The sequence below is a fragment of the Streptodolium elevatio genome, from assembly GCF_040649515.1.
Lineage (GTDB): Bacteria > Actinomycetota > Actinomycetes > Streptomycetales > Streptomycetaceae > Yinghuangia > Yinghuangia elevatio.
In genome coordinates this window covers 1-48,936 of sequence record NZ_JBEZFP010000063.1, presented here as the reverse complement: position 1 = coordinate 48,936, position 48,936 = coordinate 1, and the positions used below count along the sequence as shown (strand labels likewise).

The window sequence follows — 48,936 nt, the reverse complement described above, 5'->3', positions numbered from 1 at the left end:
CTTGCCCGAGACCGACGTGGAGATCATCGCGGCGACCACGCCGGTGGACACCATCCAGTTGCACAGCACGCCGCGGATGAACAGCGTCAGCATCCCGGCGGCGCCGTGGTCCGCGTAGCCGACCGTCCGCCCCTCGCCGATCTTGCCGATCGCCTGGCCGACCGGATTGGGGTCCACGGTGAAGGCGTACGTGAACGTCACCGCCATCATCACCGCCACCAGGAACGCGCCGGCGAAGTTGCCGATGAACACCAGCCCCCAGTTGCGCAGCACGAGCCGCGGCCGTACGCCGGGCCGCTTGTCGATCAGCGCAAGCGGCACCAGCGTGAACACGCCGGTCAGCAGGTCGAACCCGAGCAGGTAGAGCAGGCAGAACCCGACGGGGAAGAGCAGCGCCCCGGCCAGCGCCTCGCCGGTCTGCACGGTCACGGTCACCGCGAACGCCGCGGCGAGCGCGAGGATGGCCCCGGCCATGAAGGCGCGGATCACCGTGTCGCGCGTGGACATGAAGACCTTGGACTCGCCCGCGTCGACCATCTTCCCGACGAGTTCAGGTGGACTCACGTACGACATGAAGTCACTCCTCCGCTGGGGCAACTGGTAGGTGGCATGGGCCGTCTGGCTTGCCGAGACCGGGGTGCGATCCGGCGATCGTGGGCACAGCGGTTTTCCCACCGATGACAACGCGGGGAACAAGTGGTCAAGGCTCTCTCACCTTCGTGGAATGCGGCGGTGAGAATCCAGGGCTATTTTGCGCGGTTTCCGGGCGTGTCACGCTACCGCGACGACTGCTCGCACGGCACGGGGAAGTGCCTTGAGGACAACGGTTTTCGGCAGGTTTGTGCGGGGCCACAGCACGCGCCTTTTCGGGACTATTCCGCGACACCGGGAAGGCGGCGAAGCCGACTCTCCGCAGCGGCTACTCGCCCGGTTCCGGGCATCGGACACGCGGTTCCTCGGCCGAACATTTTCGCGTGGCAAGGGCACTTCGCGAAGACGGGAGCGCGGTACGGCACTTCGCGAAGGTATGTGCACGGCAAGGCACTTCGCGAAGACGGGAGCGCGGCACGGCACTTTTTTGCAGACAAGGTTCGTGTGGACCCGGCCCTGCCGCGGACATGCGCACGGCCCGCCGCGGGGGAGTTTGCGGCGGGCCGTGCCTCTCTCTTTCCCGGGGGTGGGACACCCCCCGGGGACGACGCTCAGTGCGCGCCGACTCCGGTGAGCGAACGCACCTCCAGCTCCGCGTACTTCTGCTCACTCGCGCGGTCGCGCGACAGCATCGTGCCCAGCCACCCGAGCAGGAAGCCGGCGGGAATCGAGATGATGCCGGGGTTCTCCAGGGGGAACCAGTGGAAGTCGCTGCCCGGGACCAGCGACGTGGGGCGTCCCGAGCCGACCGGGGAGAAGACCACCAGGCCGACCGAGACCACCAGTCCGCCGTAGATGCTGCACAGCGCGCCCGTGGTGTTGAAGCGTTTCCAGAACAGGCTGTACAGGATCGTCGGCAGGTTCGCGGACGCCGCCACCGCGAACGCCAGCGCCACCAGCGCCGCGGTGTTGAGCTTGTCGGCGAACATGCTGAGCACGATGGCCACTCCGCCGATCGCCACCGCGGACAGCCGCGCCGCGGCCACCTCTTCCTTCTCGGTGGCCTTGCCCTTGCGGATGACGTTCGCGTACAGGTCGTGCGCGAAGGACGAGGAGGACGCGAGCGTCAGTCCCGCGACCACGGCGAGGATGGTGGCGAACGCGACCGCCGAGATCACCGCCAGCAGGATCGCCCCGCCCGTGGACCCGGCCCCGCCGCCGACCTCCTCGGCGAGCAGCGGCGCCGCGGTGTTGCCGGACGCGCTGGACTTCTTGATCTCGTCCGAGCCGACCAGGGCCGCGGCGCCGAAGCCGAGCGCGATGGTCATCAGGTAGAAGCCGCCGATGATGCCGATCGCCCACAGGACCGAGGTACGCGCGGCCCGTGCCGTCGGCACGGTGTAGAAGCGCACGAGGATATGCGGGAGCCCGGCGGTGCCCAGCACGAGCGCGATGCCCAGGCTGATGAAGTCGAGCTGAGTGGTGGCGTCCTTGCCGTACTTGAGCCCGGGTTCCAGGAACTTCTGGCCCTGGCCGGACGCGTCGGCGGCGGACCCGAGCATCGACGAGATGTTCCAGTCGAATTTGAACAGCACCAAAATCGTCACCAGCAGCGTGCCGAGGATGAGCAGCACGGCCTTGATGATCTGCACCCAGGTGGTGCCCTTCATGCCGCCGACCGTGACGTACAGGATCATCAGCGCCCCGACCAGGGCGATGACCCAGCGCTTGGCGCCGTCGCCGGACACGTCGAGGAGCAGCACGACCAGCGAGGCCGCGCCGACCATCTGCGCGATCAGGTAGACGATGGACACGACGATCGTCGAGATACCCGCGGCGGTACGCACCGGCCGCTGGCGCATCCGGAACGCCAGGACGTCGGCCATCGTGAACCGGCCCGAGTTGCGCAGCGGCTCGGCGACCAGCAGCAGCGCGACGAGCCACGCCACCAGGAAGCCGATCGAGTACAGGAAGCCGTCGTAGCCGGACAGCGCGATCAGGCCCGCGATGCCGAGGAACGACGCCGCCGACATGTAGTCACCGGAGATGGCCAGGCCGTTCTGGAACCCGGAGAAGGACCGGCCGCCCGCGTAGAAGTCGGTCGCGTCCTTGGTCTGCCGGCTCGCCCACACGGTGACGGCGAGGGTGGCGAAGACGAATGCCAGGAACAGGCTGATGATGAGCGCGCGGTGGTCCCCGGCGTTGCTGGTGGCGGCGAACGTCATCGCACCTCACCTCCGGCTGCGGCACCGGTGTCCGCGGCGGCGGCCGCGCCGTCCATGCGCTCGCGCACGGTGGCGGCGGCGGGGTCGATGTGGGTGCGCGCGTACCGGGAGTACGCCCACGCGATGAGGAAGGTGGTGACGAACTGCAGGACCCCGAAGACGAATCCGAGGTTCACGTTGCCGATGACCTCCGTCCCCATGAAGTCGCGGGCATAGACGGCAAGGAGCACGTACAGCAGGTACCACGCGCAGAACGCCACCGTGACCGGGAACGCGAAGGAGCGGAACGAGCGCCGCAGCTTCCGGAAGTCGTCGCTCGCCTGCACGGCGAGCGGCCCGTCCGGATTCCCGGTGCCGCCGCCCGCCGCGGCGACCGCGGGAGACCCGGGGGACCCGGGGGACGCGGGGGACTCGGAAGACGCGGGGGACTCGGGAGACTCCGGAGATGCGGGGGATGCGGCCGCGGGGGGCGCGCCCGCACCCCCGGGCGGCGGTCCGTCGGTACCTGGGGTCCTGCGCATCTGTCCTCCTCGACCGCGGTCGGTCGGTCGGGAGCCGACCGGACCGCCAGGGCGTACGGACCGAACCTGACGCGGCGTCACGCTAGCGGCGCGGGGCGTGCCCGCGGGACCGGGCGGGGCACGCCGTGCGGCGAGCGGACCGGCCGGTGCGCCCGCCGGTTGCCCTGATGCGCCGAACGGTGCCAACGGTGCGCCGAACGGTCAGCGCGGCGACAGGCCCAGCGACTCGGGAGCGTGCAGCCGGGCCAGCGCGCGGCCGGCGCCTTCGGGGATGTGCCGTCGCGTCAGGTACGACACCCCGACCATGACCGCGAACGTCAGCGGCACCGTCCACGCCGCCGGGCGGCTCAGCAGAATGGCCGCCCAGCCCTCGTCCGGCCCGCCCGCCATCGTCAGCACGACGGCGGCCATCGCGGTGCCTCCGCCCACCAGGAGCCCCGCCGCCGCGCCCTGCGGGGTCAGGCCCCGCCACCAGATGCCGAGCAGCAGCAACGGGCAGAACGACGAGGCGGCCACCGCGAATGCCAGGCCCACCACATCGGCCACCGAATAGTGGGTGGCGATCAGCGACAGCAGGCACGGCACCGCCGCGGCGGTGACACCCGACAGCCGCAGCGTCAGCAGCTCGCGCCGCGCGGGCCGGGCGACCGCCTCCCGGGCGCCGCCCCGACCACGATCCGCCCGCCCCCGTTCGATCTCCTGCGCGAACACCCCCGCCACCGACATCGTCAGCCCCGACGCCGTGGACAGGAACGCGGCGAACGCCCCGGCGAGGACGAGCGCACCCAGCAGCGTGCCCAGGGTGCCGCCGACCACGCGGCCCGGCAGGAGCAGCACGGTCGCGTCCGTGCGGCCCGTCATCAGCAACTCGGGTGTGTAGATGCGGCCGAGCAGCCCGTACAGCGGCGGCATGAGGTAGAAGACCGACAGCAACCCCAGCACGTTGCGCGTCGTGCGCCGCGCGGACGGGCCGTCCGGGCTGGTGTGGAAGCGGACCAGCACGTGCGGCAGGCCCATGGTGCCCAGCAGGGTCGCGACGAGCAACGAGTAGGTGGCGTACAGGGGGTGCTCGGTGCCGGCCAGCGGCAGCGTCCACGAGCGGCCCTCGCGCGGCGGCGTGCCGACCGGGTGCGGGACGTCGGCGCCGGCCGGGAACGTCGCCCTGGCACCGTCCGCGAACCGGTGCGTCCCGGGCGTGAGCAGCACCTGCCCGCCGTCGTACGGGCGGTCGTCCAGGTGACCGCGCACCGTCACCACAACCGGTTCGGTGACCCGGATTTCGACCGGTTGGCGGATCGACACCGTCGTCGTCTCACGGAACCGCGGCGGCGCGTCGGAGTCGGGCCAGGGCGCCCCGTCGGCGCGCCACGCCAGCAGCAGGAAGACCACCGGCAGCGCGATGGCGGTGAGCTTGAGCCAGTACTGGAAGGCCTGCACGAGCGTGACGCTGCGCATGCCGCCCCAGGCCACCACCCACACGACGACCACCGTCACGGTCACCGGGCCGGCCCACAGCGGGGCGCCGGAGACGGTGCGCAGCGTCAGACTGGCGCCCTGCAACTGCGGCAGCAGGTACAGCCAGCCGATCAGCACGACCATGACCGCGGCCAGCCGCCGCACCCGCACCGACCCGAGCCGCACCTCGGCGAAATCGGGGAGCGTGTACGCGCCCGAGCGCCGCAGCGGAGCCGCGACCAGCGCCAGCAGCACCAGGTAGCCCGCCGTGTAGCCGATGCCGTACCAGAGCATGTCGGCGCCGAACGCCAGCACCAGGCCGGCGATCCCCAGGAACGACGCCGCCGACAGGTACTCCCCGCCGATCGCCGCCGCGTTCCGCATCGGCGAGACCGTGCGCGACGCCACGAAGAAGTCCGAGGTCGCGCGGCCGGGCCGGAGTCCGTGCACGCCGAACAGCGCCGTCGCGGCGCACACCAGCACGACGGCGACCAGCGGGTGCCCGGAGATCACCCGAGCCGCTCCGGCGCTGCCCCGGACCCGCTGCCGGGACGGTCCATCAGATTGGCGAAATCCCGCTCGTTCGCCTCGGCCTGACGCGTGTTCAGGATGCCCAGCAGCACGAAGACCGGGTGCGGCGCCACCGCGACCAGCAGCCACGGGACCGGTACGCCGCCCGCCGTCGCGTCGCGCAGCTCGGGCACGGTCGCGCAGGCCAGCGGGATGCCCGCGAGCAGCACCACGAGCGCGCCGACCACGGCGAGCCCGAGGCGCAGTTGCGTGCGCATCAGCGACCTGAGATAGAGGTCGCCGAGGCGGGACGGGGCGCCGAGGTCGTCGGCGGTGGCGGCGTAGGGCGGGCGGCCCGGGTCGCCCGCCGCCCCGGTGGGTCCGCCGCCACCTCCCGTGGCCGCCCGGGACAGCGCCGCGAGGGTCCGCGGATGCGCCACCACCTCCCGGCGCGGCGGGAAATCCGTCGGCTCCCGGAACTCCCGTGCGATGTCGGGTGTTTCGGCGGCCTCAGCCATGCCCCGCCGATCTGGCCGCCGAGGTGCCCGCGTCGGGCCGGAAGCCGGGCGGGGTGTCCGGTCCGACGCGGACCAGGACGTCGCGGACGCCGCGCGTGTGCCGGCGGCTGATCGGCAGCACGAAGTCGGCGACGCGCACGAACGCGCGCCCGGACTCCAGGCGCAGTTCGCGCACGTGCCGCACCGCGACCAGGTGCCTGCGGTGGATGCGGATGAACCCCGCGTCCGCCCAGCGTTCCTCGAGCGTCGCCAGCGGCGTGCGGACGAGGTGGCTCCCGGCGGCGGTGTGCAGGCGCGCGTAGTCGCCGTGGGCCTCGACGTACATGACCTCGCTGCGGCGGACGAAGCGCGTCACACCGGCGAGTTCGACAGGGATCACCTCGTCGTCGGGGGAGCCGCCGGTGGACGTGCCGTTCGACCCGTCGGCCGACACGCCCGCCGACCGGCCTGCCCGTACATCGTTCGGCACGCCGTGCGACCAGGCCGCGGGTCCCGAAGGCCGCGCGCCGGAGCCGACGGAGCCGACGGAGCCGACGGAGCCGACGGAGCCGACGGAGCCGACGGAGCCGACGGAGCCGACGGAACCGCCGGAGCCGCCGGGTCCGCCGGGTCCGGCGGGTCCGACCGGTCCGTGAGGTCCCGCCGGTTCGAGCGTGTCACGCGGGCTCGCGGCGGTCCCGGCGGCCTGCCCGGCATGGGCCGCGACCCGGCGCACCGCCTCCGCCAGGCGGTCCGGGTGGATCGGCTTGAGCAGGTAGTCGACGGCGCGCAGCGCGAACGCGTCGACCGCGAAGTCGTCGTGCGCCGTCACGAAGACCACGCTCGGCGGGTCCGCGAAGCGCGAGGCCACCCGGGCGACCGCGGCCCCGTCCAGGCCCGGCATGCGCACGTCCAGGAACAGCGCCCCGAACGGCCGGCCTTCGGCGAGCGACCGGTCGAGCGCGAGCAGCGCCGCGGCGCCGTCCCGCACCGGCTCGACGTCCGTCACGCGAGCGTCGCGGCGCAGCAGGTACGTCAGCTCCTCCAGCGCCGGAAGCTCGTCGTCCACGGCCAGAATCCGCAGCATACGGGGCAGGCTAGCCGTGCCGGGGCCGCCGCGGAACCCGTCGGCGGGCCGCCCGGTTCAGCGCGGGTCGTTGGCCGACGGATGGAATTTGGGAATGCGGACGCGCACCTTGGTCCCGGCTCCGGGCGCGGTCTCGACGACGATCCCGTAGACGTCGCCGTACACCTGCCGGAGCCGCTCGTCGACGTTGCGCAGCCCGATCCCGGCGCCCGACCCCCCGCCCCGGACCGGTGGTTCGCCCCTGCTCGGGCCGGCGGACAGCTCCGCCCCCGCCGAGCCGGGCCGGGTCGGCGGGGGGCCGCCGGCCAGGACGGCCGCCAACGCCGCGGGCTCCATGCCGACACCGTCGTCCTCGACACATATCCAGGCCTCGGTTCCCTTGTCCTCGGCGGTGATGACCAGGTGCCCCGGACCGGGGCTGCGTTCGAGTCCGTGCCGCACGGCGTTCTCCACGAGGGGTTGCAGGCAGAGGAACGGCACGACCACCGGCAGCACTTCGGGGGCGATGCGCAGCGACACCGACAGCCGGTCGCCGAACCGGGCGCGTTCCAGCAGCAAGTAGCGGTCGACGCAGCGCAGTTCCTCGGCCAGTGAGGTGAAGCTTCCGTGCTGGCGGAACGAGTAGCGGGTGAATTCGGCGAACTCGACGATCAGTTCACGGGCGCGCTCGGGGTCGGTGCGTACGAAGGAGGCGATCGCGGTCAGCGAGTTGTAGATGAAGTGCGGCGATATCTGCGCCCGCAGCGCGCGGACCTCGGCGTCCGCGAGGGCCGCCCGGGAGCGGTCCAGTTCGGCGAGTTCCAACTGCGTCGAGATCCACCGCCCCACCTCGCCCGCCGCGCGCACCAGCCCGGTCGAGGCATGCGGCGCGAACACCGCGAACACCCCTTCGACCCGGTCAGACACCACGAGCGGCACCACCACCGCGTGCTGCAAGGGGCACTCCGAGACCCCGCATTCGACCTGGTCGGGGCCCAGCACGGTGACCCGGCCCGGCCGGGACGTACGCTCCGACCCGGCGCGTACCGCCGCCGCGTGGCCGTGGTCGCCGCCCGTCGTGGGCCCCTCCCACGCCAGGACCTCGCCGTCGCTGCGGCACAGCGCCAGCGCCGGAACGCCGAGGAGGGCGCGCAGGTGCCGGGCCGAGCGTCTCGCGGAATCGGCGGTCAGCCCGGCCCGCAGCAGCGGCGCGGCCTGGGAGGCGTGGTGCAGGGTCTCGAACGTGGCCCGCTCCGTCGCGGTGCCCAGATGCCGCCGGCCGCGCGACGCCCACACGGCGAAACCCGCCCCCAGGACCAGCGGACCCGCGATGACCAGGACCGCGAGCGGCACAGCGGAGGACCGCAACATGCGCGCGACGCTACACCCGGTACGCGGGCGGCGGGCAGCGCCCGCCGGCCGCCGCCTGCCTCAGGTCCCGAGGGTCGTGAGGTGTTCCTCGACCTTCGGCCACTCGGCCCGCAGGACGCTGTAGAAGATGGCGTCGCGGCGGCGCCCGCCGGGCATGTAGTTGAAGCTCCGCAGGGTGCCTTCCTCCACCGCGCCGATGTTGCGGAGGCCGCGGCGCGCCTGCTCGTTGAGGATGTCGGTCTTGAACTCGACGCGTTCCGCGCCCAGATCCTCGAACGCGTGTTGCAGGAGAAGGTACTTGGCCCAGCGGTTGACGCCCTGGCCGCGGAAGTCCCGCCCGAGCCAGGACCAGCCGATCTCCAGCCGGGCGTCCGCCTCCGCCATGTTGCCGTAGCTCATGCTGCCGGCGATGCGGCCGGAGGCCTTGTCGGTCACGATGAAGACCACGCGCCGGCCGGCCGCCTGGTCCGCCAGGCAGGTGTCGAAGAACAGCTTGAAGTCCTCTTCGTTCTCCACGGCCGAGACGAAGTACCGCCAGATGTCCGGGTCCATGGCGACGGCCCGTAGGCCCTCGCGATCGGCCTCGGTGACCGGCTGGAGCCGCACGTGGTCGTTCTCCAGGACCGCGGGTGCCTTCGTTGCCCAGGTCATGTGTCAGGCTCCGTTGCTCACGTGCCGGGACAGGGCCTTGGTGACGTCGCGGAGGGTGCGCATGTCCGCGAGGTCGTCCTCGGTGAAGTGGGCGAGGTCGACCCCGGTAGCCTCGCACAACTCGGTCAGGAACAGGACCTTGTTGAGCGAGGTCAGCGCATAGGAGCCGACCATGTCGGCGTCGAGGTCGAGGGTCCCCGGCTCGACGTCGTGGGTCAGGACGGCGGAGAACTGTTCGCGGGCCGCGGTTTCCACGTCAGCGGGCATGGATTCCCTCCTCGGGGTTGTGGACGGCCTGGCGGTAGGCGTCCAGGATCTGCTGCCGTTTCGGCTTGTACTGCGAGGTGAGCAGGCCGTTCTCGATGCTGAACGGCGGGTCGGCGACGACGGCCCGGCTGATCCGCTCGTCGGCGGTCACGGCCGCGTTGATGGCGTCCAGGCACGCGGCGACCGCCTTCGGGTCGATGTCCGGCGAGGCCGGCGACACCACCGCCACCAGGTCGGTCTGCCCGGGGCAGAACAGCACGCACTCGGCGATCGCCGGATCGGCCTTCATGCGCTCCTCGATCGGCCGCACGACGACCTTCTTGCCGTTGTCGAGCACGATCACGTCGTCGGCGCGCCCGCGGATGAACAGGAAGCCGTCCTCGTCCAGGTGTCCGAGGTCGCCGGTGCGGACGGTGCCGTCCGGGCCGAACACCCGTTCCGAGTCACCGGGCTTGGCGTACATGTAGTGGTCGTTCACCGGGTGGTCGCTGCGCACGCTGACGACGCCGTGCTCGTCGATCAACACCTCCTTGCCGCGCAGCACTTGGCCGACGCTGCCCTCGCGGTGCGCCGCCGGGTGATTCTTGGTCACGATGCACGTCTCGTTGAGGCCGTATCCCTCGTAGATGGGCAGGCCGGCCTCGGTGAAGAAACGCAGCACGGCCGGCGCCGCGGGGGCGGAGCCGGTCCACAGGTAGCGGATGCGGTCGCCGAAGACGGCCCGCGCCTCCTGCCGCAGGACGTCAGCGCCGGTGCCGCCGGTGCCGCCGGACTCGCCGGAGTCGCCGGAGTCGCCGGAGTCGCCGGTCCGGCGGACGCGGGCCTCGATCTGCCGTTTGGCCGTCTCGTAGAACGCCGGTACGCCCATCACCACGGTCGGCCGCACCCGGCGCAGGGCCGCGAAGGCCGCCTCGTACGTGCTGACCGTGACGTCGTGGCCGTACAGCAGCGCCGAGTAGATCCAGTACCGCTGCTGGAGCAGGGACAGCGGCAGGAACACGAACAGGTCGTCGCCCGGCCCGTGTTCGAAGATCTCCTGGACGGCCAGCAGCGAGCTGTCGATGCTGCCCGCGGTGGCGCCCAGCCCCTTCGGCTCGCCGGTGCTGCCGGACGTGAACTTGACCGTGGTCACGTCCTTTGGCGCCCAGGTGACCGGCGGCAGCGGCGACAGTTCGCCGGCGTCCCGGCGCGACGAGCAGGCCGCGACCTCGCTCATCGGCACGATGCCGCCGCTCTCGCCCGGGTCCAGGTGGTCGGTGGACTCCGCCGTCTCGGTGGACCGGTCGGTGAACAGCAGCCGGATGCCGTAGCGCCGCATCAGCCCGGCGCCGGGCACGAACTTGCCCGGTTCCAGCCCCGCGGTCTGCACCTTGAGCCGCAGCGCGGCCAGGTCCAGCAGCACCCACTCCAGACTGTTCGCCGCCAGGATGCCGATCCGGTCGCCGGGCCGGACGCCCTGCTCCAGCAGCCAGTGCGCCACACGGCCGGACCGCTCGTACAACTCGTGCAGCGTGATGCTCTGCGTGCCGAGCAGACTGGCCACCGAGATCCGGCCGCCGGAGGGGCCGGCCGCGACGAGTTTGCCGAGCGTCTCGTCCGTCATCCGTCCGCCCCCCGGGCATCCGCGGCGGCTCGCGCGGCCGGCTCGTCGGACAGCGTCGCGGGCTTGAAGAACACCGCGTCGGCGAGCCGGATCTCGCTGCCTTGCGGCACCAGCTCGACGGTGTCCGGCCAGGCCGTGGGCTCCGGCAGCCCGAGCGCGGCGGCCAGTCGGCCGGCGAAGCGGGGCATCACCGGGGTCGCGGCATGCGCGAGCAGCCGGGCCGCGGCCAGCTCCAGCGCGACGGCGGTACGCGTCTCGTTCTGCCAGTACGCGCTTTGCGCCGTCAGGGCCTCCCGCCGCGAGAAGCGCAGTGTGTCGTCGACCAGCCCGTCGAGTTCGGCCGCGGCCTGGTTCAGCGAGAACCCCTCGCTGCCCAGCGCGGCGGTGACGGCCGCCAGGCGGGTGCCGAGCCTCGCCAGGAACGCGGAGTGCTCGGGGGTCCAGTTCCCGGCGTCCGGCGCCTTGCCGTCGTAGTGCTTGGCGACCCGGCAGCCGAGGTCGTTGAGCCAGTGCTGCCAGGTGCCGATCAGCGTGTCCCGCAGCGCCGCGTCGTACGCCGGGCGCCGGAAGTCGGTGCGCTCGGCCTCGGGGCGGTTGCGGGAGAGGAAGTACCGGACGGCGTCCACCGAGTCCGGGGTCAGGATCTCCTTGCCCCAGATCGCGTGCCGCCGACTCGTGGAGAACTTGGCGCCGTCCAGCAGGTAGAACTCGTTGACGTGGTAGTCGATGTCCGGCGACCAGTCGGGGTGGGCGAGCTGGTACAGCACCGGGTAGAGCACCGAGTGGTAGAAGCTGTTGTCGTAGCCGAAGAAGTGCACGATCTTCCAGTCCGCGCCCGGCTCGTCGGCCTGCCACGCGCGGCCGAGCCGGCCGCCCAGCGCCTGGATGCCGTACAGGAAGCCGTACGACATCTCCGGCCACACCCAGATCACCTGGCCGTCGACGTCGGTCTCGGCCGGCGGCACCCCCCACGACGACGGGTGCGTGAGGGGGATGTCCAGCTCGGGCCGGGCGAACAGGCGGTCGGCCAACTCCCGCAGCCGGGCCGGGACCCGGCCGAGGCGGTGGTGCGCGGCGACGTCGTCCCGGAACACGTGCAGCGGCAGGGACCAGCGGGCGAGCGGCGCGCGGCGCGGCTCGGCCGGGGAGATCCTGGACTGCGGCGCCTCGAGGTCCGCCACGGTGTTGGGCTCGCCGCAGTCCTCGCAGATATTGCCGCCGGTCGGCGCGCCGCAGCCCGGGCAGTCCCCGCTGACGTCCACCTCGTAGAGGTACTGGCCGCTCTCGGCGTCGAACAGCGCGTCCTTCGCGGCAATCGAGGCCCATCCCGAGGCGACCATCCGGGAGAAGAAGTCGCGTAGGCCCTCGCGGTACCCCGGGTCGACGTTCGTCACGGTGTACTGGTCGAGGGGTATGTCCATCAGCGCGAGCGTCTCGGCGATCTCGGCGCTGTAGTGGGCCGCGGTTTCGGCCGGCTCGCGACCCTCCTTGCGGGCGCAGGCGATCACGTAGCTCTGGTAGTCGTCGCTGCCCGTCAGGTGCCATGCCTCGGTGCCGTTCATCCGCTGGAACCGGACGAACGCGTCGGCGCCCAGGTAGGGCCCGGACAGGTGTCCGAGGTGGAGATCGCCGTTGGGCGTGGGCGGCGTGGAGAAGACGAACACCGGGCGGTCGCCGAACGCCATGCGCTCCTGGTTGCCGGCGGAGGTGAGGGCCCGCCCGGAGTCCCGCCAGTACTGGGTGAGGAAGACCAGGTCGGTGTCGCCGGTGTTCTCCAGCACATGCGACTCGAAGGGTTCGAACAGGGCGAGCGTGCCCGGCCGGGCGTCGTACCGGCGGCCGTCCACGACGAACTGGCCGCGGCCCTCGACGATGACGAAGAACTCGGTCTCGTCGTGCTGGTGGCTCGTCGACGCCTGGCCCGGGGCGACGCGGCCCCAACCGGCCCCCACGCCCAGTCCGTCGATGTCGCTCATGCGGATGCCGAAGGCCGCATGAAGGGTCTCGGCGTCGTACCGGTCGTAGATCATGTCGCGATCTGCCTTTCGGGTCGGGAGACTTCGGCGGTCTCGGGGGAGTCCTTGGCGAGCAGCCGTACGGTCGCCGCGGCGATCGCCGGCGCGAAGCGATAGCCGGACCCGCTCGCCGCGCCCGCGAACACCACGCGCCCGTCGTCGGTGACCGGGCGCACGATCGGGATCCCGCCGGGGGCGTACGCGTCGCAGAAGACCCGGCCCGACACGGCGCGGTCGACCAGCCCGGGCGCGTAACGGCCGAGCACATCGAGGGCCTGGTCGCGGTTGGCCGCGGTCAGGGCGGGGTCGACGGTGTCGGGGTGCACACCCCATTCGGGGCACGTGTAGCTGAACAGCCAGTGCCCGCGGTGCCGGTAGGGCAGCAGGAAGGCGTCCTCGTCGTGGAAGACCACCGCTCCGTCCCGCTCGGACACGGGGTGCTCCACGTGCAGCGCGACGATCTTCTTCACCCGGGCGCCCAGCGGCTCGACGAGGTGCCGCCAGGCGGGGGCCGCGAGCCAGGGACCGGGAGCCAGCACCGCCCGGTCCGCGGCCACGGTGTCGCCGGTGCCCAGGGTGAGGCGTACGCCGTCCCCGTCCGACGCCACAGCGGTCACGGTGACGCCCTCGAGGAATTGCGCCGACGGCCGCAGTTCGGCGGCGAGTGCCTGGGTGAGCGCCGCCACGTCCGCGTACTGGCAGCCGTCCCCGGCCCACGCGGCCGCGCCTGCCGGCAGGGCGGTCCCGTCCGGCAGGACCGCGGCGCCGCCGACGCGCCGCAGGTTCGCCTCGGGCAGGTAGACCTCCCGCACCGCCGGCTCCGACGTCTCGGGGGCCACCACCGTCATGCCGAGCCGGTGGATCGGCAAGTCGGGTCGTGCGGCCGTGAGTTCGGCGTAGTAGCGCTGGCTCTCGGCGGCCATGGCGCGCGTCTCGGGTGTGGCGCCGCGCGGGAAGTGCAGACCGGCCGACCGGCGGGTGGCCCCGCCGGCGACGAGGTCGCGGTCGAGGACCGTCACCGCGGCCCCCGGGTCCGTGGCCAGGATCTCCCGCGCGATCAGGCACCCGAGCACCCCCGCGCCGACCACCGCGATCCCGGTGCCGTGCGTCGCGTTCACGGCGCGCTCCCCGGCTGCGGGCCGGGCTTGGTCGACCACTCGATGAACGACGGCAGCTGCTCGGTGCTCGACTCGCGGCTCAGCCGGTCGGCGATGCGGCGGCTGCGCCAGGCGTTGAGGCTGAGGTTGGGGTCGGCGAGCCCGCGTTGGTTGCGTGCCGCGTTCTGCACGAACACCCGGCGGTCGTCCGGCCCGTCCCAGTACACGGCGTAGTCCTCGTCGATGCGCAGTTCGTCGCCGTCGCGCTCCAGCCGGTGCGCGATCGGCTCCAGGAAGTCCATCCGGGTGGGCCGGAACCCGGTCGCCCAGATGACCACCTCGGCCTCGAAGACCTCGGTCGCCTCGTTGTTGTCGTTGTGCCGCGCGGACACCTGCCAGTCGCCGTACAGGCCGGGGCTGACGTCGAACACCTCGCGGTTGGGGTACAGGCCGACCAGGTCGACGTTGCCGTCGACGAAGCGGTGCAGATACGTGCGCTGGTAGATCTCGCGCAGTGTGCTGAGCGATATGCCGTCGCTGGTCAGGACGTGTTGGCGGTTGAAGGCCTCGCGGGACTCGCGCTCCAGGCCGAAGAAGTAGTCCGAGTGCGAGGGCATGTAGTAGTCGTTGGTGAACGGTGAATCGTCGATGGGGAAGTAGTTGCCGCGCCGGGAGATCCACGAGACCCGGCGGGGCAGCGCGCTGCCGTGCTGGGAGATCATGTCGAGGAACGCCTCGGCCCCGGACTGCCCGCCGCCGATGACCACCACGCGCTTCCCGCCCAGTGTTCCGGACGTGTGCACATAGTCGCTGACGTGGAACTGCTTGGGCCCCAGCTTGTCGCAGAGCTGCGCTGGGACGTGCGGCTCACTGCCGATGCCCACCACCACGTTGTCCGCGGTGACGGTCCGGCGGTCGGTGCGCACCCGGAACACGCGGTCGAACGTGACCTCGCGCACGGCCTCGCCGAACACCACGTTCTCGTTGCTACGGCTGGCCCAGGCAAGGTAGTTGCGGAACTCCGCGCGCGGGACGGCGTCGAACTGGGCGTTCAGGAAGTGGTAGAGCCGCCCGTTCTGGTGCAGGTACGCCAGGAACGTGAACGGGTTCTTGGGGTCGGCGAGCGTCACCAGGTCCTTGAACAGCGAGACCTGGAGCGCGTTTCCGGGCATCTGCTGGCCGTCGTGCCAGGTGAAGGACTGCTTCCGGTCCAGGAACAGGTTGCTCACGTCGGGCCGGCCGTACAGCAGTGACGCCAGGCTCAGGTTGGCCGGACCCACGCCCACGCCCAGGCATGTGTAGTGCGTGGGACCGGATCGTTCGGGCTCGTGCGCCATTTGGGCCTCTCCTTCGGGCGGATCGCCGCGCTCGATGGGGTGGGACGGATCGGTACGGAGGTCCGCGGGCGGCCGGCCGTGGGCGGCTGCGCTCCCAGGATCACGGCGTGCCTCCCGGTGCGTCGGGAAGCGAGTCGTCGAAGGTGCCGCGGATGCCGTGGCCGCCCAGGAAGTCCAGCCACCGGGCGGCCTCGTCGGCCGATTCGGCCGCGCGGTTCAGACCGGCCGGGAGGGCCGAGTCGAGGACGCGGGTCACGCCGAGGGCGAGCGGCACCGACACGCATCGGGCCATGGCGCTCTCCTCCGCGTCGCCGGTCAGGTCGAGCAAATGGGCTCCGCGCCAGCGGGTACGGCCGTCGGTGCCCCGGACTTCCAGTTCGACGGAGAGCACCACCCGGTCCCGGTCCGCCTCGGTGGTCGGGTAGCGGTCGGCAAGTTCCTTGGCCAGTGCGCGGATACGGGTCTCGTCGCCGGTCGTGACGGTCTCGAAGACGTCGCGCCACGCGGCACGCCAGCCCGCGTTGCGGAGCGTGCCGCGGATGAACGTGGTGGCCCGCCACGCCTGCGGCAGCGCGTACTGGGCGAGGAACGGCAGGCTGTCGCGGTTGGGGTAGACCTCGAACTCCTCCCCGGCGAGCACCAGCGACCGCGTGGCCTGCCAGGGATGCCGCGCGGTGCGGGGGCCGCCCTCGTCGATGTACTGCGCGGGCGAGCCGAGCGCGGCAAGCACCCCGTAGGGCGCCCAGCTGAACCGGTAGCGGAAGTCGTCGGGTTCGGCGGGGATGCCGCCGCAGTACGAGGTGAAGGCCACGGACGCCGCGCCGTCGCCGGCCTCGCGGCGGGCCCGGTCCACGAGCACATGGGCCATCAGGTGGTCGATGCCGGGGTCGAGGCCGGCCTCGGTCAGCACCACGAGGCCGGCCTCGGCCGCGACCGCGGCCTGCTCGCTCAGCGCCTCGGTGGTGTAGCTCGTGCAGGCGAAGTGGGCGCCGCGCGCGACGGCGAGGCGCAGCAGGCCGGTGTGCTCGGCGGCCGGCAGCATGGAGACCACCACGTCGCCCGCCTTGACCTCGGCTTCGAGGGCGCCCGGTTCGAGGCCGCGCACGTCGGCGCGGTCGGTGAGTCCGAGCGCCGCGAGGCGTGCCGCGGCGCGTTCGGCGGTACGGTCCCACAGCACCACGCGCTCGGCGTGGTCGCAGACCAGTCCGAGGCCGGTCCGGCCGGTGGACAGCCCGGTCCCGATCCAGTGGACGGTGCCGCTCGCGGGGGCGGTTCGGTCACCGGACATGCGCGTCCTCCTGGGATTCGGCCGAGGATGCGGCCTGGGTATGGGTCCGGGATTCGCTCCCGGACTCGCTCCGGGATTCGTTGCGGGACTCGGTTCCGGAACCGGCTGCCGCCCGTACGAACTCGCCCAGGCAGCGGGCCCACGCGGGATCGTCGGAACCGATGCTCGCGAGCACCGGCCACAGGTCCGCGGAGAACGCCCTGGCGGCCTCCACGGGAAGCAGCGAGGGAAGGTTGTCGATCGCCACGAGGTCGACCGGGCGCCCGCCGTCCCGCAGCCGCCGGACCGGGTGCTCCCAGTCGGTGACCGCGTCGTACACGGGCAGGACGTTGCACTCCGACCCGACGTCGCAGGTGACGTCCGCGATCACGGAGAGGCGGCGTCCGGGGGCGTCGAGGTCGGCGGGGCGCAGGAACGGCGGCACCGGGTGGGTCGTCAGGACGGTGTTGACGAGGATGTCGGCGTCGAGGAGGGCGTCCCGGTCAAGGTCGCGGGTCTCCGCCAAGTCCCAGCGCAGCGGGCTGACTCCGGCGGTTTCCAGGGCGTCGCAGGCACCGCGCCCGCTCCGGCCCAGGGCCCCGATCACGAGGGCGTCGCCGTCGGCCACGCCTCCGGTCCCGTCCCCGGCACCGGCCCGGAGCCGGGCGTCCAGTTCCTCCCGGTCCAGTGAGCGCAGCGGCACTTCGAGCGTGCCGCGCCGGTGCAGCACGGCAAGTGCCGCGCCCACGTACCCCGCCCAATAGCCGAACGCGGCCAGACGCCGACCGCCGCCGTCGGTCAGGTACTCCAGATCGAGGAGCGCACCCCCGCCCGCCGTGAACCGGGCCAGCAGTTCGCGGGCGCCGGACTGGCCCTTGTAGGCGTGCCCGAAGTAGATGTGACGGTGCCGCAACTCCGCCGGCTCGCCGGGTAGTTCCTTGAGTCCGAGGATGTACGTGCCGTCCGGCGCCGTCGGCCAGCCGCCCGCCGGCGCTGTGTCGCACCCCGCGTCCGCGTAGTCGGCAAGCGGGAAAACCCGCTGGGGCGACTCCTCGACGGTGATCCGGACACCCCGGTCGACCAGGCGTGCGGCGTCCTCGGGTACGAGCGGCGCGCGGCGTTCGGTGGCGCGCGACTCGCACCGCATCCATAAGTGCGTCGCCACGGGCACCGGAGCTGCCGTCGCAATCGGGTGCGTCAACCTTGCCTGCCTTCGGGTGGGGGGGATTGGGCGGCGGTGCGGTCTCCGGCAGGCCGTCAGCCACCTCGGTCGGCCCGGCGCATGTCGAGGCCGTCGGCGATCGCCAGGCGCAGGACGTCGGTCGCGCCTTCGTAGATGCGCAGCGACCGGATCTGCCGGTAGAGGCGTTCGGTGACGCCGCCGCGGACCACGCCGGCCGCGCCGAACAGCTGCACGGACGCGTCGACGATCTCCTGGGCCGCCTCGGTGGCGTACACCTTGGCGATGCTGGAGTGCCGGGCGAACCCGCGGCTGCCCTGGTCGCACTCCCAGGCGGCCCGTGCCACCAGGAGGGAGGCGGCGTTCAGGCGGATGTCGGTGTCCGCGAGCTTCGCCTTCACGAGTTGGAGGTCGAAGAGCGTGCGGCCGTACGCCTCCCGGCCGCGGGTGTGCGCGAGTGCGGCGTCCGCGGCCCGCCGGGCGAACCCGACGGCCGCCGCGCCGACCGTCATCCGGAAGCGGTCGAGCAGGTCCATGGCGACGACGAAGCCGCGGCCCTTCCTGCCGAGCAGGGCTTCGTCCGGGACCGGGCAGTCGTCGAAGTGCACGTGCCCGAAGGAGCGCGGCGCGATGGCGTCGAGCCGCTCCACGCGCAGGCCGGGGGTGTCCGCGGGCACCAGGAAGGCGGACAGGCCCAGCGGTCCCGGTCCTTCGCCGGTGCGGGCGATCACGACGAACAGGTCGGCGATGGTGGCGTGGGCGATCCACGCCTTGCGGCCGGCCAGCACGTAGCCGCCGTCCGCGGCGCGCCGGGCGGTCAGTCCGACCGCGGCGACCTCCGAGCCGGCCTCCTTCTCCGAGACGGCGAACGCGCCGATCAGGGTGCCGTTCGCCATGCCGGGCAGGTAGCGGGCCTGCTGCTCCTTGTCGCCGTACCGGATGACCGGCGTGGCGGACAGGGACTGGATGGAGTAGGCGAAGTCCGCCAGGTCCTCGGCGTAGGCCAGGGCCTCGCGCGTCAGGCAGACCGCGCGGAAGTCCCAGGGCAGGTCGGGCGACGCCGCGGACGGGTCCAGGCCGGACAACCAGCCTTCCTCGCCCAGGAGCCGGACCAGGCGGCGGCCCGCCTCGTCCGGCGGCATCCGGCGCACGGTCTCCCACAGTTCGCCGTAGATGTCGCACCAGACGCCGATCTGCTGCGCGAGACGACGGTGTCCGTCGTCGTAGAAAGGAAGCCCGAGAACCTCCGGGTCGTGACTGGTGTTCAGGTCCACTGCGGCGCTCCCTGCGGCTGTCCCTGCGGACGACGGGCCGGATCGCGGCGCGGCCCTGCCGGGCCGTGGCATCGCGTCATGGCCCCAGCACCGCCCTGGCGATCGCGTCCGCGTCCTCGAGGATCACCGAGCCGACCCCGGGGCGGATGCCGGCGGCCGTCGCCCAGTGCACGAACTCGGTGGGCACCCCGTAGGCGAAGCAGCGCGGGTGAGGTGTCCCGGAGGCGTCCACCACGCGGTACGGGCGCGGCGTCACCTCCACGCCGCCGGTCTCGTACGCGTCACCGTCCGGATCGGGGATGCGGTACGGCCGGCACTGGCCGGTCGCCTGCATGTGCCGCAACAGGGCGTTGGTGGTGCGGCGCAGGTCCGTGTCGGGGATGCGCGCCTCGATGAGCGTGGTGGCGGGCACCTCCGAGCCGGGGATCGCCGCCGAGCCGATGAGGAAGCCCTCGCCCGCGGGACCGGACCGCACCCGGGTGCCCGGCCCCACCACGCGGAGCAGGCCACACTCCATCAGCGCGGTCATCTCCTCGATGCGGGACAGCGGCGGACCGATGGAGAGGTACGCGTTGAGCGGCGTGAACCAGCCCGCCACCTCGTCGCGGTAGGAACTGCCGGTGATCCCGGCGTGGTCGATCGCGAGCCGGACCTCGTTGCGCATGTCGCGCAGCACGTCCAGAGCGGCTTTGAGCGGGTTGTCCACATTGCCGCCGCGGGCGTTCCGGACGTCCTCGCGCAGGTGACCCACCAGCCATCGGCCGAATTCCTCCTGATGGGTGAACACCCGGTTCCCCCAGGGGCGTTCCACCCGCGACCAGTCCCATTCGTCGGCCGTCCGGAGGCCGTGCCGGCGCAGCACGCCGGTGCGTTCGGCCGGTTCGGCGGCCACGTACTCGGCCAGGAACCGGTCGGCCGTGGGCCGGTCGGTCCGCCCGGCGACAAGCGCGTGGTGGTAGACGGACCGGACTTCGGCGTCCAGGAGCGGCCACACGTGCCGCTTGAACGTCGCGTTCGGCGTGGCGCGGATCCGGGCGATGGCGTCGAGGGTCAGGAACAGCGGCTCGTGGCGGCCCGCCGCGCCCTTCTGGTTCTCGCCGCGGGCCTGGTAGGGCACGCCGCGGCGGGACCCCGCGTACAGGACGGGCTCCTGTCCGGAGGGGAGGTAGTGCAGGCCGTCGGGGCCGGAAACGTACTTGCCGCCCCGGCCCTCGGTCAGCAGGGCGAGCACGTCGAAGAACGCCAGCCCGAGCCCGCGGATGCCGACGGTCTCGCCGACCCCGATGCCGTCGAGGTCGAGGTCGGCGGGGTTGCCCGGGCGGATGTAGCGCAGCCCGTGCCGCCCGGCGTACGCCGCCAACCGCATTTCCTCGGAGGTGGGTTCGTTGGCGCCGTGGCCGAGCGTGAGGACCACCGCGTCCAGGCCCGCCAGCAACGTGCCGTCGTCGAGCGTGACGCACTGCCCGCTCGCGTCCTGGTTCAGCGCTATGGCGGTGCCCCGGTGGACCAGGATGCGGACGGAGTCGGGGGCGGTGGACTTGATGCGGCCGAGGACCCATTCGAGGTACCGGCCGAACTGGGCGCGCGAGGGGTAGTCGTCGGGACCGAGCCGCTCCGCGCCCGCCCAGATGTTCCCGGCGCCGAACTCCACCGGTTGGAGCCAGTCGTACAGGCTCGGCCCCGGCCGGATCGGCCCGGCGCAGTTGACGCTGGTGTCGGTGAACTGGCTGATCTGCGATGTCACGGTGTTCATGAGCAGGTGGTGGGACTGCCGGGTACGCCAGGTGCGCCCGGCCCCCGGCGGATACGGGTCCACCACGTGGATCGACAGCCGGCGCTCGCCGCTGTGGTTCGCACACAACCGCTCGAGGACCGCGAGGCCGCGTGGACCGGCGCCCACGACGCAGATTGCCTTGGCCGGTCGAGACACGGTCACTCCTCCTTCAATCGGTCCGCTCGCCGCGAGACGAGCGCCGGGACAATGTCGAGCCGAGTGCTACTTCTCCGACTTGCGCCGCGCGGCTTCCTCGGCGAACTGGCCGAAGGTCATCGTCGACAGCGTCTCCATCTCGTCGTCCGAGAATTCGATGCCGAATTCGTCGAGCTGCATCACCAATTCGGCGAGCGAGAGCGACTCCAATTCGAGTCCGCCGTCGCCCAGTGGCGTTTCGTCGGTCAGTGCGTCCACTTCGAAATGCATGCTGCGTAGTGCGTCGACCATGACTTCCCGAAGATCGGTGGGCATTTGGTGAACCTCCTGTGAGGGGTGCGGGGCGGTACGTGTGGCTCGGTGGCGACCAGGCGGCGGTTCGGCGGCGCACCGGGGGGCGGAGACGGGCCCGGTGATCGGCCCGGCGATCGGCCCGCTGACGGGCGACGCCCCGACGGGTCGCGTCAGACGTCGATCTCGACGTCCGTGAGCGGGTAGGCGACACAGCTGTGTGCGAATCCGAACTTCGTGTCGGCCATGCGGAGTTTGGCCTCCTGGGCGTGGAAGACCTCGCCGGAGCAGACCCGGACCCGGCACAGCGAGCACTCGCCGGAGCGGCACGACGGCTCCTGGGGGATGCCGTTGTCCTCCAGTGCCTCGAGCATGTTCTGGCCGCGCGGCATGGCGAACGTCTTGCGGCCGCGGACCGTGACGGACACCGTGCCGGCCGGGTCGAGGTCCGCGGGCCAGCGCGGGTCGTCGCCCGGCTGCACCGCGACGCTGTTGTCCTCGTACCGGATGCGCCGGCGCGGGTGCCCGAGCGCGGTCAACTCGTCGATCAGGAACTCGTATTTGCCCGGTGGGCCGCACAGGTAGGTCATCCGGCCGGCCAGCGGGCCCACCAGGGAGGTGATCAGTTTCCCGTCGAGCGGCGTGACCGCCCCGGTCCAGTCCGGGCCGGGCTGGGCGATGACGTGGTGCACGGTCAGGCCGGGGAGCCGGTCGGCCAGTTCGTCCAGTTCCTCGCGGAAGATGACGTCGTCGGCGCGGCGGGAGCCGTACACCAGGGTCATCCGGCGGGCCAGGTTGTTGTCGGCGATGTCCTTGATCATGCTCATCGCCGGGGCGACACCGGATCCGCCGGCCAGGAAGACGAGGTCGTCGCCGTGGTACAGCGGGTCGTGGAAGAACGTGCCGATCGGCCCGCCGCTGGTGAAGCGGTCCCCGGCCTCGGTGGTGTCGAGCAGGTGGTTGCTGACCCGTCCGCCGGGCAGCCGGCGCACCGTCAGGTCGTAGTGCTCGCGGGCGTTGGGCGACGACGAGATGGAGAACGCGCGGCTCGTCCGGACGTCGCCGACCTGGACGTGCAGGTTGATGTACTGCCCCGCGAGGAACGGCGGCAGCGGCCCGCCGCCGGTCTTGCGCAGCCTGAAGGTCTTGGTGGTGACGGTCTCGTCGACGACCTCGGCGACGGTGAGGTCCAGCCGGCGCGGATGGAGCGGTTCCAGGTCGCCCCAGGCGTCCGCCGGGTGGTCCACCTCCCCGGCTTCCTCCCGCCGCCGCATCGCGGCGAGCACGTCGTCGGCCCCGTCGAACAACAGGGCCAGCGGATTGGCTGTCATATCCGACTCCGTTCTGGGGTTACATGGACAAGATCCGCTGGCACACCCGGGCCGCCATGACGATCATCGAGTTGTAGCCGCCCGCGCCGGTCCAGTTGCTGATGCAGACCAGGCCCGGCACGTTCGGCGCCAGATCCTCGTTGCGGAACAGCCAGCTGTCCGAGATGTCCTGGTCGAAGCCGTAGATGGTGCCGGCGGGCTGGCTGAGATAGCGCTTGAAGGTGAGCGGTGTGGAGACCTCGGCCTCCTCGATCACGTCCCGCACGCCGGGGGCGATGGCCTTGAGCAGTTCGAGCTGGGACTGCGCGTACGCGAACTTCGTCCTGGCGTACTCCTCCGGCGCCAGGGCCTCCCACGGTGCGCCGTAGTGCAGCGAGGCGAGTGCGACCTGCGAGGCGCCGGGTGGCGCGTAGCCGGTCGGCCGGACGTCGTAGCAGGTCGCGACCAGGTACCGGGCGGGCTCCAGGGTGCGGTTGGCCCGGTCGAGGTTGCCCTCGTCGAGGTCGGCGGTGATGAAGCTCGTCGAGGTCAGGAAGCCGAGTTCGGCGGCCGGCGCGTCCAGCCCGAGGTAGAGCACCGTCGCGGACGGGCCGAGGGCCCGGCCCCGCAGGTCCTTGAGCACCCGGTCGGGCACCACGCCGTCGTCGAGCATCCGCGTGTACGTCGTCACGGTGGGTGCGTTGGAGATCACCATCCTCGACGAGATCTCCGTGCCGTCGGCCAGCCGCACGCCGGCCGCCGCGCCCCCGCGGGTGACGATCTTCGACACGTCGGTGTTGAACTTGACCTCGCCGCCGGCCTCCAGGAAGGACGCCAGCATGGCCGAGGACATGGACATGCTGCCGCCGACCACCTGGTAGGGCTTGTACTCGATGTACAGGGTCAGCAGCCGGGCCAGGTCCATGAACGCGCACACCGACGCCGTCTGGCCGTTGTAGCTCCAGTACGAGGCCAGCACGTGCTTCAACCGCTCGTCGGTGAAGAACTCGTCCAGCACCGCCTGGAACGACTTCAACCCGTAGCGGCGTACGTCGGACATGCCCGACAGCCACTCGATCTGCTCCTGCATCTTGTGCAGGTTCGCGCGGGCGACCAGCTGCCAGACGCCGGTGTCCCGGACCAGTTCCATGAAGCGCGTCAGCTGGGCGCGGTTGCCGGGGTAGTGGCTGTCGAGCGTGTCGACGACGCCCTGCCAGTCGGCCGGCAGCGTCACGTCCAGGACACCGGGGACGACCGTGCGGTAGAGGTCGTCGTCGACGACGAACTCCAGCCGCTTCGTGACGTCCAGCATGTCGAAGACGGCACGCAGCGGGCCGTTGCCGCCCTCGTCGCCCATGCCGGCCAGCTGGTGCAGCGACACCTCGAACTCGAACCGGCCGCGGACGAACGAATGCGCCGCCCCGCCCGGGACGTTGTGGCGCTCCAGCAGGAGCGTCCGCCTGCCGCCGCGCTGCATGGTGGCCGCCGCACTCAGCCCGGCGTTGCCGGCGCCGATGACGATCACGTCGTAGTCGGTCATTGCCTTCCTTCCTCGGGGGACCGCGGCGGCGCCGGAGGCCGCCGGTCGTGGTGCGGTCCGGGTCAGCGGCAGCCCTCGACCAGCGCGCCGGCCTGCTCGCGCACGATGCGCTTGAGGACCTTGCCGGTGATGCCGACCGGGATCTTGTCGTCGGAGACGATGACCGCGCCGGCCACCTCGGGCAGCCCGTGCTTGGCCAGCGCGGCGTTGATCCAGGCCGTCGGGTCCTCGGGCGAGGCGGCGTCCGCGGCGAGGGTCACCAGCGCGTACGTCTCCGCGACGCCCTCGTCCTCCCAGCCGAACCGCACGCCCTCGTCCGCCAGTCCGACCACCGTGACGTCGTGGATCTCGGCGTACTCGGAGAGCAGCAGCTCCTCGGTGTACGCGCTGAACACCCAGCCGTCCTTGGAGCGGATGGCGTCCGACGTGCGGTCCAGGTGGTAGAAGGTGTTCCCGGGGTCGCGGTAGACCAGGTCCCCGGTCAGGAAGTAGCCGCCCAGCCACTGCTGGTGCCAGCGGACGTTGTCGTTCCAGAAGCCGGGGGTGAGCGACTTCGACCGCACGCCGAGGCGGCCCACCTCTCCGGGCGGGAGCACCTCGCCGTCCTCGGACAGCGCGACCGCCTCCGCGAACCGCATCGGACGGCCGATGCAGCGGCCGACGTTCTCCCCGCCGATGCGGTGCACGTAGTCGAAGAGCACGTAGCCCATCTCGGTCGAGCCGAACATGTCGATGAAGATCGCGCCGGGCATGATGTGCTGCTTGAGGTCCCGGCCGGTGTAGGGGCTCCGGCCCTTCGCCAACAGCTTCTGGATGTGCACCTTGTGTGCCGCGTCGCCGGACGCGTAGTACGCCGCGACGCACGACAGGTCGCGGTCCGTCAGGTCCTCGGCCGCCATCTCGGCGAAGGTGTGGGTGAAGCCGAAGACGATGACCGGGCGGTGCTTCTCGATCCCGTCGAGGACGGCCTTGCCGCTGGGGTCGGTGTAGTGCACCACCGGCGCGCCCAGCAGCAGCCCGAGCAGGGTGTTGGACATCGCCGATACGTGGTGGCCCGGAAGTGCCAGAAGACGCTTGCGGATGCTGCAGTCCTGGCCGTCCGAAAGCCGGCTGAGCGCGCCGTGGAACAGCGTCTCGTGGGTGTGGTACGCCGACTTCGGGATGCCCGTGGTGCCCGAGGAGTGCGAGATCAGGATCGGGTCGACGCGGGTGTGCCGGAACGGGAACTTGGCCGGCAGGTGCGCGCGGTGCGCGGGCGTGATGTCGGACTGCATGGCGACGAACTTCGGTGCCGGGTCGTCGTCGACGTGCGTCAGCAGCCCCTTGTGCCAGGGCTCGCGCGTCATGATGCCGGTCACCTGCTGGCGGCGGATGTACTCGCGGCGCACCTCGGCCGGCATGTGCGCGCTCACCAGCGACGCGACCGCGCCGAGGCTGGTCAGTGCCATCAGGTTGATCGCGAAGTCGGTGATCGAGGTGGACACGATGGCGACCGCGTCCTTGGCCCGCACCCCGGCCTGGCGGTAGAAGCCGGCGTACGTCTCGACGACCTCGTGCAGGTCGCCGAGGGTCAGGACCTCGGGGTAGTCGCCGGCGGGCGACTGCCAGGTGCCGTCCAGCCAGAGGACCTGCTCGTCGAGGGACCGCCCGTATTCGGGAAGCCGGTGCACCACGTTGCCCGCACCGAGGGAGCGGTCGGCGAGGATCTTCCGGCGGAGTTCGTCACTGATCAGCATTGCGCAATCTCCAATCGTCCGAGCGTTGGGCGGTTCGGTTCCGCGTCGGACCCGGCTCCGACGTGCCCGCGCCGGCTCGCGAGCGGTCGCGGGCGGCGCGGCTGGGGCGTTGCGGCGGTCGCCGTCCCCGGGAAGCGCCAGGTATGGGGACGGTCGGGCGTGGCGGCGCCCCGCACCACCACCGCCGTGATCACCGGTACGGAGGACCGGGGTGGGGTGAACCGGTCGGTGCGGGCGGACCACTCCCGCGCACCACCGGTGCCGGCGCCGATGCCGAGGAGTGCGCAGTGGCGCGCGCCCGGCGGCCGGTGCAGCCGCACGTCGCCGGCGCCCTTGGCGAGCCCGCGCCCGGTCGCCTTGACCGCGGCCTCCAGCAGGGTCCACGCCGACAGGAACACCTCGGGGTCGTCGATGTCCCCCAGCGCGGCGGTGTCCGGGTAGAACGTGCGCAGGACCCGGCCGGGGGACTTGACGGGACGTACGGCCTCGACATCCGCGCCGACCGGGCCCCCGCGGCTCATCGCGACCAGCAGCACGCCTGCCGACCGCGACCAACTCACGTGCATTCCGGGGTGGTTCGGCAGAACCGGGCGTCCGTTCGGGGCAGCGGCGACCGGCAGGTCCGCGGGGGACCCGCCGAGCACGTGGGCGAGCACGCGGCGGACGGCCGAGCGGGAGCGGACGTACGTGACCGCCGACGCGGGGCGCAGGCGAGCGGCCCGGCGGGACTCCTCCGGCGACAGGTCGCCGCGGCACGCCGCGTCGTCCCATACGTCGTCGGCCCCGTGCAGGTCGATCAGCCAGCTCTCCGCGCCACCGGTCATGCCCCCTCGCCTCCGGCCGCGTCCACCCGGAAGACCTGCGGCGCAACCGCGGTCCGGGAGCCCAGCAGGTGCATGTCGCCGTGCGCCGGGCGCATCACCGCCACCGCCACGGTGCGTTCGCGGCGGATGTCGCCGTTGTCCGGCACGAAGATCGGCGGGGTCGACAGCAGGTCCAGGTGGTCCTGCGGCGAAGCCGTCTCCGGCAGGGCGTTCAGCCGCACCCCGCACGCCTCCAGGCGGCGCAGCGAGCCGTTCTTGGCGAAGACGTTCAGCTCGTCGAACGGCATGAACTCCCGGTGCAGGAAGTGGTTGGTGTGCAGCAGGCGGCCACCCTCGACCACCTGCATGCGCCCGTCCAGGAACTCGGCGTACGCGGCACCGCGCCGGTCGCACAGCATCAGCGACCGGGAACTCGCCAGCTTCAGCCCGCGCAGGACCTCCAGGCCCTCCGCCACCGACCCGGCGCTGTCCAGCACGTGCCGGACCGCGAGGTAAGGCGGTATCCCGGCACGCCATTTGCCGCCCAGGACGAGGTTGATGCCGACGGCGAGGCCGTCGCTGTTCATCCCGAGGTAGCCGAGCAGGCCGCCGAAGCTCAGCACCAGGACCTCGCGCCGCGCCCCGGCCTTGCGGACCGAGAGGACGCCGGCCTGGTCGTCGAGGTTGCCGTTGAGGTCGACGGTCTGCGCCAGCACGGTGTTCGGCGGGTTCTTCGCCACCCGCGCGTACGTGGTGCAGTCGCCCTGCGGGCGGCTGGTGCTGCGGTAGCCGACGATCTCCCGGCGCATCTGCAGCAGCAACGCCTCCGGATGGCTGATGCCGGCGCCCTCCGCCAGACCGCGGATCTCCTCGGCGAGGTCGGGGGTGGCCGCCTCGATCTCGGTCCGGAACGCCGAGATCATCGGCAGCAGCGCGGCCGTCGAAATCCGGTTGTCCAGAAGATGGTTCATCCGGGCGAGCCCGTCGTCGAGGAAGGCGTGCAGCGCCGCGGCGCGGGCCGCGCCGTGCTGCCGCCCGAGCTCGAAGGGGTCGCCGGCCAGCTTCAGGAACGGTGCCGGGGCGAGGGCACCCGGCACGTCGCCCTGGCCGCCGGGGCGGGGGGCGTACGGCGCGTCGAGCGGTCGGGCGGGGTTGTCCGTCTCGACCCCTGGCACCATGCGACACCTCTCTTCGACGTCACGCGATCTTTCGGAGCAGGACCCCGTGCCTGGCTCCGGGGACGCTGGAGGCCAGCAGAAACAGCTCATCGATCTCCTCCTCTCCCGACGCGGCAATATCGACGAGGTTGATGAGCGGGTCCGCGGCGAAGCAGTGGCCAATACGTTCGATGTTCTGCGTGCGTACTTGCCGTGCGGTGAAGCCGGCCTGGCGCTCCTTGAGGGTCACCAGCGGCCGGACGAGGTTGGCGGGCAGCAGCGCGCCGACCTTCTCCAGCGGGATGCCGGTGGCGCGCTGGAGCTGGTCGTTGACCGCGACGGCGAGCCGGGGGTCGATCTGGTCGCGCTGCCCCATGACCTCGGCGTCCTGTGCGGAGGCCGAGGCGAGGAACTGGTAGGCGTCCGGCCCCTGTTCGACGGAGCTGACCAGGCAGCTGGCCGCGCCGTCGCTGAACAGGGCGAACTTCTCCAGGCGTTCGGACTCGTCGGCGATGCGGTCGGCGGTGACGACGAGGACGGTGCGCAGGCTGCCGTTCTCCACCAGGGACCGGGCGACGTGCAGGGCGGCGAGCAGGTTGTTGCACCTGTTGAGGGTCATCCCGCACGCGAAGGACACCGCGGGTAGCCGGAGTTCCCCCAGCACGGTGCCGAGGAGGCCGGCGTGGTCGTCGACCGAACTCGGGAACGCGGTGGTGCACACGATGAACCCGTCGACCGATCTCCGGGGCACACCGGACGCCTTGAGCGTGGTCTCGGCACTGGCGACCGCCAGCTCGACCGGGGTGCGGTCGGTACGGAAGTAGCTGCCCCAGCCCCAGGCCCGGGGCGCCATGGGGATGCCGTAGCCCGCCACCCGGGCCTCCAACTGCTCGATGGCGGTGTGCGGTTGCTCGGTCTCGCCCAGGACGTAGCCGGGCGAGAGCAGATAGGCCGGAGGACTCATCCGTCGTTTCTTCCGTTCCGGTCGCCGTTGGACGGGGGGCGCGCCGGCCGTCGGTCGCATGGGGTACGCGTCCGGTGCGTCATGGCGCGAGCCGCACGACGGCGCGGGCCTCGCTGAGGACCTTGGCGCCGCCGCTGGTCACCACGAGGTCCACGCGGACCCGTCCGCCGTCGAGCAACGCGCCCACCCGGCCCCGGATTTCGACGTCCGTGCCGCGCTCGTCGTCGGGCACCACGACCGGCTTGGCGAAGCGGGTGCGGTACTCGACGATCGCGCCCGGGTCGCGCACCCAGTCGGTGACGGTGCGGGCGGCCAGCGCCATGGTGAGCATTCCGTGCGCGATGACGTCGGACATGCCCGCCTCGCGCGCCACCCGGGGGTTCCAGTGCACGGGGTTGAAGTCCTCGGAGGCCCCCGCGTACCGCACCAGGTCGGTCCGGGTGAGGGTGACCGTCCTGGGCGGGAGTTCGGTGCCGACCTCCGCGTCCTCAGCGCTGATCGCCATCGGGGCCACCGCCCTCCATGGCGTTCATGGAGACGAAGGTCATGTGCGTGGTGACGACGTGCCCGCCGTCCGCGTCCGCGAGGTCGGCCCGTAAACTCAGCACGTCGCGGCCGCGCAGGGTGCGGGCGCCGGTGATCTCCAGAGTGGTCACCAGACGGTCGCCCGCCTGGATCGGCCGGGTGTAGTCGAACCGCTGGTTGCCGTGCACGACGTACGTCGGATCGAACCCGATATCCCGGTAGTCGAACACGTCGTGCATCGCGCGGGCCACCACGACGAAGGAGAACGTCGGCGGTGCCAGAACGGCGGAATGGCCCAGGGCCCGTGCGGCCTGCGGGTCGGTGTACACGGGGGCGGGGTCGCCCACCGCTTCCGCGAAGCGCCGGATCGTCTCGGATTCCACCGGATACGGGTGCGCCGGCGGGTACTTCGTGCCGACGCACCTAGGGTTCAACGCCATGTCACTCCATCAACGTCTTCGGAAGTCGGTCGGGGCAGAGCGGTCGCCCGGCACGGTCAGTCGTCCCAGTGGTCGACGACCCTGCGCCGGATTTCGGCCGGGTAGGCCTGGGCGAACGAGGCGTGGTCCAGCCGCCCTTCGCCCCATGCGGGGAGCAGGCCGTCGTGCAGCACGCCCGGACCGCGCATCGCCTTGCGTTCCTCGTCCGTGTAACAGGCCATGAACGGCAGGACGACGGTGTCCCACGCCTCGCGCCGGTCCCGGGGGTGGAGGCGGGTGGCCAGCGCCCACAGCAGGTCGGCCTCGTCGGAGGGGTCCACGTCGTCGTCCAGCACGAACGTGGTGGGCATCATCGCGCTGGGGCCGCCGCTGTTGTGGATCACCTCGCCGATCCGGTGCACGAACTCCGCGGAGTCCACGCCGGGGAGGACGGCGCGCCAGTTGTCCGGCACGGTCACCACCGTCCAGTGCATGGCGGCGGGGAACGGCATCCACACCGTGGTGACCGGCAGGCCGGCGCGGCGCAGTCCGTACAGGGCGTTCGCGGCCCGGCCGGTGCCGGTCACGGTGTGGTACTCGTCGGCGGGCCGTCCCTCGGCGACGATGGGCCAGATCGGCGCGTCGCGGTGGGTGATCGCCTCGACGGAGAACACCGGTTGCAGGGACGTGTGGTTCGACGCGTAGCCGGCGTATTCGCCGAACGGGCCCTCCATGCTGTCCCGGCCCACCGACAGGTGCCCCTCGATCACCACCTCCGCGTGCGCGGGCACCTCGAGGTCGACGGTCTCGCAGCGCACCACGTCGACGGGCGCGCCCTGCAACGCGCCGATGTAGCCGCCCTCGTCGACGCCTCGCGGCAGCGGGATGCCGGCCACGAAGGGGATCGCGGGGGCGCCGCCCTGCACCAGGGCGTACGGCATCGGCTCGCCGCGCTCCGCCCAGGCCTGCCAGACCAGGCCGAGGTGCTGCGGCGGGATCACCAGACCGGTCATGCGCTTGCCGTCGAGCACCATGATCCGGGTAATCGACCAGTTGTTCCACGAGCCGTCGGGCGTCTTCGCGACGATGACGCCCCACGTGTTGAGGTAGTGGCCGCCGTCCTTCTCGTGGATGCGCGGCATCACGAAGCGGTCCAGCGTGGCGTCGTCGCCGAGCAGGACGTTCTCCTTGCACGGCGCACCCGCGGCCGGCACCGGGCGCGGCGGCACGGGTTCGGCGTCGCGGGTGCGCACCAGATGGTCGACCAGTTCGGCGGCCCCCGTGGTCGGCGGGAGCCCGACCGACAGCGCGAGCCGGGCCAGCGGCATGTCCGCCCGGGAGCTGACGCCGACCGGGGCACCGAACATCCGCATCCCGATGCGGTCGTCCGCGATATTGGTGAAAAACGGTGCGGGGGCCCGTAGTTCGTAGGAGCGCCGGGTGTGCGCGGCGGCCTCCAGATCGGCACTCACCGGGCGGTCGACGGTCTTCAGGTCGCCGATGGCGGCCAGGGCGTCGAGGTAGCTGCGCAGGTCGGCGAGGTGGCTCATGAGGTCGTCCCCCGGGTGGTGTTCGCGGTGACGGGGCGGCGTTCGAGGCCGTCGGCCGTCGGGGTGAGGTTCGCGTCCGGCAGTCCCTGCCAGCGACGTGCGCGGCGCGCGGCGATCCCGAACTGGTCGAGGACCCGGGAGACGATGTGGTCGACCATGTCGTCCACGCCGGAAGGGCGGTTGTAGAACGTCAGCACCGGCGGCAGGATCACCGCGCCCATGCGCGACAGCGTGAGCATGTTGTCGAGATGGATGTCGTTGAGCGGGGTCTCCCGCGGCACGAGCACGAGCTTGCGTCGTTCCTTGAGCGTGACGTCCGCGGCCCGCGCGACGAGGCCGTCCGCGTAGCCGATCCGGACGGCGGCGAGGGTCTTCATGCTGCACGGCATGACGACCATGCCGTCCACCGGGAACGACCCGGACGAGATCGCCGCCCCCTGGTCGTCGGGGGAGTACGCGGCGTCGGCGAGCGCGGCCACCTCCGCGGTGCTCAGACCGCTCTCGACCGTCAGCGTCGAGCGGGCCCATCTGCTGATCACCAGATGGGTCTCGACGTCCTCGTGCAGCCGCAGTTCCTGGAGCAGGCGTACGCCCAGGACCGCCCCGGTGGCACCGGTGATGGCCACGACCAGTCGCATCGTTCGCACCTCGCTCCTCTGCTCCGGGCGGTCAGCTGTCGGCCGTCGCCGTGGTGGTCGGGTGTTCCCGGCCCTGGCCGTCGTCCCGGCCGAGGCGGGCGTGGAACCGGCAGACCGCCGACCCCTCGCGCTTGCACTCCACGACCGAGTCGGCGGCCGCCACGCCGAGGCCCTCGAACCAGCCGCCGCGCAACTCCAGGCACGGGCATACGTAGTTCTCCAGCGAGCGGCTGGCCTTGAGCATCTTCAGCGCGTAGTGCTCGCTGACGACCGTGTCCCAGGTGCCGTCGTCGGCGAAGTCGGTCGACTCGAGGCGTACCGTGTCGGCGAACATCAGGCGGGCCAGTGCCTCCAGGACCCCGGCCACGTCCTTGGCCGAACCGTCCCGGCCGGACAGGTCCAGGCGGGTGCAGCGCGCGTAGAGCGTGGCGACGCGGCGGGCCACGAACTGCATGACCTCGGCGTTGAGTTCGTTGGCGGCGTCCTGCCCGAACCGGGCCTTCACCGCCTGGTACCACCGGGCGTCGTGCAGCCACCAGAACTGCCGCAGCAGTTCGATCTCCGTCGACTCCGGGAGTTCCGAGGAGGGTTCGCTCACCGCGCGTCCCCGCCGTCCGCCGCGCCGCCGGTCACCAGGAGGCCTCGGGCCCGGTCCGGCTGCTCGTCCCGGGTGGCGAGTTCGACCAGGACCAGCAGGACGTCGTCGGCGCTGCCGTCCTCGATCAGCAGCTGCGCCAGGTCCATGCCGTCGGCGAGCGCGTCGCCGGCCGGGCTGATGCAGATCACCGGGCCGCCGAGGCCCCAGCGCGCGGCCACCACGCCGAGCACGGCGCTGGGCACCGACTGGTAGAAGAGCAGCGGGGAGGCCGGCTTGCCGGAGTCGACCGAGCCGGTGACGGCGGCCTCGGTGGCCATGTCGCCGAGCCGGGTGACCAGGACGATCGCGGTACGGTCGCCGCGCTCCGGCGGCGCGGGGTGCTCGCCGTGGTGGGCGCCCAGGCAGCGGTCCGCCACGTGGGCGATGATCGGGCCGAACGGCGAGGCGGTGAACCCCGGGAGCTTCGGCGCCTCGGCGTCGTCCGGTGCGGGCCAGACGGTGTGCGCGAGGGTGGTCAGCGAGGACGCGGGCGCGGTCATACGGCACTCACCACCAGCGCGGTGTTGGCACCGCCGAAGGCGGCATTGAGGCTGAGCACGTGTCGCGCGTCCCGCTGCCTCGGGGTGTCGAGGACGAGGTCGAGGCGGCAGTCGGGGTCCGGACCCAGGTAGCCGGAATTGACCGGCAGGCTTCCGGACCGCAGGGCCAGCATGCAGATCACGAACTCGACGAGCCCGGCGGCCTGCAGCGCGTGCCCGTGCATCGACTTGGTCGAGCTCACCGGTATTTGCTCCGCGTGCTCGCCGAACGCCCGGTGCAGCGCGGCGGTTTCCGCGGCGTCGTTGTACGGCGTCCCGGTGCCGTGCGCGTTGACGTAGTCCAGGTCCTCGGGTCCCAGCCCGGCCCGGTCCAATGCGGCGCCTATCGCCCGGGCCATGCCCAGCCCCTCCGGGTGCGGCTGGCAGACGTGGTGCGCGTCGCCGGCCATGCCCCAGCCGGTCAGGTGCGCCAGCGGCCGCTGCCCGGCCCGGCTGTCCGCCGCCTCCAGGACCACGGCCCCGGCCCCGTCGCCGAGTAGCAGCCCCTTGCGTCCGGCGCTGAACGGCCGGAGCCGCCCGTCCGGCGCCAGCGCCTTGCCGGCGTTGAAGGTCGTGAAGGATTCGGCGTCGACCAGGTGGCCCCCGGCGACGACCACCCGGTCGTGTCGGCCGGTGGAGATCAGCGCGGCCGCGTCTGCCATGGCCGCGCTGGCCGCGACGCAGGCGTTGATGTACGTACGCCCGGCCCCGCCGAGCCCGCATGCGGCCGACAGTCGCTGCGCGGTGTCGCTGATGGGCCGCGACTCCTGCTCGGTCCGGGGCAGCCGGGAGACCTCGGGGTCGGCGTGCCGGGCGAGCACGACGGGGGCGCCCGCCCGCTCGTCCGCGGACAGGCCGGCCTGCTTGCAGGCCTCTTCGGTCAGCAGGACCAGTTCGGTGTCGAGGTCGAGTCCGGCGTCGGCCTGGGCGGCGACGCCGACCCGGTACCTGCTGGTGTCGAACCTGGTCACCGGGACGAAGGCCGGCTCACCGGAGTAGATCCCCTCGCGCAGCGCGTCGACCCCGTGCCCGTAGCCGGTGGTCACCGCCATCCCGGTGACGGCGACCGTCCTGCCGGCCCGACGTGGCCCGGATTGCCTGTTCACGTGCACCCTCCCGACGTCGCCAGTGAGTCATCTCGGTGCGGGGAGCGCATCAGTGCCCCATCGCCATGCCGCCGTCCACCGGGATGACCACGCCGGTGATGTACGCGGCCTCGGCGGAGGCCAGGAACGCGACCGTGACGGCCACCTCGTCCGCGGTGGCCATGCGCCCCAGCGGGATCTGGCCGACGATCTTGTCGCGCTGCCCCTGGGTCAGTGCGGCGGCCATGTCCGTGTCGGTGAGACCCGGCGCGACCACGTTGACCGTCACCCCGCGCGGCGCGAGCTCGCGGGCGAGCGAGCGGGCCATGCCGATCAGACCCGCCTTGGAAGCCGCGTAGTTGACCTGCCCCACGACCCCGCTCATGGCCGCGGTCGAGGAGATGACGACGACGCGCCCGGCCTTGGCCCGCATCAGGTGCCGCGCAGCGCGCCGGACCACCCGGTACGTCCCGGTGAGGTTGGTGTCGACCACCGAGGTGAAGTCGTCCTCGGACATCCGGATCAGCAGCGTGTCGTTCGTGATGCCGGCGCTCGTCACCAGTACCTCGACCGGTCCCTGCGCGGCCTCGACCTTGTCGAAGGCGTCGTCCACGGCGGCGGCGTCCTGGACGTCGCACCGCACGCCGAACAGGCCTTCGGGGGGCGGCCCCGAGCGGTAGGTCACCGCCACCCGGTCGCCGCCGGCCCCGAGCCGCCGGGCCACGGCCAGCCCGATTCCGCGGTTTCCACCGGTAACCAGGACAGAACGGCTCATCAGAAGGTCTCCAGCCTGACGCTCGGGGATGCGCGGCCCGGTCCGCGCCGTGGGGCAGAACCCACCCCCACGGGTGTTTCGTACGCCTTCGGGGGATGGGCAAATCTCATCGCCAGTGCACCCGAAACACCACGTCTCGCGCTGTGCCTTCCTGCTGCCTCATTACGGGCCAGTAGGGCAAGGCACACCCAAGGCACAGGGGGATATGGGTGCTTCGCCCGTCGGCCGTGCTGCAAACTGGCCCCGAGCCGGCGACCACGCTCCGGGTATACCTGTGACCGCAGTGTGTGCGGCGTCGAGCCTGCGTCGGCGTTCGGTGCGGCCGGGTGCGCCTGGTACGCCCCCGGAATCCGTCCGCAGGCCGCCTGGTACCGGTCCGCCGGTGCCCGGTGGTCCGGAAACGTGCCGAGCGGGGCCGGAAGACACCCGGCCCCGCCCTGCCACGACCGCCGCGATACGGGCGTGTCGTGTCGGTCGCTCGCGTTCGTCGTGTCGAGTTGGTCGTGTCGAGCTGGTCGTGTCGAGCTCGTTGTTTCGTGTCGGTCGTCTCGTGTCGGTCCGGGGCCCGCCCGAGCCGGTGGCCCGGGCGGGCGGTCACGGAGCGAGCCGCGCTGTTCCTCCACTGGGTCCCGCGGGAACTTCCGGAGCTCCCAAGGGCCTTCCTAGATGGATTCGAGGAATTTGTTCACCGACGGCAGATGGGTGTACGCATGCAGCGCGAACCGCACGCGCTCGGCTGCCGCCGCGCGTACGCCGCCCAGCAGGGTCGCGGCTCTGGCCGCCGTGTCGGCGGCGGCCACTCCGTCCCCGAGGGCGACCTGGGTCTCGGCGGCACGCAGCATGTACATGGCGCGTGCGGCCGGCGGCAGCGGCAGGCGGGTCGCCTCCGCCGTGGACAGGACCGGTGCGAAGTGCTTGATCGCGCGGTCCGGTTGGCCCAGATCCAGCAGCGAGACCCCGTCCATCAGGCGGAGCCAGGCGTGGCAGCGGATGGGCAGGATCGGAAGGCTGCCGGAGGCGACTCCGGTGTCCAGGACCTGCCTTCCCGACGACAGCGCCCTCCTGCGGCCCAGATCGTCCCCGCGCATGGCGTGGATGCGGGCGGTCTGCGCGTGCATGAGCGCGACCAGCGCTGGGTCCTTCACGCTGATCTGCTGGTCGTTGAGCAACTTGCCGACCGCCATGACGAGTTCGGCGGCCTCCTCGTGCAGTTGCAGGTCGAGGTACTGACCCACGTGCAGCGTGACGATCGCCGCCGCCGTCTCGGCGTCCGCGGCGGCCGTGGCGCACCGCAGCGCGGCGAGGTAGTACCGCTGCGAATTGATGTGCTCGCCCTGGAGGCGGGCGATGAACCCGCACACGGCCAGGCCCTCGGCCGCGATGATCAGCAGATCCGGGCCGCTCCGCAGGGCCTCGGGCGCGGCCAGGAAGTGGTTGGCCAGCGTCCGCAGTTCCATTTCGCTCGCGTGCACCAGCCAGTCGGCGGTGAACCGCTTCGTGAACGTCTGGAGCTCGCGCAGCCGGGTGCAGGCCTCCAGGACCGACCCGCTCTCGCCGTCCGTGCCCGGTCGGCGCAGCAGCCCCGAGCCGTCCCGGGCGACGTCGTCGGAAGATCTGCCCAGCGCCTCGGACATGGCGTCCGTCCAGGCCTCCGCGAGAGACCTGGCCGCCTTGCCGGTCGCGAGGAGGTACTCCTGCTGGATGAGCTTCCGGCCCACGACCGCGTCGAGTATCGCTTCCGGGACTGCCGCGCTGGTCCAGGGCAGTTCCAGTTGACGCGCGTCCCCGATGGCCAGGTGCAGCCAGTCGGGCCACTTGCGACTCATCACCTCTTCCTGGGGGACCGCATGGATGTGTGCCATCGCCAGTTGGGCGGTGAGTTCCGGCACTGCACGACCGGCCTCCCACCGGGAGACCTTCTCCCGCCGTGCGGCCATCTGGCCGAAACCGAGTTCGGCGTGTGTCTTGGCGATCAAGTGCGCGTATTCGCCGTGTGTGTAGCCTGCTTTGGCCCGTAACGCCGCCAAGGGATGGCGGTACCGGGCAGTGGACGCAATACCTGTGACGTCGCTCAACCTCGTGCCCCTCACTGAAGTCGGCCGTCGAGGAACCTCTTGTGTGTGACGAGGCCTTCACCTTGCTCTACGGCCTCGAAACCAGTACGGCCCGCGGGGAAGGGCGGGTTCACCATGCACGGGCCGATGCGGGCCACGCCGGGCGGAGCGGGCTCCGGCATGTTCCGTCGGCCCCTCACATGACGATAATGTGAACTCCGTATAACGAACTCTATTGACAATCACGGTGATTGGACATATGTCCCGCCCTCCTGCCGGCCGCCAGCCTGCCCGGCCGGAAGGGTTCCTGACGGAGCGCAACCAGCTGCAGTCGGCGCCGACAAGGAGTTAGAGACTTGCGCGAGTTCAGCGTGCCATCCCTGTACGACGTTCCCCCAGACGGAAATCTGACAGAACTGGTCCTGCGCAACGCCTCCGAGTACCCGGACCGGGCGGTGCTCGCCCGCAAGGTCTCCGGACGCTGGCAGGACGTCACCGCGGCCGGGTTCCTGGCCGAAGTGCGTGCTGCCGCCAAGGGTGTCATAGCGTCCGGCGTCCAGCCGGGCGACCGGGTCGCGCTCATGTCGCGCACCCGCTACGAATGGACGCTCCTGGACTTCGCGCTGTGGTTCGCCGGCGCGGTCTCGGTGCCCATCTACGAGACCTCCTCGGCCGAGCAGATCGAGTGGATCATCGGTGACTCGGGCGCGGTGGCGTGCATCGTCGAGTCCGCGGAGCACCAGGCCGTGGTCGAGGAGGTGCGCGATCGCCTGCCGCTGCTCAAGAACCTCTGGCAGATCGACGCGGGTGCGGTGGCGGAGCTGACCGAGGCAGGCCGCGACGTGGCCGACTCGGAGGTCGACGAGCGCAGCGCCTCGGCCGACGCCGACTCGCTGGCGACCATCGTCTACACCTCGGGCACCACCGGCCGCCCCAAGGGCTGCAAGCTCACCCACCGCAACTTCCTTGCGGAGTGCGGGAATACGATCGCGCTCAACAAGCCGCTCTTCTCCGACGACGCGTCCGTGCTGCTCTTCCTGCCGCTCGCACACGTCATGGCCCGCGTCGCGGCACTCGTCGCGATCATGGCACCCGTCAAACTCGGCCACCTCGGTGACGTCAAGAACGTCACCGAGGAACTCGCCGATTTCAGGCCGACGTTCCTCCTCGCCGTGCCGCGCGTGTTCGAGAAGGTCTACAACTCGGCCCGGTCGCAGGCACGCGCGGGCGGCAAGGGCAAGATCTTCGACCAGGCGGTGGAGACCGCCATCGCGTACAGCAAGGCACTGGAGACCCCGTCCGGACCGGGCCTGCCGCTGCGCCTGCGGCACAAGGTGTTCGACCGGCTCGTGTACGCGAAGCTGCGCGCTGTGCTGGGTGGTCGCGCCACCCACGCCATTTCCGGCGGCGCCCCGCTCGGGGCGCGCCTGGGCCACTTCTACCGCGGCCTCGGCTTCACCGTCCTGGAGGGCTACGGTCTCGCGGAGTCCTGCGCGGCGAGCACCTTCAACCCGCACGACCGCCAGAAGATCGGCACCGTCGGCCTGCCCATGCCGTGCAGCGGGGTGCGCATCGCCGACGACGGCGAGGTGCTGCTGAGCGGCGACCACATCTTCACCGGGTACTGGAACAACGAGAAGGCCACGGAGGCGGTGTTCACAGGGGACTGGTTCCACACCGGGGACCTCGGCGCACTCGACGACGAGGGCTACCTCACCATCACCGGGCGCAAGAAGGAGATTCTGGTGACCGCGGGCGGCAAGAACGTCGCCCCGGCGGTCATCGAGGACCGCATCCGGGCGCACGCGCTCGTCGCCGAGTGCATGGTGGTCGGTGACGCGAAACCGTTCGTGGCGGCGCTGGTCACCCTGGACGAGGAGTTCCTGCCGCGCTGGGCCCGGCAGAGCGGCAAGCCGGAGGACATCTCCGTGGCCGAACTCCGCGCCGACCCCGACCTGTTGGCCGAGATCCAGCAGGCTGTCGACGACGGGAACACGGCGGTCTCCCGCGGCGAGGCGGTCCGCAAGTTCCGTGTCCTGGACATCCAGTTCACCGTGGCGTCCGGCCACCTCACCCCCTCGCTGAAACTCAAGCGGCACGTGGTGATGGCGGACTTCGCGGCCGAGATCGACGGCCTGTACGCTTCCTGACCGGCGGGCCGGCGGGCCGGCGGGCCGGCGGCGGCGCGGGGCACGTCCCGCGCCGCCGCGTAGGGTTGAGAAGCACCCCATGTGGGTCGGTCGCGGACCGGCTCAGGGCCTGGGGACCCCGATGGGGTTCGGCACCGGGAACAGGCCGTCGTCGCTGATGCGCCGCCCGAGCCGCAGCGCGAGTCCGACCGCCTCCCGGACACCCTCGGCGCCGAGCCGGTCGACCGGTCCCGTGGCCAGTCGGTCGGTGGCGGCCTCCACCGACTCCCGCAATGCCAGTCCGGCGGGTGTGATCAGCCCGTCGCGGTCGAGCAACCCGCGTTCCGAAAGCCGCTGTTCCGCCCCGCGCCACTCCTCGTCGGTCCAGCCCCGGGTCCCCTGGATGATCTCCCGGGCCACCTGACCGGTCGCGACATGGCTCACCCCGGCCTCGAGTCCGGAAAGCCCGTGGTGCACCACGGAGACGACATGCCCGTCGCCGCGGTGCTCGCGCAACACCGCGGTCGCGAGCCACAGGCGTCCTTCGAGGTCGTCCGGGCGCGGTACGCCGGACCACGCGGCGGCAAGCGTGCGGCCCTCGTACGAGCAGCCCTCGACGGCGGCCTCCAGCAACTCGACCAGGCGGGCGAGGTCCGCGCGGGACACGGCCGGGGAGCCGGCACCCGTACCGGGGGTCGCGGCCGTCGCGGCGTCCGCCGCCGCGGCGCTCCCGAGCACCAGGGGCGGGCGGCCCGAGGACCCGGGCACCTCCGTCATCACCCGGGTCAGGGCCGCGGACACGGCGTCCAGCCGGGCCCGCACCGCCTTCTCGGGAGTCGTCACCGCCCAGGCGTCCGGCAGGGCGCGCGACACCCGGCGGGGCGCGAAGGAGAAGCTCAGCGCCTGGGCCGCGGGCGCGTCCAGGGCGCCCACCGGGGCCAACCGGCCCACGAAGTAACCCATCCAGTATCCGACCAGCCCGAGTGACCGGGACGCCTCGGCCGGCTCGGGCGCGTAGTAGGCCACGCCGTGGATCGGCTCGATCGCCTGCCACAGCCGGCGAGCAAGTGCGGGCACGTCTGTAGTCGTCATGGGCGCCAGTATGGGCCGTCGCCCGAACCCCCTGACAGGGCCGACAGGCTTATTGGAAACGGCAGTTGGTGGCTCGATGGGGAGGCGGCGCGCGGCCGTCCGGCCGCTGCGACCTGCCCGCTCGGCCGGGGTCCCGCGGCCCTCGCACGGGCCAGGACAGTGGCGCGCCACAGGATTTCCGCGCGCGAACGGCACTTCCCCCACCGGGGCGACCGCACCGGCCGGCACGGGTATGGGACGGACACAAGAGAGTTGGAGGCGGCAGATGGAGGACCGCGGACCTGGTGCGCCGCGCGTCTACAGAGTGTCGACGAATCGTCTACCCGGGATCGCTAGCATCCGTCGCGGGGGACGGAGTGCGGATGCCGTGCGCTCCACGGGCACCCGAAGGGGACTACGTGACGCCGTTCAACGTGCTCGGCCCCTTGGAAGTCGTACGAGACAGCACATCTGTGCCGCTAGGGGGCCTGCGGCGCAGGGCAACGCTTGCCTACCTGCTGCTCCACGCCAACAGCACCGTCCCCGTCGACCGTCTGGTCGACGCGTTGTGGCACGAGGAGCAGCCGCAAAGCGCCCGCAAGATACTCCAGAACGCCGTGTCCAGCCTGCGCCGCTCCGACGACCTGCTCTGCTCCATCGTCACCTGCCGGGACGGGTACCTGCTGCGCGTGGCCCCGGAGCACATCGACGCGTCCTGCTTCCGCGACCTCGCCGAACGCGGACGGCGCGAACTGGTTCGCGGCCAGTGGCGGCAGGCGGCCGCGACACTGCGCCGGGCGCTCGGCCTGTGGCGCGGGGAGGCACTCGCCGACCTGCTCGAAGTCGGTTTGCGCTGGCCGGAGTTGACCGAACTCAACGAGGCCGGCGTGGCCGCCTTCGAAGACCGCGTCACGGCCGACCTGATGCTGGGACGGCACACCGAGGTCGTCGCCGAGCTGGCCGTCGCGCTCGACGCCGACCCCGCGCGCGAGCGCATGTGCGGGCAGTTCATGCTCGCGCTGTACCGAAGCGGACGGCACACCGACGCGCTCGACGCGTACCGGCGCACGTGCCGCGCGCCGGCGGCGGACCCGGGTCCGGCGCCCGGTGCGGAGCTCAGCCGGCTGGAGAACGAAATCCTGCTGCACGACCCGGTCCTGCACGCGACCGAGGCGGTGCTCAGGTTCGTGGACTGGCCGCACCGTTCGTCGGACGGGGGGAACGAGATCGGCCGCGCGGTCATCAACGGACTGAGTCACCCCGCGACTTCGTGACCGGCCCGACGCGCCGCCGCCACGCTCCGTCCCGCCCGGAACCTGGAGGCACTGATGCACCACGGCACGAGATTCACGCTCCTGGGGCCGCTCGCGGCGGAGCGCCACGGCACCGATCTCCCGCTCGGCGGCGCCCGGCAGCGCGCCGCCCTCGGCTACCTGCTCCTGTATCCCAACCAGGTCGTCGCCACCAGTCGCCTGATCACCGCACTGTGGGGCGAGTCCGCACCGGTGTCGGCACGGAAGGTGCTGCAGAACACCGTCTGGCGGCTGCGCCGGCTGTTCGACGCCGACGACCGCCGCGACCGGACGTCCCGCACGCGCGTCGAACTCCTCACGCGCGCACCGGGATACCTGCTGCGCGTCGCACCCGAGCAGATCGACCTGCACCGTTTCCGCGGCCTCGCCGCCGAGGGACGCCAGGAACTGGACGCGGGCTCGCCGGAAAGCGCCTCGCAGCTCTGGCGCGACGCCCTCCACCTGTGGCGCGGGCCCGTGCTCGCCGACCTCGTGGAGGACGGCATCACCTGGCCCGAGCTCAAGGCCATCGCCAACGCCCGCCTCGACCTGCTGGAGGACCACTTCGACAACGAACTCGCCCTCGGCAGGCACGAGGCCATCGCCGCGGAACTCCAGGTCACCGCACGGGCCGAGCCGCGCCGCGAACGCCTGCTCGGGCTGCTCATGCTCACTCTCTACCGCTGCGGCCGGCACACCGAGGCCCTGGAGACCTTCGACCGGGCCCGCCTCGCGCTCATCGAAGAGCTCGGCCTCGAACCCGGCCACGAACTGCGCGACTTACGGCAGTCCATCCTCACCCACGACCCCGCCCTCCTGTACGCCCCGCGCACCCGGATCACCGCCCTGCCCCCGCCCCGGCCCGCCGCACCCGGCGCCACCCCCGTGGCCGCGGGCCGGACCGGTCCGCCGGACGCCGCGCAGGACCCCAGGCCCACCGGTCCGCCGGGCAATCCCGCGGCGGCCCGTCCGGCGGTGCCCGAACGCCGCGAGGAGGCCGCGGTCACCGAGCACAAGGAGGTCACCGCGGTCTTCGTCCGCGTGGCCTTTGCGCCCCGTGCCGAATACGCCGACCCCGAGGACGTCGAGGCGGCCACCGAACGCGTGGACAGCGCAATCCGGTTCGAGATCGCGCGCTTCGGGGGAGTGCTCACCACCCGCCTGGGCTCCCTGTGGGTGGCGGTGTTCGGTGCGCGCCGCACCCGTGACGACGACCCGGTCCGCGCGGTGTCCGCCGCGATGGCCGTCCGGCACCACGTGGAGGCGTCGTCCGGCATGGTCCCCGGTGCCGTCGTCCGCGCGGCGGTCGCCACCGGACCCGCCCTGGTCCGAGGCCGTACGGGGGCCGGAGCGGCGCCCCGGGTCACCGGCGCGATCCTCGACATGTGCCACTCGGTGCTGCCGCTGATCAGCGCCCACGAGGTGTGGGTCGGCGACGAGACCCGGCGCCAGACCGCCCGCGCGATCGCGTACCGGCGCGCCGGCGCGGCGTCGAACGCCTGGGCGGCCACCGGAATCCGGCTGCCCGGCGAACCGCCGGTCGCCGGCTCGCTGCTCGGGCGGTCCCGCGAACTGGATACGATTGTCGGCCTGTTCCGAACCGGCAAACGGCCGAGCCCGGCCCTCGTCGTCGCCGACGCCGGCATGGGCAAGAGCCGCATGATCGACGAGTTCGAGCACGTGCTGCGCTCGACGGCCGGCACCGAGCCGCGCCCGCTGGTCGTACGCCTCCCGCCGCGCCTCGTCGACACCAGCCTGCTGCCGCTGATCGCCGACGGCCTGTGCGACTGCTGCGACATCACCCCGGACCACACCCCGGAGGAGGCCAGGGAACGCCTGCGGCAGGCGATCCGGCGCGCGGTCCGCACGGAGCGCGACACGGAGTGGATGCTCGCCCGCCTGCACGCGGCGTTCGGCAGCGTCCCCGAGCACGGCGCCCCGACAGACCTCGACACGATCGTCACGGCATGGTGGCGCCTGCTCGAACACACCGCACTGGAAAGACCGGTGGCCGTCCTCATCGACGACCTGCACACTGCGGACGACACGATCCTCGAACTCGTCGGAAGGCACGTCACCCCGTCGGCCGCGAGCGAACTGTTCGTCCTGGCCACGGCCCGTCCCGAACTCGCCGAACGCCGCTCGCTCTACACGGCCGACGAGCGCAACGTCACCATGGTGTCGATGTCCCGTCTCCCGGACGCCGTCATCGACCGTCTGATCCGCACGCTGCTGGACGAGCACGGTCTGCCCGAATATGCGGGCGACGCGGAGCACTCCAACGAGGTGGCCGCCGAGGCCCGCGTACTGCTCGTCTCCCTGGCCGCCGGGAATCCTTTGCTCGCACACGAGTTCGTGAAGGCGTTCGTGGGCCATGTGCGTGAGGGGGAGCCGTGTGCGGTCGACCGTGAGCCGCACGACCTCGCGGCGCGCCTGCTGCCCAACGCGGTGCGCCGGGTCGTCGCGGCGCGCCTCGACCACCTGCCCGACTACGCGCGCAGTGTGCTGCGCGACGCCGCCGTCGTCGGGGACACCGTGTGGCCGGGGGCGGTGGCGGCGGCGTCCGATCGCGATCCCGCCGAGACCGAGGCGGCACTCGACATGCTGGCCCACTACGGCCTGTTGACCCGCGTGACGGCCGGCGAGCTACGCGACGAGGCGCAGTACGTCTTCCGGTACGGCCCGGTCCGGCACGTGGCCTACACGCGCGTCCCGCGCGCGGTCCGGATCGCCACCCAGACCCGGGTCGCGCAGTGGCTGGAATCCCAGGAGGATCCGGACGCGCTGCGCAAGCTCACCGCGTCCGGGCCCGCCTCGCGGGAACTGGTGCGACTGGCCGCACTGACCGAGCGCCTGCGGATCCGGCCGGCAGGCGGCGCGCCCGGAACGACCTGGCACGGCGACTGGGGGACCGTCTGACCAGGGCCGGGGACCGCGGGCCCGGCTCACTCCTCCAACGCGGTCTTCAGCCGGTCGAGTGTGGTGCGCATCGTGCGCCGGTTGTGCGCGGGACGGTCGCGTACACCGGTCACGATCGTGCTGAGCACGTACATCAGCGGGTTGCGCCGGTCGGTCCACGTCTCGGTGACCCGGGTGGCGGAGCCGTCCGGCGCCGGCGCGAACTCGTAGCGCCAGTTGGAGATCGCCAGGCCGCCGGACTTCACGTCGTACGCGAACACCCGGCCCGGCTCGGCCTCGGTGACCGTGCACAGCGTCGACCAGCGGAAGCGCCCGTTGCGGTTGTGGCCCTTGAACCGCGCGCCCACGGCGAGCGGCACCGAGGCGCCGCGGAGCGTCACCGCGACCGTCTCGGGGCTGCGCGTACCGACCGTGCGCACGTCGCTCACCGCGGCGTACGCCTCCTCCGGCGACACGGCGACGGTCACGGACTCGGAGACTGCTCCGGATGCGATGGTCCCTCCCCAGAGACGGGCGGCGCGCCTTCGCGCCAGGTCAGATGGGCGGCAGGTAGTCGGGCAGGTCCTTGCCGACCTGGCCCGGGAACACCGGGTCGCGGCGCGACAGGAACGCGTCGAAACCCTCGCCGGCGTCCGGGCTGCCGAGACTGTCCGCCATGAGGCGGGAGTCCAGCACGTGCGTCGGCACCGGGGACGCCATCATCCCCGTCCGATATACCATCCGCCGGATCGCCGCGACAGACACCGGCGCGGTCTTGTCCACGATCGCCTTGGCCAACTGGTAGGCCTTGGGAAGGAGTTGCTCCGACTCGTGGATGCTGTGCGCGAGGCCCGACGCGACGGCCTCCTGGGCGTCGAACGCGCGCCCGCTGATCAGCCAGTCCAGGGCGCAGCCCATTCCGACCAGGCGCGGCAGGAACCACGTGGACGCGCCCTCGGCGAATATCCCGCGGCGGCTGAAGACGAATCCGAAGCGCGCGTCGGCGGCCACCAGCCGGTAGTCCGCGGACAGCACGATCGTCGCGCCGGCACCGACCGCGGCACCGCGGATCGCCGCGATCACCGGCTTGTTCATGGCGAAAATGCGCATGGTGCAATGCCCGGCCGGTTCCTGCCAGGTCTCCCCGGCGGACGAGTCCGGCACCTTTTCGGCGATCAGCGCTATTTCCTCGGGAGCGAGGTCGAGCCCCGTGCAGAAGTGGTCGCCGGCGCCCGTGAACACCACCACGCGCACGTCCTCGTCGGCGTCCGCCTGGTCGAAGGCGCGGACGAGTTCTTCGGACATGCGCAGCGTGTAGCCGTTCCGGGCTTCCGGGCGGTTCAGCGAAATCGTCGCGATCCGGTCGGCCACCGAATACGTGATCTGCTGGTAAGCCGCGGTATCCCTGGGTTCGTCACTGGCCATGGCCGCCAAGTTAGCCGCGCACCGGGCCATTTGGCCCACCGTCCGTTAACCGCGCGCTCGCGGCCGGTGCGAAACCGGGCGGTTACCACGGAATGGACGACTGCGGCCTTGCGGTCGGTAGCTTGACCGACGTGTCTGCTGACAACCGATTCGGGCGAAGCGACGGGCCAAACATGATGGATCGCTCCGACATCATCGACCTGTACCGCAAGCATCTCGGCGAGGGCCAAGGCCGCGTCGCGACCCTTCTCGACCTGCCGGTCGAGGAATCCGCGAGCGGTGCGCGCGTCCGCTGCATCGACGGCCGCGAGATGCTGAACTGCGGCGGCTACGGCGCGTTCTTCGTGGGCGCCGGCCATCCCGCGGTGCTGGCGGCCGTACGCGAGCAACTGGAGCGCCAGGCGCTCTCCACACGCGTGCTCATCAACGAGGCCGCCGCCCGCGCCGCCCAGGCGCTGACCCGCGTCGCGCCGCCCGGGCTCGACAAGGTGCACTTCTCCTGCTCGGGGGCCGAGGCGGTGGAGACCGCGATCAAGATCGCCCGGGTCAACGGCCGGGGGCGGCTGATCTCGATGACCGGCGGTTACCACGGCAAGACCATGGGCGCGCTGACCGTGACCGCCCGCTCGGTGTACCAGGACCCGTTCCGGCCGCTGCTGCCCAACGTCGCGCACGTGCCCTTCGCGGACGTGGGGGCGCTCGCCGACTCGCTCGGCGACGACGCCTCCGACGCGTGCGTGATCGTGGAGCCGGTGCAGAGCGAAGGCGGCGTACTGGTGCCGCCGGAGGGCTACCTCAAGGCCGTCGAGGAGGTCTGCCGGCAGCGCGGGGCGATGCTCGTCCTGGACGAGGTCATGACCGGGCTCGGCCGGCTCGGCGCCTGGTGGGGGGCCGACCTGGAGGGCGTGGTGCCGGACGCCGTGCTGGTCGGGAAGTGCCTCAGCGGGGGCATGGTGCCGGTCGCCGCGACCCTGGTGTCGCGCGAGTACTTCGCGCCGTTCGACGCCGACCCGTACCTGCACACGTCGACGTACTCGGCCGCGCCGGTGGCGATGGCGGCGGTCCGCGCGACGGTGGAGACCATCGAGGCCGAAGGGCTCGTCGACCGGGCACGCCTGCTGGGCGAGCGCCTGGTGGCCACGTTGCGCCGGCTCACCGACACGCACATCCCGCACCTGGTCGCCGAAGTCCGCGGCCGCGGCGTGCTCATCGGCGTCGAGTTCGTCGACGGCCACCTGGCCGCCGAGTTCCTGATGGACCTGATGGACAACGGCGTGATCGCCAACCACTCCATGAACGCCCTGCCCGTCATCCGCTTCACGCCGCCCGCGGTGCTGACGGAGGAGGACGAGAAGCAGTTGGAGGCCGCCGTCGAGGCCGCGTGCGTCGCGTGCGCACGCCGCTTCCCGCGTCCCGAGGGAGCGCGCGCGTGACCGTGCGCAGCTCGCCGGCGGGCGGGGGAGAGAGCGCGGTGGCCGGCAAGACGATCCTGCTGACCGGCGCGAGCGGCGTGGTCGGCACCGCGATCCTCCAGGCCCTCGACGGCTACGACGTGGTGTCCGCGGTGCACCGCCGCCTCCCGGCCGGTTCGGGGCGCGTCGTGCAGGTCGACCTGACCAGGCCGCGGCTCGGCCTCGACGCGGCCGCGTACCGCCGCCTTTGTGCGGAGATCGACGTGGTGGTGCACTCCGCCGCCATCGTCAACTTCACCGCCGACCAGGCCGAAGTGGACCGCGTCAACATCGAGGGGCTCGGCCGCGTGGTCGAGTTCACCGCGGACGCCGACGCCCTGCTCGTGCACGTCAGCACCGCCTTCGTGATCCGGCACGTGGACGCGGGCGGAACGCTGGGCGGGGTCGCGGCGGCCAAGTCCTCGGCACGTCCGGACGAGTACGTCGACTCCAAGTACATCGGCGAGAACATCGTGCGGTCGAGCGGGCTCGACGTGGTGATCGTGCGCCCCTCCGTGGTCATCGGCGACTCCAAGTCCGGCGAGATCCGCGAGGCGCAGGGCGTGCACAGCCTCGCGGAGGCCACGCTCAAGGGGACCATCCCGTTCATTCCGGCCGCCGACGGCGACTGCGTGGACGTCGTGCCGTGCGACTATGTCGCCCTCGGCGTGAAGAGCGTGCTCGACGCGGGCTACCGCGAGGGCGAGTTCTGGCTCAGCGCGGGCGAACACGCCTTGTCCATGGACCGCTTCGTCGGGCTGGTGGCGGAGATCGGCCGGGAGGCCGGGATCGACGTGCCCGCGACCAGGGTCGTCGACCCGGAGATGGTCGAGCGCTTGGTACGTCCGGCATTCGCCGACGTGCTGAGCCCGGAGGACCTCAGCAAGCTCGACGGCCTGCTGGCGGTGTGCAGCTGTGTCGTGATCCCGGAGAAGCTCCCCAGCTCTCTCGGCGCGCTGCTGGGCGGCGACGTACCGCTCGACGCGGACGATTTCGAAGAGGCCTGGCGCATCTCGGTGCGGCGGCTGATCCAGGACATGAACGCGCCGAGCCGGGCCAAGCCGGCGTTCTCGTGGGACGAATGAGTCCGTCCCCACCAAGACTCCGGAAAGGGAATCACCGATGGAATGCTCGGTTGTACTGGATGCCCGGCTGCCCGGGCAGGACCCGGATGCGGCCTTCGCCTTGGTCGCCGATTTCGAGCAGTATCCGAGGCTGACGGAGAACGTGCGGAGCGTGCAGATCTTCCACCGCGCGGAAGGCGACATGGAGTCCACGTGGGCGGTCAACTTCCGCCGCGGCATCCTGGAGTGGACGGAACGCGACGAAGTCGACCCCGCCGCCCGCCGCCTGGAGTTCACGCAGACGAAAGGTGATTTCGCCAAGTTCATCGGCACATGGACCGTGGAGCCGGCTCCCGGCGGTGCTCTGGTCACCTTTTCCAGCCGCTTCGATCTCGGCATCGCGTCGCTGGCGTCGCTGGTCGACCCCGTTGCCTGCGCGGCGCTGCGGGACAGCATCAGCGACATTCTCCGCGGCCTCTTCGGGACCTCGACGGAAATCCGCGAGATAGAAGCGGCCCCGATCACCGGCTGAACCGCACACGCCCCGCGAACCGCCCGCCCCGGAACCTCGGGCCCGGGCGGTTTCCGCACGGGCACGTGACACGGCGCGTGACACGGCGCGTGACACGGCGCGTGACACGACGAAGGGGTCGGGGGCCGGGAGGGCCGGTGTGCCCTCCCCCCCCCCCCCCCGCGGCCGAACGGGAGAGCGGGGGGGGGGGGAGA

Annotated in this window: 42 protein-coding genes; 6 read left to right on the top strand and 36 right to left on the bottom strand. The window is 72.0% G+C overall.

What is annotated here, in order from left to right:
• The 33 genes from AB0C36_RS23415 to AB0C36_RS23255 form a co-directional block, all read right to left on the bottom strand.
• On the bottom strand, nucleotides 1-573 hold a 573-nt coding region (locus tag AB0C36_RS23415), incomplete at its 3' end, for a formate/nitrite transporter family protein (protein WP_358356968.1).
• Nucleotides 574-1,202: 629 nt separating this feature from the next.
• Complete coding sequence (locus AB0C36_RS23410; protein WP_358356966.1) at nucleotides 1,203-2,816, bottom strand: monocarboxylic acid transporter; 1,614 nt, start codon at nucleotides 2,814-2,816, stop codon at nucleotides 1,203-1,205.
• On the bottom strand, nucleotides 2,813-3,142 hold the full coding sequence (locus AB0C36_RS23405) for a DUF485 domain-containing protein (RefSeq protein WP_358356972.1): 330 nt from the start codon (nucleotides 3,140-3,142) through the stop codon (nucleotides 2,813-2,815). Before AB0C36_RS23405 ends, AB0C36_RS23410 begins: the two co-directional genes overlap by 4 nt.
• 396 nt (nucleotides 3,143-3,538) lie before the next feature.
• Nucleotides 3,539-5,305 (bottom strand): sodium/solute symporter, encoded by a 1,767-nt coding sequence (locus tag AB0C36_RS23400; protein ID WP_358356964.1) that lies wholly within the window; start codon nucleotides 5,303-5,305, stop codon nucleotides 3,539-3,541.
• Entirely contained in the window at nucleotides 5,302-5,820 is a 519-nt protein-coding gene (locus AB0C36_RS23395; protein ID WP_358356962.1) for a hypothetical protein, read from the bottom strand. The genes AB0C36_RS23400 and AB0C36_RS23395 overlap by 4 nt, the downstream gene beginning before the upstream one ends.
• A complete protein-coding gene (locus AB0C36_RS23390) occupies nucleotides 5,813-6,886 on the bottom strand; it encodes a LytR/AlgR family response regulator transcription factor (RefSeq protein ID WP_358356960.1) in 1,074 nt (357 codons plus the stop codon). The genes AB0C36_RS23395 and AB0C36_RS23390 overlap by 8 nt, the downstream gene beginning before the upstream one ends.
• Before the next feature lie 57 nt (nucleotides 6,887-6,943).
• Nucleotides 6,944-8,236: a sensor histidine kinase gene (locus AB0C36_RS23385; protein WP_358356958.1), complete on the bottom strand. Its 1,293-nt coding sequence runs from the start codon at nucleotides 8,234-8,236 to the stop codon at nucleotides 6,944-6,946.
• Nucleotides 8,237-8,296: 60 nt separating this feature from the next.
• Nucleotides 8,297-8,887, bottom strand: a complete 591-nt coding sequence (locus tag AB0C36_RS23380) for a GNAT family N-acetyltransferase (RefSeq protein ID WP_358356956.1) — start codon at nucleotides 8,885-8,887, stop codon at nucleotides 8,297-8,299.
• A 3-nt stretch (nucleotides 8,888-8,890) separates the two neighbouring features.
• Nucleotides 8,891-9,154 (bottom strand): acyl carrier protein, encoded by a 264-nt coding sequence (locus AB0C36_RS23375; RefSeq protein WP_358356954.1) that lies wholly within the window; start codon nucleotides 9,152-9,154, stop codon nucleotides 8,891-8,893.
• Entirely contained in the window at nucleotides 9,144-10,757 is a 1,614-nt protein-coding gene (locus AB0C36_RS23370; protein WP_358356952.1) for an AMP-binding protein, read from the bottom strand. The genes AB0C36_RS23375 and AB0C36_RS23370 overlap by 11 nt, the downstream gene beginning before the upstream one ends.
• Nucleotides 10,754-12,787 carry a class I tRNA ligase family protein gene (locus tag AB0C36_RS23365; protein WP_358356950.1) on the bottom strand — a complete coding sequence of 678 codons (2,034 nt, stop codon included), beginning with the start codon at nucleotides 12,785-12,787 and terminating at the stop codon, nucleotides 10,754-10,756. The genes AB0C36_RS23370 and AB0C36_RS23365 overlap by 4 nt, the downstream gene beginning before the upstream one ends.
• Nucleotides 12,784-13,890 (bottom strand): NAD(P)/FAD-dependent oxidoreductase, encoded by a 1,107-nt coding sequence (locus AB0C36_RS23360; protein WP_358356948.1) that lies wholly within the window; start codon nucleotides 13,888-13,890, stop codon nucleotides 12,784-12,786. Before AB0C36_RS23360 ends, AB0C36_RS23365 begins: the two co-directional genes overlap by 4 nt.
• On the bottom strand, nucleotides 13,887-15,206 hold the full coding sequence (locus tag AB0C36_RS23355; RefSeq protein WP_358356946.1) for a lysine N(6)-hydroxylase/L-ornithine N(5)-oxygenase family protein: 1,320 nt from the start codon (nucleotides 15,204-15,206) through the stop codon (nucleotides 13,887-13,889). Before AB0C36_RS23355 ends, AB0C36_RS23360 begins: the two co-directional genes overlap by 4 nt.
• Before the next feature lie 100 nt (nucleotides 15,207-15,306).
• A complete protein-coding gene (locus tag AB0C36_RS23350; protein ID WP_358356945.1) occupies nucleotides 15,307-16,494 on the bottom strand; it encodes a saccharopine dehydrogenase C-terminal domain-containing protein in 1,188 nt (395 codons plus the stop codon).
• Entirely contained in the window at nucleotides 16,484-17,620 is a 1,137-nt protein-coding gene (locus AB0C36_RS23345) for a saccharopine dehydrogenase (RefSeq protein WP_358356943.1), read from the bottom strand. The genes AB0C36_RS23350 and AB0C36_RS23345 overlap by 11 nt, the downstream gene beginning before the upstream one ends.
• A 110-nt stretch (nucleotides 17,621-17,730) precedes the next feature.
• Complete coding sequence (locus tag AB0C36_RS23340) at nucleotides 17,731-18,921, bottom strand: acyl-CoA dehydrogenase family protein (protein WP_435839105.1); 1,191 nt, start codon at nucleotides 18,919-18,921, stop codon at nucleotides 17,731-17,733.
• Between the two features lie 82 nt (nucleotides 18,922-19,003).
• A complete protein-coding gene (locus AB0C36_RS23335; protein WP_358356939.1) occupies nucleotides 19,004-20,857 on the bottom strand; it encodes an FAD/NAD(P)-binding protein in 1,854 nt (617 codons plus the stop codon).
• A 66-nt stretch (nucleotides 20,858-20,923) separates the two neighbouring features.
• On the bottom strand, nucleotides 20,924-21,172 hold the full coding sequence (locus AB0C36_RS23330; protein WP_358356937.1) for an acyl carrier protein: 249 nt from the start codon (nucleotides 21,170-21,172) through the stop codon (nucleotides 20,924-20,926).
• A 149-nt stretch (nucleotides 21,173-21,321) separates the two neighbouring features.
• Nucleotides 21,322-22,479: a 2Fe-2S iron-sulfur cluster-binding protein gene (locus AB0C36_RS23325; protein ID WP_358356935.1), complete on the bottom strand. Its 1,158-nt coding sequence runs from the start codon at nucleotides 22,477-22,479 to the stop codon at nucleotides 21,322-21,324.
• 19 nt (nucleotides 22,480-22,498) lie between these two features.
• A complete protein-coding gene (locus AB0C36_RS23320; protein WP_358356933.1) occupies nucleotides 22,499-23,998 on the bottom strand; it encodes a phytoene desaturase family protein in 1,500 nt (499 codons plus the stop codon).
• Nucleotides 23,999-24,060: 62 nt separating this feature from the next.
• Nucleotides 24,061-25,734 carry a class I adenylate-forming enzyme family protein gene (locus AB0C36_RS23315; RefSeq protein ID WP_358356931.1) on the bottom strand — a complete coding sequence of 558 codons (1,674 nt, stop codon included), beginning with the start codon at nucleotides 25,732-25,734 and terminating at the stop codon, nucleotides 24,061-24,063.
• The gene (locus tag AB0C36_RS23310; RefSeq protein WP_358356929.1) at nucleotides 25,728-26,558 is read right to left on the bottom strand and encodes a 4'-phosphopantetheinyl transferase family protein; all 831 of its coding nucleotides are present in this window, start codon (nucleotides 26,556-26,558) and stop codon (nucleotides 25,728-25,730) included. The genes AB0C36_RS23315 and AB0C36_RS23310 overlap by 7 nt, the downstream gene beginning before the upstream one ends.
• The gene (locus AB0C36_RS23305) at nucleotides 26,555-27,715 is read right to left on the bottom strand and encodes a C45 family autoproteolytic acyltransferase/hydrolase (RefSeq protein WP_358356928.1); all 1,161 of its coding nucleotides are present in this window, start codon (nucleotides 27,713-27,715) and stop codon (nucleotides 26,555-26,557) included. The genes AB0C36_RS23310 and AB0C36_RS23305 overlap by 4 nt, the downstream gene beginning before the upstream one ends.
• Nucleotides 27,716-27,734: 19 nt before the next feature.
• Nucleotides 27,735-28,658, bottom strand: coding sequence for a beta-ketoacyl-[acyl-carrier-protein] synthase family protein (locus AB0C36_RS23300; protein ID WP_358356927.1), 924 nt, complete (start codon nucleotides 28,656-28,658; stop codon nucleotides 27,735-27,737).
• 79 nt (nucleotides 28,659-28,737) lie between these two features.
• The gene (locus AB0C36_RS23295; RefSeq protein ID WP_358356925.1) at nucleotides 28,738-29,163 is read right to left on the bottom strand and encodes a MaoC family dehydratase; all 426 of its coding nucleotides are present in this window, start codon (nucleotides 29,161-29,163) and stop codon (nucleotides 28,738-28,740) included.
• On the bottom strand, nucleotides 29,147-29,623 hold the full coding sequence (locus tag AB0C36_RS23290; protein WP_358356923.1) for an FAS1-like dehydratase domain-containing protein: 477 nt from the start codon (nucleotides 29,621-29,623) through the stop codon (nucleotides 29,147-29,149). The genes AB0C36_RS23295 and AB0C36_RS23290 overlap by 17 nt, the downstream gene beginning before the upstream one ends.
• Nucleotides 29,624-29,679: 56 nt before the next feature.
• Nucleotides 29,680-31,152, bottom strand: a complete 1,473-nt coding sequence (locus AB0C36_RS23285; protein ID WP_358356922.1) for a UbiD family decarboxylase — start codon at nucleotides 31,150-31,152, stop codon at nucleotides 29,680-29,682.
• Nucleotides 31,149-31,790, bottom strand: a complete 642-nt coding sequence (locus AB0C36_RS23280; protein ID WP_358356920.1) for a UbiX family flavin prenyltransferase — start codon at nucleotides 31,788-31,790, stop codon at nucleotides 31,149-31,151. The genes AB0C36_RS23285 and AB0C36_RS23280 overlap by 4 nt, the downstream gene beginning before the upstream one ends.
• Before the next feature lie 31 nt (nucleotides 31,791-31,821).
• Complete coding sequence (locus AB0C36_RS23275; RefSeq protein WP_358356918.1) at nucleotides 31,822-32,388, bottom strand: hypothetical protein; 567 nt, start codon at nucleotides 32,386-32,388, stop codon at nucleotides 31,822-31,824.
• Nucleotides 32,385-32,927 carry a beta-ketoacyl synthase chain length factor gene (locus AB0C36_RS23270; protein ID WP_358356916.1) on the bottom strand — a complete coding sequence of 181 codons (543 nt, stop codon included), beginning with the start codon at nucleotides 32,925-32,927 and terminating at the stop codon, nucleotides 32,385-32,387. Before AB0C36_RS23270 ends, AB0C36_RS23275 begins: the two co-directional genes overlap by 4 nt.
• Nucleotides 32,924-34,072 (bottom strand): beta-ketoacyl-[acyl-carrier-protein] synthase family protein, encoded by a 1,149-nt coding sequence (locus AB0C36_RS23265; protein WP_358356914.1) that lies wholly within the window; start codon nucleotides 34,070-34,072, stop codon nucleotides 32,924-32,926. The genes AB0C36_RS23270 and AB0C36_RS23265 overlap by 4 nt, the downstream gene beginning before the upstream one ends.
• A gap of 49 nt (nucleotides 34,073-34,121) precedes the next feature.
• Nucleotides 34,122-34,826, bottom strand: coding sequence for a 3-oxoacyl-ACP reductase FabG (gene fabG, locus AB0C36_RS23260; RefSeq protein ID WP_358356912.1), 705 nt, complete (start codon nucleotides 34,824-34,826; stop codon nucleotides 34,122-34,124).
• 662 nt (nucleotides 34,827-35,488) lie between these two features.
• A complete protein-coding gene (locus AB0C36_RS23255) occupies nucleotides 35,489-36,916 on the bottom strand; it encodes an NsdA family TPR-like regulatory protein (RefSeq protein WP_494410257.1) in 1,428 nt (475 codons plus the stop codon).
• A gap of 320 nt (nucleotides 36,917-37,236) precedes the next feature.
• On the opposite strand from AB0C36_RS23255, the gene AB0C36_RS23250 reads away from it, so the two are divergent.
• A complete protein-coding gene (locus tag AB0C36_RS23250) occupies nucleotides 37,237-39,030 on the top strand; it encodes an AMP-dependent synthetase/ligase (RefSeq protein WP_358356909.1) in 1,794 nt (597 codons plus the stop codon).
• Between the two features lie 102 nt (nucleotides 39,031-39,132).
• On the opposite strand, the gene AB0C36_RS23245 is transcribed toward AB0C36_RS23250, so the two are convergent.
• On the bottom strand, nucleotides 39,133-40,101 hold the full coding sequence (locus AB0C36_RS23245) for an SCO6745 family protein (protein WP_358356907.1): 969 nt from the start codon (nucleotides 40,099-40,101) through the stop codon (nucleotides 39,133-39,135).
• 398 nt (nucleotides 40,102-40,499) lie between these two features.
• On the opposite strand from AB0C36_RS23245, the gene AB0C36_RS23240 reads away from it, so the two are divergent.
• Entirely contained in the window at nucleotides 40,500-41,354 is an 855-nt protein-coding gene (locus AB0C36_RS23240; RefSeq protein ID WP_358356906.1) for an AfsR/SARP family transcriptional regulator, read from the top strand.
• 54 nt (nucleotides 41,355-41,408) lie between these two features.
• Nucleotides 41,409-44,291, top strand: a complete 2,883-nt coding sequence (locus AB0C36_RS23235; RefSeq protein ID WP_358356904.1) for an ATP-binding protein — start codon at nucleotides 41,409-41,411, stop codon at nucleotides 44,289-44,291.
• A gap of 26 nt (nucleotides 44,292-44,317) precedes the next feature.
• On the opposite strand, the gene AB0C36_RS23230 is transcribed toward AB0C36_RS23235, so the two are convergent.
• On the bottom strand, nucleotides 44,318-44,785 hold the full coding sequence (locus AB0C36_RS23230; RefSeq protein WP_358356970.1) for an SRPBCC family protein: 468 nt from the start codon (nucleotides 44,783-44,785) through the stop codon (nucleotides 44,318-44,320).
• A gap of 40 nt (nucleotides 44,786-44,825) precedes the next feature.
• A complete protein-coding gene (locus AB0C36_RS23225; RefSeq protein WP_358356902.1) occupies nucleotides 44,826-45,695 on the bottom strand; it encodes an enoyl-CoA hydratase-related protein in 870 nt (289 codons plus the stop codon).
• 173 nt (nucleotides 45,696-45,868) lie between these two features.
• Between AB0C36_RS23225 and AB0C36_RS23220 the strand changes: the two genes are divergently transcribed.
• The 3 genes from AB0C36_RS23220 to AB0C36_RS23210 are packed head-to-tail and all read left to right on the top strand — an operon-like array spanning nucleotide 45,869 to nucleotide 48,742.
• A complete protein-coding gene (locus AB0C36_RS23220) occupies nucleotides 45,869-47,128 on the top strand; it encodes an aspartate aminotransferase family protein (RefSeq protein ID WP_358356901.1) in 1,260 nt (419 codons plus the stop codon).
• On the top strand, nucleotides 47,125-48,231 hold the full coding sequence (locus AB0C36_RS23215; RefSeq protein WP_358356899.1) for an SDR family oxidoreductase: 1,107 nt from the start codon (nucleotides 47,125-47,127) through the stop codon (nucleotides 48,229-48,231). Before AB0C36_RS23220 ends, AB0C36_RS23215 begins: the two co-directional genes overlap by 4 nt.
• A gap of 37 nt (nucleotides 48,232-48,268) precedes the next feature.
• The gene (locus AB0C36_RS23210; protein WP_358356897.1) at nucleotides 48,269-48,742 is read left to right on the top strand and encodes a type II toxin-antitoxin system RatA family toxin; all 474 of its coding nucleotides are present in this window, start codon (nucleotides 48,269-48,271) and stop codon (nucleotides 48,740-48,742) included.
• Nucleotides 48,743-48,936: the final 194 nt, after the last annotated feature.

What these genes read in the sequence shown, in the direction of transcription:
- AB0C36_RS23380 (WP_358356956.1), bottom strand. Translation starts at nt 8,887, where the DNA reads ATGACCTGGGCAACGAAGGCACCCGCGGTCCTGGAGAACGACCACGTG.
- AB0C36_RS23345 (WP_358356943.1), bottom strand. Translation starts at nt 17,620, where the DNA reads ATGCGGTGCGAGTCGCGCGCCACCGAACGCCGCGCGCCGCTCGTACCC.
- AB0C36_RS23390 (WP_358356960.1), bottom strand. Translation starts at nt 6,886, where the DNA reads ATGCTGCGGATTCTGGCCGTGGACGACGAGCTTCCGGCGCTGGAGGAG.
- AB0C36_RS23310 (WP_358356929.1), bottom strand. Translation starts at nt 26,558, where the DNA reads ATGACCGGTGGCGCGGAGAGCTGGCTGATCGACCTGCACGGGGCCGAC.
- AB0C36_RS23350 (WP_358356945.1), bottom strand. Translation starts at nt 16,494, where the DNA reads ATGTCCGGTGACCGAACCGCCCCCGCGAGCGGCACCGTCCACTGGATC.
- AB0C36_RS23270 (WP_358356916.1), bottom strand. Translation starts at nt 32,927, where the DNA reads ATGACCGCGCCCGCGTCCTCGCTGACCACCCTCGCGCACACCGTCTGG.
- AB0C36_RS23330 (WP_358356937.1), bottom strand. Translation starts at nt 21,172, where the DNA reads ATGCCCACCGATCTTCGGGAAGTCATGGTCGACGCACTACGCAGCATG.
- AB0C36_RS23325 (WP_358356935.1), bottom strand. Translation starts at nt 22,479, where the DNA reads ATGACAGCCAATCCGCTGGCCCTGTTGTTCGACGGGGCCGACGACGTG.
- AB0C36_RS23410 (WP_358356966.1), bottom strand. Translation starts at nt 2,816, where the DNA reads ATGACGTTCGCCGCCACCAGCAACGCCGGGGACCACCGCGCGCTCATC.
- AB0C36_RS23395 (WP_358356962.1), bottom strand. Translation starts at nt 5,820, where the DNA reads ATGGCTGAGGCCGCCGAAACACCCGACATCGCACGGGAGTTCCGGGAG.
- AB0C36_RS23355 (WP_358356946.1), bottom strand. Translation starts at nt 15,206, where the DNA reads ATGGCGCACGAGCCCGAACGATCCGGTCCCACGCACTACACATGCCTG.
- AB0C36_RS23305 (WP_358356928.1), bottom strand. Translation starts at nt 27,715, where the DNA reads ATGGTGCCAGGGGTCGAGACGGACAACCCCGCCCGACCGCTCGACGCG.
- AB0C36_RS23300 (WP_358356927.1), bottom strand. Translation starts at nt 28,658, where the DNA reads ATGAGTCCTCCGGCCTATCTGCTCTCGCCCGGCTACGTCCTGGGCGAG.
- fabG (WP_358356912.1), bottom strand. Translation starts at nt 34,826, where the DNA reads ATGAGCCGTTCTGTCCTGGTTACCGGTGGAAACCGCGGAATCGGGCTG.
- AB0C36_RS23385 (WP_358356958.1), bottom strand. Translation starts at nt 8,236, where the DNA reads ATGTTGCGGTCCTCCGCTGTGCCGCTCGCGGTCCTGGTCATCGCGGGT.
- AB0C36_RS23225 (WP_358356902.1), bottom strand. Translation starts at nt 45,695, where the DNA reads ATGGCCAGTGACGAACCCAGGGATACCGCGGCTTACCAGCAGATCACG.
- AB0C36_RS23375 (WP_358356954.1), bottom strand. Translation starts at nt 9,154, where the DNA reads ATGCCCGCTGACGTGGAAACCGCGGCCCGCGAACAGTTCTCCGCCGTC.
- AB0C36_RS23295 (WP_358356925.1), bottom strand. Translation starts at nt 29,163, where the DNA reads ATGGCGATCAGCGCTGAGGACGCGGAGGTCGGCACCGAACTCCCGCCC.
- AB0C36_RS23320 (WP_358356933.1), bottom strand. Translation starts at nt 23,998, where the DNA reads ATGACCGACTACGACGTGATCGTCATCGGCGCCGGCAACGCCGGGCTG.
- AB0C36_RS23290 (WP_358356923.1), bottom strand. Translation starts at nt 29,623, where the DNA reads ATGGCGTTGAACCCTAGGTGCGTCGGCACGAAGTACCCGCCGGCGCAC.
- AB0C36_RS23220 (WP_358356901.1), top strand. Translation starts at nt 45,869, where the DNA reads ATGATGGATCGCTCCGACATCATCGACCTGTACCGCAAGCATCTCGGC.
- AB0C36_RS23315 (WP_358356931.1), bottom strand. Translation starts at nt 25,734, where the DNA reads ATGCTGATCAGTGACGAACTCCGCCGGAAGATCCTCGCCGACCGCTCC.
- AB0C36_RS23280 (WP_358356920.1), bottom strand. Translation starts at nt 31,790, where the DNA reads ATGCGACTGGTCGTGGCCATCACCGGTGCCACCGGGGCGGTCCTGGGC.
- AB0C36_RS23210 (WP_358356897.1), top strand. Translation starts at nt 48,269, where the DNA reads ATGGAATGCTCGGTTGTACTGGATGCCCGGCTGCCCGGGCAGGACCCG.
- AB0C36_RS23365 (WP_358356950.1), bottom strand. Translation starts at nt 12,787, where the DNA reads ATGATCTACGACCGGTACGACGCCGAGACCCTTCATGCGGCCTTCGGC.
- AB0C36_RS23370 (WP_358356952.1), bottom strand. Translation starts at nt 10,757, where the DNA reads ATGACGGACGAGACGCTCGGCAAACTCGTCGCGGCCGGCCCCTCCGGC.
- AB0C36_RS23235 (WP_358356904.1), top strand. Translation starts at nt 41,409, where the DNA reads ATGCACCACGGCACGAGATTCACGCTCCTGGGGCCGCTCGCGGCGGAG.
- AB0C36_RS23245 (WP_358356907.1), bottom strand. Translation starts at nt 40,101, where the DNA reads ATGACGACTACAGACGTGCCCGCACTTGCTCGCCGGCTGTGGCAGGCG.
- AB0C36_RS23285 (WP_358356922.1), bottom strand. Translation starts at nt 31,152, where the DNA reads ATGAGCCACCTCGCCGACCTGCGCAGCTACCTCGACGCCCTGGCCGCC.